The organism is Marinicella gelatinilytica, assembly GCF_026410405.1.
GTDB classification, from domain to species: domain Bacteria; phylum Pseudomonadota; class Gammaproteobacteria; order Xanthomonadales; family Marinicellaceae; genus Marinicella; species Marinicella gelatinilytica.
In genome coordinates, this window is the sequence record NZ_JAPMLN010000006.1 from 57,672 (window position 1) to 115,342 (window position 57,671).

Genomic DNA, 57,671 nt, shown 5'->3' on the forward strand with positions numbered 1-57,671 from the left:
TTTAAGTATCGCTGGCAATGGTGCCAAATTCGGTCAAAGTCACTGGCAATCAATAATGACAATGTCATTAACCAGATAACCGGATAAGACAACAACGCATATAAACGACCTATCAAGCCATCTGACGTTGTTTCCTCATGGGCAAGCATTTGCTCTATTAGCCGATACAACAAGGCACCGGCAGCGCCCATTACAACAAACCAAAAAATAACGGCAAACCAGCGATGAATGGCTTCATTGGTGAGCTTGCTTATGAGCCATTGCATGCTGTTCTCTGAATCAGTATCTTCCGGCAGTTTAATTTCTTTGGCGCCTACCTCAAGCTGTTCAGGGCCTAAGCAATAATACAAAATAAGACTATTAAACACCAAATACCATAATTGGTGTTCATGTTGAATCAGAAAAAAACGTGCAAGCAACGCCACAATAACCACCGGCAATAGCAATACAATAAGCCTATTAAGCCACATTGGTTTAAGCCAATCGTGCTTTTTAAAGTAGGCAACGATTGTCACCCACCAAGCAAAAGACTGTAGGGTTTTGGGCTTTCTTATCCAGTGGAATAATCCAAAGGCAATTAATATAGCCAATAGTTTCATGATTTAATGTCGTTTAAACACAGCCATGGATTCTACATGAGAGGTATGAGGAAACATGTCCATGACACCGGCTGCTTGCATATTAAACCCAAACTCATGTACCAGGCGTTTACTGTCTCTCGCTAAGCTCGCCGGATGACATGAAACGTATACCAGTGTATCTGCAGAAGACTGAGCAATAAGCGGTAAAATATCCCATGCACCACTGCGAGGTGGGTCAATTAACACATGACTGTAATCTTGTTGGAGCCACGAGCTTTGGCTATGATCTTTGGTTAAATCTGCGGTGAAAAATTCAACATTATTTAATCCATTCAATGTTGCATTGTGACGCGCCCGTTCCACCAACTGCTGATCACCCTCAACGCCTGTTACTTGATGACTATGTCGTGCCAGCGGCAAAGTAAAATTACCTAAACCACAAAACAAATCAAGCACTTTGGCGTCACTGTTTAATTCCATGGTTGATAATACCCGAGCGATCATTTTTTCGTTCATGGCCTGATTGACTTGAATAAAATCATTGGGCAGAAATTCGTAACGCAGATTTTCTTGCGGCAACATAAATGACAATGCCTGATAATCACTTTGTAGCGGAATAACGGTATCTGGCCCTTTTGACTGCAGAAAAAGCTGAATGTTATGGTCTTTAGCAAATTGTTTTAATAAGCCCACGTCATCATCAGACAATGCCCGCATATGACGCATTATCAAGGCCGGCTGTTGCTCACTTAGGGCACACTCAACTTGGGGAATATGGGTTTTGATTGACATCTTTAAAACCAACTCTTGTAGTGGTTTAATGAGATTTGCTAAAGGCTTTTCTAACACCAGACAATTGTCCATATCAGCCACAAACCGACCATTTTTTTCACGAAAACCCACTAGAACTTTATCTTTACCCGGAACCCATTTAACACTCAATCGTGCGCGACGCCGATAATACCAATGTCGATCACTCAAATGCGGTAACCATGTGTTGGGTTGCACCTCGGCCATTTTCTCTAAATTCGATTTTAAGGTGTTGAATTTAAATTCAATTTGCTTATCGTCACTGACATGCATCATGGTACAACCATTACAACGATCATAAAACTCACACAGCGGATCAACACGATCAGGTGAGTGGTTTTCAATGGTTTCTGCAGTGGCTTCATCAAAATGCCTAGTCCGCCGATTCAATTTTGCCGTGACTTTTTCACCGGGTAAGGCATTTTGGACAAATACCACTTTATCATGATGCCGAGCAATACCGCGCCCATCATGGCTTAAATCAGTGATGTCCAGCTCGATTGGTTCTTGCGGTAAACGTTGACGTCTTCGTGTCATAACTTATTTACTCACCCATCGACCGGAATTATCTTGGTACAACCAGCCGGATTGTGCCTGCGCAATCCACTGCTTGACGAAAGCTTGTCGCACTTGATCTTCCCATTCAGGGTGGTCATTGGCAATTGCCATTTCACGGTATAAAGCAATGCGATCACGATTTTCATCGGCCACCACTTTTTTGACTGCTTGGCGGTCTTTTAAATCTAACTGATCAATATTAACAATTTCAACCAAACCATCATTGCTGAACCCCACCACATTTTTATTTAAATATTCACGCAAATAATCACTCACGCGCTGCTTCATACGAGCAGTAATGGCATCAATGGCCGGTGACGATAATGTAATGTCAGCACTCGGCTGAGCGTGGGCACTGCCTATAATAAAGTTGATTGGATTAATGGCCGCTAAAAATGAAGTTTTCGATTTATTGTTATAAAAGCCTTGCGGGTTATCCTGAGGGTCACTATTTTGCTGTTCTTCTTGTAACACATCACGCACAATTTTTTCTGCAGCTGACTCCATCTCAGCAGCCGGAAAATACACATTGATGGTGACACAAGCTGCCACCACTAAAAAACTAAATAAAACAGTTGATCGATACCATTTATTCATAGGAACTCTCCTCTAAAAAAGCTTATTATAACGAAAAGGGGTTAACGGTGACTGAATTAAAAAAACCTTTATCTGAACATTGTTACGAATCATAGCTGGCATTTAACAATCGACTGATAAAGACATCCCAATCAATTTCACGCGCATAACCCACAATATTAATTTTTGGCAGACCACCACCTTCAATGATGGTGAAACGACCATCTTGATTATCCAATCCACCAATTTGGCATACTGAATTATGAAGTCTACAGCTCAACATGATTTTTTTATATTTAAACTGTTCAAAGAACCTTAAAAAAGTCCTGGATAAAGCACCTTTAATGCCACCAATGGCAGAAATATTTTCGATGGCGCGTTGACTAATGGTTTGTTTGGTTGATGGAGCGGCAACACTGTAGATGGTGGCATCCATGCGATCCACTTTCCAATTGGTTATTCGCAAATGATTTATGTTGCCCGATAAGCGACCGGTTATTAATCCAAAATCATAAGTTTTTGTCAATAATGCCAAATCCAGCATATCAATATCCACATCAGCAGCAACCACCGGTGCCACGCCAAATAAACGTTCCATAGATAGGTTTTCAAATCGAATGGAGCCATCAAACACGGATAAATGCAAGGTACCGGCAAACTCAATGACATTACCGGATTTAACCATACCTGGTAATTGACCGCTAATCTGTCCCGCTAATTCGGGCCAATTCAAAGCCTCAGAAATGGGTAACAGAGATATGGGTTCTATTTCAGCATCCATTTTGACAGACGCCGGCGTCTCAGCCATAAAATCACTGACAATTAACCTATCAATCACCAGCGCACCGTCGAAAATTGGAAATTGATGACGCCCGTATAAGCTAAAAACATCTTCACTGAGATTGAAATTCATGGTTGCGGCAGACATCGGCAAACCTGATAGGCTAAGTGATTGCCAACTGACATTGGACGGTTGGCTGACCTGATGCCATTGCCAGTCCACCTTTCCTTGTAATCCTATAATGGCTAATTTTCGCTTTTCATTGATAAAAGAAAAATCTTTAAAATCTGTGACTATATGGTCAATTCGACTGTGTTCACCGGTAACAGATAGTATAAACCCGCCATTGGCCTGGTTTTTACTAAATCCATAAATTTCCAATACACTATTGGCTATGTGCTTATTCACCATGGCACTGTCATTAATTTCCAGACGCAACTGCCATAACCCAAAATCAAAGTTGCTGTTAAGATTGAACTCTCCAGATGCCTGAAAGGCTGTTTGATGAGCAAGTCCCCAGTTAATAAGATACTGATCATGACTCATATCGATGTTGAGTGTCAGAATTAACGGGAATTCAGAGAAGTTAATATAAACCTGTTTAAGCAGTGCTTCACCTTCAGCAATCACTAACTCAGCAGTCAGATTCTGCTGTGACATATCCCAGATAAAATTCATTGTACCATTAAGCCCTAAAGCAATTAAATCATCACTGTGCTCATAATCCAAACCCATAAACTCAATACCATTAATGCTTTCCACAATTCCTTGGTCTAAGTTTACAGAAACATCACCATTGGCATTTGCCGACAGGTTATTTTTAATGGCTGTGAATAAGGGTGGCAACCATTTTTTTATCGGTAAATTGTTAAGCGTTATGTTTTGTCTTTGTCGAGCACTGTCATAACTTAAAACCATGGTATTATCAGAGTCAACGGCATCTATATTAAGTATTTGATTAACCACATCATAGTGAACTTGGCCGGTTAACTGCAGTCTATTTTGTTGTAAATCAAAAGCCAGATTAGCCTGTTGACAATGGTGGGAAGGATAAACCGCTATGCTGCCTTGGCACTGATAATTTATATTATCCACAATAATGTCCGGTGCCATAAATAGTTTATCGACAGTAATAACAGTCTGTTCTGACTGGTTTTTAATATCTAATCCGGATAAACGAAATTGTGGATTTTCTGCCCACAAAGTATATGAAGTACATATTAATAGCAAACACAAAACTTCCATGGTGAATCGCTTTAATCGTTGTTTATTGATCATTAACCTGCTTGCTTTTTTTTAATTTCATCGGTAATCTTCTAACTATTCAGAACAACACAAGGAATTGTAAAAATGAATCAAATACACATTTTAGTGGTGGATGATAACCACATTAACCGTTTATATTTAAAAACTATTTTAACCCAATGGCATCACCATGTCACTGCAGTCGACAGTGGTGCTGATGCTTTATCTGCTTGTCGACAACAGGAATTTGACCTCATCTTAATGGATATTCGCATGCAACCCATGGATGGCGTCACAGCAGCTGCCAACATCAAAAAATTAAGCACTTATAAACAAACACCCATTATTGCGGTTTCTGCAGAAACATTTCAATATACGGACCATTCTCAGTTTGATGGCAGCTTAATTAAACCTATCAACAAAGACGCTTTACAACAGCTTATTACAGAGGTCTCCAATCAAACCAATAAAAAGCAAAAAACTTTATTTGATGAATCAAAGGCTTTGTCCATTTCTCATGAGGACAGTAAAATCGTTAGGAGATTACGGACACTGTTTATCGAAGAATTACCCTCTGAAATTATTGCCATAGAACATCTACATCAATCAGCTTCATGGCTTGAATTGGATAATCAGCTTCATCATTTATTAGGCTCAACACGGGTATGTGCTGCTGTTACATTGGCTGAAAAAATTGATAACTACCGCCAACATTTAGCAGCTGGTTGTTTTGATCAATTAGATGTCTATTTAACGGAATTAACAGATGCGGCTCAGGATATTTTAGACTATGACGCTCAATCAAGATAGGCTTAAGCTCATTTCCCCACTTGATCTTTAACACGTTCTTTTAAATCTTTTCCAGGCTTAAAGTGAGGCGCGTATTTAGCACCTAATGGAACCGGCTCACCAGTCTTAGGATTTCGACCCATACGAGGCTTTCTTTCTCGCAAAGTAAAACTGCCAAAACCGCGTATTTCAATACGTTGGCCTTGCGAGATTGATGTGCTCATATATTGTATAAGCTCTTTGACAGACAGGCTGACATCAGATTTCGACAATTCACTTTGCGCGAATTTCTCTGATAAAATCTCTATTAATTCTGAACGGGTTATGGAATCTTTCATTGTTTGTTAATTATAACTAAACTGAGAATAATATAAAGACTAATTTAAAAAGAAATAAAAAAGGCGACCCCGAAGAGTCGCCTTTAAGAACTTAATAATAAACGTTTTAATCGTCCATTTTTTCTTTCAGTAAGTCACCTAAGCTGGTGGTACCTGAAGCGCCTTTTTTGTATTCATCCAAAACGTCTTTTAACTCGTCATTTTCCTTGGCCTTAACGGATAAGACCAACATTTTCTTACGACGATCCATAGAAACAAATTTAGCTTCTACTTTATCTCCGACAGAGTAAACTTCACTCACATCTTCTGTACGTTCTTTTGCTACATCAAAAGCTTTAATGATACCGTTAACACCATCTTCAAGTTCTAATACCGCTTGTTTTTCATCCACTTCGATGACTTCACCTGTTACCAAAGAACCTTTGGGATTGTTGGCAACAAAAGAACCAAACGGATCTTGTTCTAACTGCTTAATTCCTAATGAAACACGCTCTCTTTCTGCATCAATAATCAGGACAACGGCTTTCACCAAGTCGCCTTTCTTATAATTGCGAATGGCTTGTTCACCGGCATCAGACCATGAAATATCAGATAAATGAACCAATCCGTCAATACCGCCTTCTAAGCCGATAAAGATACCAAAGTCAGTAATGGATTTGATTTTACCCTCAATAACATCACCTTTTTGTGCATTTTCAGAGAAGATAACCCAAGGATTCGGCTTACATTGTTTCATGCCCAAAGAGATACGACGCTTGCCTTCTTCGATATCCAGAATACAAACTTCAACTTCATCGCCCGGTTGTACAACTTTCGCCGGATTAATGTTTTTGTTGGTCCAGTCTATTTCTGAAACGTGTACCAAACCTTCGATACCATCTTCAATTTCAACGAAACAACCATAATCCGTGATGTTAGTAACCCGACCAAAGTGGCGCGAACCAACAGGATGACGGCGTGACAAATCTTTCCATGGATCTTCACCAAGCTGTTTCAGGCCTAAGGATACACGTTGACTTTCTTTATCGAATTTCAAGACACGCACTTCTAACTCTTGTCCAATCTCAACCACTTCTGATGGGTGATTAACGCGTTTCCAAGACATATCAGTGATGTGCAATAAACCATCAATACCGCCTAAATCTAAGAACGCACCATAATCGGTTAAGTTCTTAACAATACCTTTAACAATGGCGCCATCTTCCAACGACTCCAGCAATTTCTCGCGTTCTTCAGAGTATTCAGATTCGACCACTGCACGTCGTGAAACAACCACGTTATTGCGTTTTTGGTCTAATTTAATGACTTTAAATTCCAGGTCTTTGCCTTCTAAATAGCCAGGATCGCGTACCGGACGGACATCCACCAACGAACCGGGTAAGAACGCTCTGATGTCTTTCAATTCAACTGTAAAGCCACCACGGACTTTAGAGGTGATTTGGCCAATAACAATTTGATCTGTTTCCATGGCAATTCGTAGCTGATCCCATACCAACATACGTTTGGCTTTTTCACGGGATAAGACAGTCTCACCGAAACCATTTTCATATTTTTCCAATGCCACTTCGACAATATCGCCGATACTGACGGAATCATCATCACCACCAAACTCTTCTAAAGGAATAACACCTTCAGATTTTAAGCCGGCATCAACAACAGCAAAACCGTTTTCAATATCAACAACGGTGCCTTTTACAATGGATCCGGGGACAATGTTTTTTTCGGCCAGGTCTTGGTCGAGGAGTGTTTCAAAATTTTCGCTCATATAATTTTCCGGTAAACTTATGACTTGAGGTTTACCTTGTCTTCTGCATCAGTTTGCACCAATGCTCGTTAGTTGTGGCTACTAAAGTAACCGCTCAAAATAGGACAACATCGTTTAGAAATAATGCCTTGCTAAGTCACTGGCTAATGGTTTTATTAACCAATGACATCACGTACTCAAACACTTGTTCAATGCTCATCTCACCGGTATCAATGGTAATGGCATCTAGAGCCGGTACCAAAGGTGCCACGCGGCGGCTTGAATCCCGTGCATCACGCGCTTCGATGTCCTTTAAAAGGTCGCGGATTTTAACATTGACGCCGGAGTTTTGCAATTGTTTATGCCTTCTTTCTGCACGAATTGTCGGAGATGCTGTTAAAAATAATTTCAAGGGCGCATTTTTAAACACCACCGTACCCATGTCGCGCCCATCGGCCACTAACCCCGGCGGTTTCAAAAAAGCTTGTTGACGGTGTAAAAGCGCTTGTCTAACGGCTGCCACAGGCGCCACCAGTGAGGCCACTTTGGCACACTGTTCGCTGCGTAATTGGGCTGTTACATTGTTATCAGCTAAATAGATTTCGGTGTTGCCATTATCGGTCACCACAAATCGCAAATCTAATTGGTTGGCTGCATTAACCCAGGTTGTTTCATCGGCGTCAACCAAATCATCATTAATCACTTGCAGAGCCAGCGCGCGATAAATGGCACCTGAGTCCAACAAATGCCAACCAAGTGATTGAGCCAATTGACTACATAATGTGCCTTTGCCAACCCCTGAGGGGCCATCCACCGCAATCACAGGGAGCGGCCGCTGCACAGACACATCTAAATCCCTCAGTACCTGGAAAAAATTTGGAAATGAGGTGTTGATATTTTGACAACCGCGTACTGATATGGCTTTATTTGATAACGCTGAGGCCACCAGAAAACTCATGGCACATCGATGATCACCTTCACCATCGACAATTCCGGAGGTTAATTCACCACCGTGAATGATGACACCATCGGCCTGTTCTTGACAGTTTATACCCAATATTTGTAAGCCCTGACACATGACATGAATGCGGTCGCTTTCCTTATGACGCAATTCTTCAGCACCGGACAATCGGGTGGTGCCTTTGGCTAAAGCTGCAGCAATAAATAATATGGGAAACTCATCAATGGCAGAAGGAATTAATTCTCTCGGGATATCAATGCCCCGTAATGCGCTGCTTTTAATCCGTAAACAAGCCACCGGCTCACCGCCCTGCTCACTTTGATTAAATACCTCAATATCACCACCCATGCGCTGTAAAATCTCAACGACGGCTGATCGGGTGGGATTTATGCTGACTTGTTCAATGACAAAATCAGCTTGTGGGTGCAATAATCCCAATACCATAAAAAATGCAGCTGAAGAAATATCACCCGGCACCTGGATGTTTTGAGCGACCAGTTTATCAGGAGGCGTAATGGTCACGGTCAAACCATCCCGTTTAACATCACAACCAAATCCTTGTAGCATGGTTTCAGTATGGTCTCGTGATAACAGAGGCTCCGTTACTGAGGTCTTACCGTTGGCATATATACCGGCTAATAATATGGCACTTTTCACCTGAGCACTGGCAACCGGGCTTATATAGTTTATCCCCTTTAAAGCAACTGCCGGGGTAAATCTTAATGGTGCAGTATGATCGTTTGAAGCTATCATTGCACCCATTTGTGATAAAGGCTCAATGATGCGTTTCATGGGCCTGACACTCAAAGACTCATCGCCCACCAGGGTACTGGCAAAAGATTGAGCCGCCAATAACCCCGACAATAAACGCATACCGGTACCGGCGTTACCGCAATCCAAATCTTTATCAGGTTCTTTTAATCCATGTAAACCCACACCATGCACCAAATAGCCGTCCTCAAGTGCCTCAATATGAACACCCAATGCCTGCATAATTTGCATGGTTGCGATGCAGTCTTCAGATTCTAAAAAACCCGAGACATGGCTTTGACCTTCACTGATGGCTGCTAAAATCATAGAACGGTGAGAAATGGATTTATCACCCGGAACCCTTATTTCACCTCTGAGCTGTAAAGGAGACTGTAACCGAAACGTATCTTGAGGATTTATATCAGGCATCGGACTAACGACAAGCTGCTGGTAATAGCTTAGTTAACCGTTGCATCTGAGCTTCAGTTCCAATGGTTATGCGTAAACTGTCAGACAAGCCATAGTTAGCCACAGGTCTTGTGATGATACCATTGTGCAAAAGATGCTCATAAATGGGCATGGCATCCTGCTGAAAGTCAATCAACAAAAAATTACCTTTTGATGGCACATATCGCAAATTCAAATCATCACAACAATCCGTCAAAAGTGTCAATCCGTGACTGTTAACAGCCATTGATTGACGAATAAAATCATTATCATTGATGGCGGCTTCTGCTGCTTTAAGCGCCAAAGAATTGACATTAAAGGGTTGTCGAATGCGATTGAGGACATTGGCTATATCGGGATGGCTTAAACTGTAACCAACGCGAAGCCCTGCCAATCCATAAGCTTTTGAAAAAGTTCGAGTCACCACTAAATTAGGGAATTCTTTTAACCACAAACTACCATCAACACGTTCTGCTTCTGGTGAATACTCTAAATAAGCCTCATCGAGAACCACAATCACATCTTCAGGTACTTGTCTGATAAATTGATACAAAGCTTGTTTTGATAAAAATGATCCGGTGGGATTATTCGGATTAGCGATAAATATTAATCGTGTTTGCTCATCGATGGCTGCCACCATGGCATCTAAATCACATCCCAGAGGTGACTCACTATCCCAACCCAGAGCCGGAATCATTTTATGAGTTGCACCAATGGCCTGAATGGCAATCGGATAAACCGCAAAACTATATTGAGAATAAATGGCATTATGAGCCGCTGATAAAAATGCTTCTGCCAGTAACACCAAAACATCATTAGAACCATTGCCTAAAGTAATCTGCTCCATGCCGACACCATGTTTTTCTGCCAAGGCTTTTTTTAAGTCAAAGCCATTTCCATCTGGATATAACGCCAACTCGGGCAACAGTTTTTCTATGGCAGCCATACCTTGAGGGCTCGGGCCTAAGGGGTTTTCATTGGAAGCCAATTTAATAATGTTATCAATACCCAATTCACGTTCCAACTCGCTGATGGGCTTACCGGGAATATAGGGCTTTAATTTTTGCACACCGGGGACTGCCAGGGCTTTAAAATCAGACATCAAATTGCTCATTTAGGAAAGCTTGCTATTGTGCCGATGTTACCCCAATAAAGCAAGTCAGCTACTGGCTAATCAGGGATAAAATAACCGCAAAACAAAGCCTCGTTTGCCCTAAAATTGACTCATATCATGATATCAAAACTGTAATCACCTATAATGACGTTTTTGTGAATTTAGTCGTGGATTATGAGCTTGCAACAACCTTTAACTGTAAAATTTGATAAGGATCTGATTAAGAAATATAACTTAACCGGTCCCCGCTATACATCTTACCCGACAGCCGTTGTCTTTAATGACAGTTACGACGAACAAGCCCATTTAGATAACTTGAAAAGTCAATACCAAACTGCGGCTCAACAACCACTGTCTTTATACTTTCATATTCCGTTTTGCGATACCCTGTGCTTCTTTTGCGCCTGTAATAAAATAACCACAAAAAAACGTGACAAAGCTGATACTTACATAGACTTTTTAGAGCAGGAAATTAAGCTTCAATCAGCCCATATTCCAGACACCCGCGTCGTCGAGCAGTTGCATTTTGGCGGCGGAACACCCACCTTCTTGACAGCTCCGCAACACCACCGATTAATGGCTTTAATTGATCAGCATTTTACTTTATTAAATGATGACCGCCGTGATTATTCCATTGAGATTGATCCCCGTGAAGCTGATGAGGCGACCATTCAACGTCTAGTCGATACCGGTTTCAATCGATTTTCAATGGGGGTTCAGGATGTTCAGGAAAAGGTACAAAAAGCCGTCAATCGCATTCAACCGATCAGCATGACCCGTACCGTTATTGAAGCATGTCGCGCACACAACGCCAAATCCATTAACGTGGATCTTATTTATGGCTTGCCATTTCAGACCTTGCAATCTTTTGAAGACACCCTGGAACAGATTGTTGAATTATCACCGGATCGGCTATCGGTATTTAACTATGCCCACATGCCGCATTTATTTATGCCGCAAAAACGTATTTCTGAAGCGGACTTACCTTCAGCAGACGAAAAATTAGACATTCTGCAAATGACCATCCAAAAGTTAGCCGACGCAGGTTATGTTTACATTGGTATGGATCATTTTGCCAAACCCACCGATGAACTGGCTTTGGCACAACAAAATGGTACTTTGCAACGTAATTTTCAAGGTTACACCACCCATGCCGATTGTGATTTATTGGCCATGGGTGTCAGCGCCATCAGTCTTTTCAATAATAGCTTTAGTCAGAACATCAAAACTTCAGACAAATACTATCAACAGTTAAATGACGGTCATATTCCCATTATGAAAGGCTATCGTCTTTCCGACGATGATCTTATTCGCCGTCAGGTGATTCAGGATTTATCTTGTCATTTCCTTATAAACAAAAATAATTTAGAACAGCGCTTTGGTATCAATTTTGATAATTATTTTGCAAATGAATTAAACACTTTACAATCGATGGCAGAAGACGGTTTAATCGATATGACTCAGGATAACATTCAAGTCAGCGCTAAAGGCCGTTTACTGATTCGCAATGTTTGTATGGTGTTTGATGCGTACTTAAAACCCGCCTCTAAACAACAGTTTTCCAGGGTTATCTAAGCGACAACATGTTTTCGCAGGTTTTATGGCTTATCCGACTGTCGCTGTTGTTGTTTTTGGCGTATAAAATCTGCTTCTTGAGATTTGTTTTGGGCCTCCAGCACCTCGATTAAGTGCTCATAGGTTTCTTCACTGTAATTGCTCTGCGCAAGTGCTTCACGCAGATAATGCTCGGCTTTCAACAAATCACCGCGCTTAAAATGCACCCAACCCATGGAATCCAAAATCGCTGAATTATTAGGTTTCAATTCGTTGGCTTGACTAATATAATCTAACGCTAAATCCAAATTCATGTCATTATCAGCCCAGGTATAACCGAGGGCATTTAAAGCATCTGCATGCTCGGGATCCTGTTCAATAATGGTTCTTAAATCCCGTTCTGCATCTGTCACATTATTTTGCTCTGCATAGATTAAAGCTCGAAAATACAGTAAATCCGGTTGTTCTTTAAAAAAACGTAAACCTTCGGATATCTCGGTAATGGCTTTTTCTAAGTCACCCTGGCTGTGGTGAAATTCTGCAACCATTTGGAATGCCGGAATTGCATGTTGTTGCGGTGCGTTTTGTACTTGCTTGAATAACACCATGGCTCGTTCAGGATTTTTCTGAGCCATATAAACTCGCCCTAACAATAATTTAGCCGGATAGATATGTTCTGCATCTTTAATCTCATTTAAAAGCGTTAACGCAGTATCATAATCATCTAACCACATGGCCACTTCACCGTAATCTAGCTTTTCCTCTGCAGTGAGTGCTTGGTCAGTTATCAGGCTTTTTAATGTCTTGTATTGATCCTTAGCTGAATCCATCTTTTCCTGTTGCAGTAATATCAAGATGTATTGATATAGCAAACGGGGCTCATCGCTGTGATTCTTTAATAAGTCTTCAGCGGCTTGTAATTGATTTTGTTGCATTTTCAAGGCGGCATATTGACTGATATAATCCACATTTGCTGGGGATTGTGATAACAACCATTGGTAGTCCTGTTCAGCCGCCAAAAAATTTTGATTAACTGATAATAATCGAGCTTGCCAATGCACGGTTGTTTCGGATTTATCTAATGCAACAGCTTGTTGGGCTATGGTAATCGCCTTATCAACTTCATTATGACGCATAAATAGTCGACTGAAACCCAACAGATGATCTGAAGATTGCTGAACCTGAGGTTGTTGGCTGGCTTGTGTGATGAGTGGTGTTGCATACTCAGCGGGTAATACCGCCAAAATCATACGAATATACTGCCAATGGCTATCCTCATCACCGGCTCCGGAAATCATGGCCTCTAACTGAGAGGCTGCTAATTCAAATTGTCTATCTCGAATGTTATCAATCACTTGTTTTTGAGATTTTTCCCAAACCGATTGTTCAATGGCGACAAATCCATTTTGGGTTGTTTTGGGTGATGGGCTTTGACATGCTGTCATCACAACAACTAAAAGTAACAGAATACAATGTTTGAAATGCATATTATTGACCAAGTTGTGCCAGCAAGTCAGCTTGATGCGCTTGCTTGAGCGGATTAATGATGGCTTCTAAATGACCTTCTACGATCTCACTTAACTGATATAAGGTCAAATTGATTCGATGATCAGTTATTCGACCCTGTGGATAATTATAAGTTCGGATTCTTTGAGATCGATCACCACTGCCTACTTGTAGTTTTCTTTGTTCAGATTGTTCAGAATGAATGGCTTGTTGCTCTGCAGCCAGTATGCGAGAGGCCAATAATGACATGGCTTTGGCTTTATTTTTGTGTTGTGATCGTTCATCCTGACATTCTACAACGGTATTGGTTGGTATATGGGTAATACGCACAGCTGAATCCGTGGTATTCACATGCTGGCCGCCCGCACCTGATGAACGAAACGTATCGATCCGTAAATCAGCAGGATTAATATCAATTGAAGTGGTTTGATTGACTTCAGGTAAAATCGCCACCGTACAAGCTGAGGTGTGTACCCGGCCCTGCGATTCAGTTTCGGGCACCCTTTGCACCCGATGGGTGCCGGATTCAAACTTTAAATCACCATAACAACCCGCCCCTTTGATCAAAGCAATGACTTCTTTGTAACCGCCATGTTCGCCTTCATTCATGCTCACCAATTCAGTAGACCAGCCCCGTTTTTCAGCGTATCGCATATACATACGAAACAAATCACCGGCAAAAATGGCTGCTTCATCTCCCCCGGTTCCGGCCCGCACTTCTAAATAAATATTTTTGTCATCATTGGGATCTTTAGGCACCAACAATACTTTAAGCGCGTCATCCAAACGACTTAGCTTTGCTTCATTTTCACGAACACTTTCTTGCGCTAAATCCTTAAGTTCTTTATCGGCCAACATCTCTTTGGCATCAACCAGCTCTTGCTGAGCTAACCGGTACTGACGATAGGTTTGAACAAGGGGTTCTAAATGAGCATATTCTTTGGATAAATCACGAAATTTATCTTGATTTGACATGACCTCAGGGTCAGCCAATAAATGCGTAATTTCTTCAAAGCGATCTTCTGCTATGGCTAATTTCTGGTTGACTTCAGGTGTCATTTTCTATTTCTAATTCAAGTAATTCAGCAATCATTTTAATGTGTTCCTCATTACCTGATTCTATCACTTTTCTAAGACCACTAATAACCGGGTGGGCAATTTTTTTGCTGACTTGATGAGCCAAAATTTCCATTTTTTGCATGACTTCGTCATCATTTTCGGACAGCTTTTTGGCTAATATTCGGTTTTTTTCTTTGTCCACCTTATTTTGATACTGTTGCAGTAAATTATGGTATTTTTTGCGTTGTAACCATTGCATATACAGCGCAGCTTCTGCTTCAATGATTCGGCGTGCTTCAACCACGGTATTCTGACGTCGACTCATGTTTTCGGTGATTACTTTCTGAAGATCATCCACTGCATACAAAAAAACGTCATCAAATGATCTAATGGAGTCTTCAATATCGCGTGGCACTGACAAATCAATCATTACCATCGGCCGATGTTTTCTCGATAGCAGCGCCTTTTTAACAGCTTGATGACTGATTAACGGCAGTGGACTTGCGGTGGCGGTAAATATCAAATCAAACTCAGACAAACGCGATTCCATATCATTTAACGGCATAACCCCGGTATCAAAAATTCGCGCCATTTTTTCCGCTTTACTGCGGGTCCGGTTGGTGAGGGTCATGTGGCCGGCTTGGTGATTAATTAAATACCGAATAACCAATTCAGAGGTTTCACCCGCACCCACCACCAGTATTTTTTGCTTTTGTAAATCACCGAATATTTGACGCCCTAATTGGACCGCACAATGCGCAACAGACACTGGGTTACGACCAATCTCAGTTTCAGAACGAACCAATTTTGCAGCTTTAAAGGCCATTTGAAACAGCTTATCAAGTGAGCTGTCTATGCGAACCTGTTTAGCCGCTTCAAAAGCGGTTTTTACCTGTCCTTGAATTTGGGTCTCACCCACCACCAGGGAATCTATCCCGGCAGTGACCGCAAATAAATGATTAACCGCCTGTTGGTTAGTCAATTTATAAATAACTTGATGGTTGTCTTGTTGGCCGAATAAAGACGAATAGTATTCCTCAAAATCTGAGGTTGAGCTCACTGATAAATAATACTCTGTGCGATTACAGGTGCTTAAAATAACGACAGCCTCAATCGATGGATGATCCAAAACAAGTTTAATGCGCTCTTGATAATCTGTTTCGGCAACCGTAAATCGCTCGCGGATGGCAATATCAGCGGTTTTATGATTCACTCCGAAAAGACAAATACTCATGTGATTGATGGTCGGGTGTTGATAAGGTGGTTACAACTGAACACCAAGTCGATTAACTAATTGCAATATCTTATCATGTAATTGTTGCGGATCTGGCGCTGTTAACGTGGCATGGCCAATTTTACGACCGGGTTTAGGTTGTTTTCCATAAACATGCCAATATAAGCCAACATCTGTTAAATGGTGTAATTGATCAGGAAAAGCGCCTATCCAATTTAGCATGGCTGCCATACCATCCATACCGGTATCACCTAAAGGTAAATCAAGCCCGGCGCGGAGATGATTCTCAAACTGAGAGGTATGAGCACCTTCGATGGTCCAATGACCGGAATTATGTACTCGTGGAGCAAACTCGTTGACCAAAACCTGATCCTTGGTTTGAAAAAACTCAATCACCATAACACCGACATATTGCAGAGACTCAGCCATTTTAATGGCATATTCAAATGCGGTGGCATCTAGATCGTTTGGTTTAGCGGGAACCATGGTGGTGGTTAAAATACCTTCTTTGTGTTTATTTTCACACAGTGGCCATGTTTTAATATCGCCGGATTGAGAACGGGCAACAATCACAGAAACTTCACGTTCAAAGGGCACCAATTGCTCAAGAATTAAATCTTTTTCAAACAGATTGCCGGGAATTTGGGTTAGATCCTGTTCATTTTTGATTAAATATTGGCCCTTACCATCGTAGCCCATGCGTCTGGTTTTTAAGATAGCAGAAAAACCAAATTTCTTAGCCGCGAATTTCAATTCGGATAAACCATTGATTGGTTCGAATTCGGCTGTAGGTACATTAATTGAGTGACAAAATTGTTTTTCAAGTAACCGATCTTGCGCGATTGCTAAGATATCAGGCGAGGGAAAAACCGGTTTCTTTTTTGCAATATTGCGTAATGTGTCAACCGGTACATTTTCAAAATCCAAGGTCACCAAGTCAACTTGCTGACAAAACTCTTCAATAGCAATTTCATTGTCATAATCCGCACTGATTAATCGCCCCACTTGACCGGCACATGCCGTTTCCTTCGGATCAAAAAAGACAAAATTAAAGCCCAAGGGATAACCGGCCAAAGCCATCATCCGAGCCAATTGCCCTCCCCCCAGTATGCCAATGGTTGGGGTCATGAGGGTTGTGCCGGATTTGGGTTATTCAGCACTTTCTCAGTTTGTTGTTGTCGATAACTGTTAAGTGCCTGTGCAATCTCTGAGTCCTGTAATGCCAAAATGGATGCAGCCGCCAGGGCTGCATTTTTAGCACCGGCAACACCAATACTCATGGTCATGACCGGAATACCTGCAGGCATTTGTACAATTGACAACAAAGAATCAATGCCATTGAGGGTTTTAGATTGAATCGGTACACCAATAACCGGCAACGCTGTTTTCGCTGCGACCATACCCGGTAAATGGGCGGCGCCACCGGCAGCGGCAATAATAACTTTTAGACCACGACCGGCTGCGGCAGCAGCATAATCCATTAATTTATCCGGTGTGCGGTGTGCAGAGACAACTTCTTGCTCGTAATTAACACCCAATTCATCCATTAATTTCGCAGTCTCATGCATGGTTTGCCAATCAGACTGCGAACCCATAATAAGACCTACTTGTACAGCTTGACTGTTCATTAATTACAACGATTGAGTGACATAAATACAATATTGAAACAGAACCGGCAAAATAACCAACAGACCCAATTGCGCCAACGCATTGACACTTAATATGGCCTTAACGTCAAAACTGACATCAATGGCTTGATCGGTTTCAGATTCATCAAAGTACATAACTTTAACAACCCGTAAGTAATAGAACGCTCCGATGACGGCAAAGATAACAGCGGTAACAGCTAACCAAATATAACCTTGGGCTATGATGGCCTGAAGTACATATAACTTAGCGAAGAAACCGACAAGCGGCGGTATCCCGGCCATTGAAAAAAGAATCAGCAACATTAAAAAAGCATACCAACCATTGCGTTGATTCAACCCTTTAAAGTCACTGATATTTTCAGCTTCAATGCCTTTTGTTGACAACAACATAATCAGACCAAAACCACCGACAGCCATAATCAGATAAACAATCATGTAAAACATCGACGCCGCAACGCCATCAGCACCACCAACAAAGCCCAGTAACATAAAGCCAATGTGAGAAATGGTTGAATAGGCAAACATACGCTTCAAGTTTTCTTGCTGTAACGCAAAAATGTTGCCAATGATAATAGACAAAATGGCGAGAGACGCCACCATGGGTTGCCAATAATCAAAAATATTCTCCATACCTTCGCTCAAAATACGTACCGCTAGAGCAAAAGCGGCAATCTTTGGCGCTGAAGAAAGAAATGTGGTGGTGGCAATTGGAGCCCCTTGATAAACATCCGGTAACCACATATGAAATGGCACGGCTCCTAATTTAAAAGCAATCCCAACCAATACAAAAATAAGACCTAACACCATCAGCATGTCATTATCTTGTCTAGCAATGGCAGAAGCCATTTCGTCTATTTGCAAGGTTCCTGTGGCGCCATATAACAACGACACGCCGTATAAGAACAAGCCAGAAGCCATGGCCCCTAAAATAAAATATTTCATGGCCGCTTCATTACCTTTTATGTCTGTTCTAGAGTAAGCCACCAATGCATAAGAACTTAACGCCACCAATTCCAAACCCAAATATAAGCTGATAAAGTTATAACCTGAGATCATCACCATACAGCCAAGAGTGGCAAACAGTAATAAGGCAAAATACTCGCCACGTACATTTTGATTGGTTCGCAATGATTGCTTAGCATAAAAGAATACGGCTATCATCAAAATATAGACCACAATCTTTAACATATCACCAAAACCATCTCGAATAAAGGTGCCGTTAAATAGTAATTGTCGACTAAACTCAACTGTAGCCACATGGTCTTTGGCAGTAATAATAATGGCAAACAGCATGGTCAATACCGATAAAAATACGATAAAGCCACCACCACTTTTATTTGTTGAATACAAACCAACAACCAGGACCACACAAGCCATCGCCAAAACCAATAGTTCCGGTAGCGCGGGAATTAATTCAGACCATCCAAACATATTAAATCACCTTACTCACTGACACGTGTTCAATCACTTGTTGAACAGAAACACGCATGACGTCAACCAACGGCTCGGGCCAAACTCCAAGAACCAAAACCAAGATAGCCAATACGGCCAAAATAAAAAACTCTCTGGAACTTACATCTTGCAATGATTCAACAGCCTCATTGGTGATGGGGCCAAAAACCACTCGCTTAACCATCCACAAAGAATAGGACGCACCTAAAATTAATGTTAACGCGGCGCTAAATGCAATCCAGAAATTTGCTTTAAAACTGGCCAAAATCACCATAAACTCACCGACAAAACCGGAGGTGCCGGGTAAACCTGAATTAGCCATAGCAAAGAACACAAAAAATCCACCAAACCATGGCATGGTACTAAGAACACCACCATAGTCGCGAATCATACGAGTGTGCAAGCGATCATATAAAACGCCCACACAAAGGAACATGGCAGCAGAAATGAAACCATGAGAAATCATTTGTACCACTGCACCTGTTAAAGCCATTTCAGAGTTTCCATCAACTTTCATCAACAAAAACACCAAGAAGATACCTAATGTCACAAAACCCATGTGAGAAATTGATGAATAGGCAATCAGTTTTTTCATGTCTTTTTGCACAATGGCAACTAAACCAATATAAATAATGGCAATTAATGACAGTGTGATAAGCAACCAAGCATATTCAAGACTGGCATCCGGCAGAATCGGTAACGATAAGCGAATAAAACCATAACCACCCACTTTTAACATGATGGCTGCCAGAATCACAGAACCACCAGTTGGTGCCTCAACGTGGGCATCAGGTAACCAAGTATGAACCGGAAACATGGGTATTTTCACTGCAAATGCAGCTAGGAAAGCAAAAAACAACCAGGTTTGTTCCTGTAAACTTAAAGGCAAAGCCGCCAGTTCTGTTAAATTCCATGTACCTCCTTTCATATACAAGTAAATCAAGCCAATTAACATTAAAACCGAACCTAAAAATGTATATAAAAAGAACTTAATGGTGGCGTAAACCCGATTCGGTCCACCCCAGACACCGATGATAATAAACATCGGAATTAACATGGCTTCGAAAAACAGATAGAACAATAACGCGTCATGCGCCACAAAAACACCTATCAGCAAGCCCTCTAAAATGAGCATAGCCGCCATATACTGGTGTACATGTTTATCAATCACCCGCCAAGCGGATAAAATAATAAGCACCGTTATGAGTGTGGTTAAGATAACCAATGGCATGGAAATACCATTAACACCAATATGATAATGAATATCCAAAGCGCCAATCCACACCAGATTTTCGACAAACTGCATGGAGGCTGAACTGCCATCAAACTGTATCCATAAAGGTAAGCTCAATAGAAAGGTAGCCATGGCCAAAGCAAATGTCAATAACTTCACCATTCCGGCCCGTTGCTGCCCTAACGCCAGCACCAATAAGCCACCAATGATAGGCAGCCAAATAAGTAAACTCAATAATGATTGTTCAAACATAGTTAAGACTGCCTATTAAAAGAGGTAGAAACTGATGAAAACGATGACTCCAACCACCATCACCAAAGCATAATGGAAGACATAGCCTGATTGAAATGGCCGTATCAGTTTAGACACACCATTGACGAATTTGGCACTGCCATTGACAATCAGTCCATCGATGAATCGACTATCTGACCATTTCCACAACGCTTCACCCAATTTCAGAGTGCCGCCAACAATGTATTTTTGATTAAATGTATCAAACCCATATTTGTTGATTAAGATACGATGTATCGGCCCCACTCGTTTTTTGATTTTGGTTGATAAGCCAGGCTTTTTCAGATAAACCCAAGTCGCCACTGCAAATCCCAATAAAGACAAGAAGAACGGCATCGCCATCATGCCATGCAAGGTAAAGCTGACCGGTCCTTCAAAATGGTATAAACCCAATTCTTTAACCACATCATTACCGGCATTAACAACTATGGCGTCATTCATAAAGCCACCAAACAGTAACGGTTCAATGGTCATCCAACCGATAAATATAGACGGAATGGCCAATAAAATTAACGGCAAAGTAACCACCCATGGTGATTCTTTTAACTGTTCTTTAGTGTGATTATCCATGCGTTCTTTACCGTGGAAGGTCAAGTACAGCAATCTAAAGCTATACAAAGCTGTCACGAAAACACCCAATAAAACTGCCCAATATGCAACGCCGGATCCCCAACGATTGGATAAGTGAGTGGCTTCAATAATGACGTCCTTAGAAAAGAAGCCAGAACTTCCCGGGAAACCAGCCAATGCCAGGCTTCCAATCCACATTACCACAAAAGTGATGGGCATGTATTTACGCAAACCTCCCATCTCTTTCATATCTTGTTTATGATGCATGGCAATAATCACGGAACCTGCGCCCAAGAACAACAGGGCTTTAAAGAAGGCATGCGTCATTAAATGGAAGATGGCAGCAGAATAAGCAGACACACCTAACGCCACTGTCATATAACCCAGTTGAGATAAAGTGGAATAAGCAATAACACGTTTAATGTCATTCTGAACAATGCCGATTAAACCCATAAAAAAGGCTGTAAATGCACCAATCAACATAACAAAACTTAACGCCACATCAGACATTTCAAATAATGGCGACATTCGGGTGACCATAAATATACCGGCTGTCACCATGGTTGCGGCATGAATTAATGCCGAAATCGGCGTCGGGCCTTCCATGGAATCCGGTAACCAGACGTGCAAAGGCGCCTGTGCTGATTTACCCATGGCACCGATAAATAAAGCAATACAAATAACTGTAATCAAAGACCATTCTGCCGACCCGAACAAGGCGATGGTTTTACCGGCAACTTGTGGTGCCCGTTCAAATACTTCTGCATAATCCAAACTACCAAAGGCATATAAAACGCCGGCAATACCAATTAAAAAACCAAAGTCACCAACACGATTAACCATAAACGCCTTTAAGTTAGCGAATACCGCCGATTCTTTTTTATACCAAAAACCGATTAACAGATAAGACACCAAACCTACCGCTTCCCAACCAAAGAACAACTGCATAAAGTTGTTACTCATAACCAGCATTAACATCGAGAAGGTAAATAAAGAAATGTACGAGAAAAACCGTTGGTAACCGGGATCATCCTTCATATAGCCAACGGTATAAATGTGTACCATTAATGACACAAAAGTGACAACCGACATCATTATCGCGGTGAGTGAATCCACTAAAAATCCAACATTTATGGAGACATCACCGGCAACAGCCCAGGTATATAAATTTTCATTAAATGGCGCTTCACCACCGCTGATAAATTGCCATAAAACTTTGAGTGACAATATACAGGATAAACCCACTGCTAAAATAGTAACGCTGTGTGCACCGATACGTCCAACTTGACGCCCGAATAAACCGGCGATGGCGGCTGCCACTAATGGTGCAAAAGCAATCAACATTAAACTTGTTTTCATTTCCATGATTAGCCCTCTAATTCGTTAATGTCATCGACCTCAAGGCTTTTCTTGTTTCTAAAAAGCATCACTAATATGGCCAGACCGATGGCGGCTTCAGCAGCTGCCACAGTGAGAATAAAAAAAACAAAAACTTGTCCATCGACATTTCCTAAAAACTTAGAGAAAGCAATGAAATTGGTGTTCACGGATAACAACAATAATTCAAGTGACATAAGCACCACCAAGATATTACGGCGGTTAGCAAAAATACCCGTTAAACTCACCATAAATAACAAGGTTGAAAAGATTAAATAATGGGTTAACGTTAAACTCATGACTCTTCTCCATCGCCTTTTTCAGCATCCATTGAGACCATCCGCAGTCGGTCAGCCGGATTAACATGAATCTGTTTAGAGGCATCGATTTGTTTGTTTTCAGGGCGTTTACGTATGGTCAGCATAATGGCCGCAATAATGGCAACCAACAATATGACAGCCGCTATTTCAAATGGATAAACATAGTCTATAAATATGGATCGTCCAATTTCTGTGACATTGCTGTAATCAGCACCTTGTCTTATCAGGTCATCTGCAGGTAGTTGGCTTTTCAGACGATAAGCAAATAACATGATAAGTTGAACCAGCATGGCTGCAGCTATTAACAGAGCAGCTTTGGTGTAACCACTTTTTAATTGGCTTCTCGTCACTTTTTTAACGTCTAACATCATAATAACGAATAAGAATAAGACCATCACGGCGCCAACATACACCAACACCAAAATAATGGCCAAAAATTCAGCTTCAATTAATAGCCATAAAATAGCCACATTAAAAAAGCACAGTACCAAAAATAAGGCTGAGTACACCGTGTTTTTAACACTGACCACAGCCATCCCCGACCCGATGGCAATGGCACCAAACAGGTAAAATAATACTTGTTGTAATAATTCAGGAGTCATTATCTATACTTCTTATCTTGTTCACGGGCATCAGCAATTTGCTCTTCATACATATCACCAATGGCTAATAATTGCTCTTTTGTTATGACTTTCTTATTGCTCGTTTCCATGTGGTATTCATGGATATCTGTTTCTACAATGGAATCAACCGGACATGATTCCTCACAAAAACCACAATAAATACATTTAAATAAATCAATTTCATAACGGGTGGTTCGACGGGTACCATCTTCACGCTCTTCAGAGTCAATGGTAATGGCCGCTGCCGGGCAAACCGCCTCACATAATTTACAAGCAATACAACGTTCTTCACCATTTGGGTAACGTCGTAAAGCATGCAATCCACGAAATCGCGGTGATTTAGGGGTTTTTTCTTCCGGATAGCGCACCGTAAATTTACGTTTAAAGAAATATTTTTGCGTCAGAAACATGCCCTGGCGAATTTCTTTAAGCGTTAAACTTTTTAAATATTTGACGATTTTAGACATCATTTACTCCTGATGGTTAAAACCAAGGGCCAATTTGGTAAACTTTTAAAACAGCCGCAACCATAATCCATACAATGGTAATCGGAATGAATACTTTCCAACCCAAACGCATGATTTGATCATAACGATAACGTGGCAAGGTTGCCCGCAACCAGAAATAGATATACAAAAAGATGGCAGTTTTTCCGATAAACCACAGAATACTTGGTTGGGCTAACCAACTGTCACCCCATATCGGCGAATACCAGCCACCTAAAAACATAATTGTTGCCAATGCAGATATAAGAATCATATTGGCATATTCCCCTAAAAAGAATAAAGCAAAGGCCGCGCCAGAATATTCCACATGAAACCCGGCAACGATTTCAGACTCACCTTCCGCCACATCAAAAGGCAACCGATTAGTTTCAGCAACACCCGAGATGTAATAAACAATAAATAGCGGAAATAAGGGAATGAAGTACCAGTTAAAAATACCACCTTGTTGGCCTTCGACGATACCGGTTAGATTTAAAGTACCGGCAGCCACCAAAACACCAACTAAAGCAAAACCCATGGCAATTTCATAAGAAATAATTTGTGCAGCTGAACGTAATGCACCCAATAACGCATATTTTGAGTTGGAGGCCCAACCGGCAATAATAACGCCATAAACACCCAACGAAGTCATGGCCAAAACGTAAATGAGCCCGGCATTAATATCCGCCAATACCAAACCTTCTGAGAAAGGAATCACCGCCCAAGCCGCAAAGGCTGTGGCCAAAGTTATCATCGGTGCTATAACAAATAAAAACTTATGGGCTTTTTGTGGAAAAATAATTTCTTTTGTTAATAATTTCAGTACATCAGCAAAAGGTTGGCCAATTCCACGTAACTTAAAACCTAAAAACCCGACTCGATTAGGACCAATCCTGGAATGCATAAAACCAATGACTTTACGCTCAAAATACGTCAGGTAGGCAACCACTAAGATAACGGATAAAACAATGGCTAATATTTTTGCCATTGTCCACGCTAAATAAATCAGAGTCTCCATCATGATTGGGCTCCTATGATACTCACCGATAACTCACCGGCATTAATATTCAAGCTACTGTCTCGCCCCATATTGATGACGGCGGAACTTGCTGGAACCGCATCGTCAGTGGCCAGTGTTAATTCAGCATAGCGACCATTTTGTTCAACAGATACCAAATCTCCAACTGCAAAGCCGATGGAAACCAAATCACCCGGATTGACATAAACAGTGTCAGCTGTCGCCAACTTAGATTCCTGTAATGGTGCAGAACGGCGAACCAGCATATCTCCGTCATAAATACCATGATGCGGGAATAACACCAAACCCTTAACCTTTAATTGGTTAACTTTAGCTAATACCGGATTTTCAGATGTCAAGGTTTTCAGCTTTTCTGTTTCTTGCATCAGCTCGTAGACATCTTCGTAATCAAAGCCATCAAAGCCCATCACATTTCCTAACACCCGAAGCACACGCCAACCTGGCTTGCTTTCACCCGGTGCTTTATGTGCCACCAGTGCGGTTTGACGTTGGCCGTAGTTATTAACTAAGCTACCACTTGATTCAGGCAATAATGTGGTTGGCAAAATCAGATCAGCACGGGCTTTAAGTGCATCATCACAAAATGCATTAAATACAACAGTCATCTCACTGTTAATTAAGCACTCTTTAATTTTAGCTGGTTCAGCGAAGTCCTGAATTTCTGCTTGATAAATGATGTTTACAGTGTGATCATTGTTTTTAATGTCCTGATCATTGTAGAGACCATTTAAAGCAGCGCCCATGGTGTTCGCACCATCGACCACCTCATTTACAGAGGCATTAATCAATGCGGCCATCCAGTGAACCAAAGCGTTAATTAAATTAGCCTGAGGATGTCGATTCGCAATTTGTCCAACAACAAATAACGCACCCTCTTCCTTCTTCAATAGTTTTTTCGCCAGCGAGTTGATGTCTTCATCAGCATGCTGTTGACTAAGCCATTCACCTAAAGCACCATCTGGTTTTTGACCGCTGATTTCAGATAAACTAACCGCCAATGAACCTAATTTCTCTACCCAAGCCAATTGATGCCCGGTGATGTCTAAATTCAAATCAAAATTTTGTTCAAAATGGCAAGGGCCAAAGGCATTAATCTGTGCGCCATGTAGCCAGGCTTGTCGTATTTTATGGTTTAATATGGGTTGCTCATGACGGGCATAGGTTCCAACCATGATAATATTTTTCTGCTTAGCCACATCAGTCAGGGCCACGTCGGTTCGTGGTGCGCGATAAGGACCACTGAAGTCAACGTGGGTTAACCTGTGTTCATGTTGATCACTGCCTAATTGTTTAAATAATTTTTTTAACAAATAGTATTCTTCGCTGGTGGCATGTTGTCCGGCATATAGTGCAATTTCTTGCGGTGCTGTATTCTTTAATTTGTCAGCCAATATACGCAAAGCATCATCCCAGGAAATCACATTCCACTGACCACTTTTTTTAACCATTGGCTGGGTAATGCGGTCTTTGTCATTATTCAATCCGTGAATACCGTAACGATCTCTATCCGACAACCAGGCTTCATTAATGCTTTCGTTTTTTTGTGGTACAGCACGCAAAATTTTTCCGTGTCGCGTGTGGTAGTAAATATTAGAGCCAAGACCATCGTGCATCGATAAACCGGCAGTGGCCATAAGCTCCCAAGCTCGGGCTTTAAAACGAAATGGTTTGTTGGTCAATGCGCCCACCGGACATAAATCAATGATGTTACCGGACATTTCAGAATCCAGACCCTGACCAATGGCTGTGGCTATATAGGTGCGATCACCGCGCCCTATGCCGCCCAATTCATCGGTACCGGCAATTTCATTTAAAAACCGAACACAACGTGTACAATGAATACAGCGAGTCATATCGGATGCCACTAAGCTGCCTAAATCTTCATCTGCAACAGAACGTTTACCTTCCACAAAACGCGAGACATCACGACCATATCCCATGGCCACATCTTGTAACTCACATTCGCCACCCTGATCACAAATCGGACAATCCAATGGGTGGTTGATTAATAAGAACTCCATGGCATTTTTCTGACCACTGGTGGCTCTTTTTGATCGGGTATAGATCTTCATACCTTCAGCAACCGGAGTGGCGCATGCCGGTAAGGGTTTAGGCGCTTTTTCGACATCCACCATACACATGCGACAGTTGGCCGCAATCGATAGTTTTTCGTGATAGCAAAACCGGGGAACGTTGATGCCATGACGGTCGGTGGCATGAATAATCATGCTGCCTTTATCGGCTAATACGGTTTGACCATCAATTTCAATGGTAACCTTATCGTCAGGTACCTGATTGCTTGTCTCGGTCATGAAGTTAACCTCTCATTCATTGATTTTTTGTGTTTGACAATATATTCAAACTCATCCCAATAGTATTTTAAAATACCTTGTACCGGCCAAGCTGCCGCTTCACCGAAGGCACAAATGGTATGACCTTCAATTTGCCCTGCAGCTTGACGCAACAGTTCAATGTCTTTTTGTTCACCACCACCGGCTAAAATACGATCCAACATGCGATACATCCATCCGGTACCTTCACGGCACGGTGTACACTGGCCACAAGACTCCATATAGTAAAAACGTGATATGCGTTGACACACTTCCACCATACAAGTACCTTCAGCCATGACGATAACAGCACCCGACCCTAATCCGGAGCCGGCTTCGCCAATGGAATCATAATCCATGGTTAAACCCATCATTACCTCTGCAGGTAATACTTTCATGGATGAACCTCCGGGGATGACTGCTTTCAGTTTTTTTCCATCTAGCACACCACCGGCTAATTCCAGTAAATCTTTAAATGGTGTACCAAGTGGGATTTCATAGTTGCCGGGTTTATTGACATGACCGGATACTGAAAATATTTTGACACCACCGTTATTTGGCTTACCTAATTCCAAGAACCAATCTGCACCTTTGCGCATTATCGCAGGCACAGAAGCCAGTGACTCAGTATTGTTAATTGTGGTTGGTCTACCGTAAATACCGTAATTAGCAGGAAACGGGGGCTTGTAACGAGGTAAACCTTTTTTACCTTCTAAAGATTCCATTAAAGCAGTTTCTTCGCCACAAATGTAAGCCCCGGCACCATAAGTACCTATAATATCCACATCAATACCAGTGTCTTGAATGTTTTTACCTAACAGTCCGGCGTCATAAGCTTCTTTTACGGCTGCCTCAAAATTTTCGTAAGGCTCATGGTGGAATTCACCACGCAAATAGTTATAACCCACTGTGGCACCCATGGCATAACAACCAATGGCCATACCTTCAATCAAGGCGTGTGGGTTATAACGAAGAATATCGCGATCATGACAAGTTCCCGGCTCAGATTCATCTGAGTTACACAGTAGATACTTTTGCCCAGGTGCATCTTTAGGCATAAAACTCCATTTTAAACCGGTCGGAAATCCAGCCCCACCGCGACCTCTTAATGCTGAAGCCTTAATGGTATTAATAATTTCGTCGCGGTCAGTTTTTTCTGCCAGAATTTTTTTCCAGGCTTGATAACCACCCTTATCTAAATAGTTTTGTAACGAATGATCCTTATCAGGATTCAAACAAACATGAACTTGTTCCATTAATCCAAACCTCCGAGTATCTCATCGATACTTTGTTCGGTTAAATTTTCATGGTAATGACCATCTACAATCATCATCGGAGCACCAGTACAAGCTGCCACACATTCTTCTTCTTTAACTAAAGTAATGCGGCCGTCTTCAGTGGTTTCACCCAGTTTAATACCAAGTTTATTTTCAGCATACTGAACAATTTTTTCGGAACCGCGCAACATACATGAAATATTGGTACAAATTGAAATTTTATGCCGCCCAACCGGTTGGGTATGAAACATGGAATAAAACTCAGCAGCTTCACGCACCCAAACCAGAGGAATATCAAGATATTCCGATACAGCAGACATAAGCTCTGTACTTATCCATCCAATATTCTGGTCCTGTACTGCATGCAAAGCACCCAATACCGCGGAACGTCTTTGTTCATGTGGATATTTATTTAACCAATAATCAATGGTCGCTTTAGTCTCATCCGTCAATAAATGCAGATGAGATTTTTCTTTATTTTGTGGATTGACAATCTGAAACATCAGCGATCTATCTCCCCGAAAACAATGTCCATAGTTCCGATAACGGCCACAACATCCGATAACATGTGGCCTTTCACCATGTCGTTCATGGCTGACAGGTGAGCAAAACCGGGCGCTCTTAATTTAACCCGAAACGGTTTATTTGAATCATCAGAGATCATGTAAACACCAAATTCGCCTTTAGGCGCTTCTACTGCACTATAGACTTCACCGGCCGGTACTGAATAACCTTCCGTAAATAACTTAAAGTGCATGATTAATGATTCCATGTCTTCTTTCATGGTGGCGCGTTTTGGCGGTACAACCTTGTAGTTATCAGCCATCACCGGCCCAGGATTATTTCTAAGCCACGCCACGCACTGCTTAATAATTTTTCCTGATTGTGCCATTTCTTCCATACGCACCAAATAACGATCATAGCAATCGCCGTTAACACCCACTGGAACATCAAAATCAACTTTATCGTAAGCTGCATAGGTTTGTTTTTTACGTAAATCCCACGCCACGCCACTTCCCCGCAGCATTGGACCCGTGAATCCCCAAGCCTTCGCTTGTTCCGGAGAGACCACACCAACACCGACAGTTCGTTGTTTCCAAATACGGTTTTCCTCTAATAAAGTACGGTATTCATTTAATTTATTAGGAAAATCGTCAATAAAAGCTTCTATAAAGTCCAGCAAAGAACCTTCACGCCACTCATTGGCCTGTTTTAGATCATTGCCTTTGGTCCATTGACTTTCTTTGTGTTTCGGCATTTTTTCCGGTAAGTCCCGGTATACACCACCTGGTCGATAATAAGTGGCATGCATACGTGCACCGGAGACCGCCTCATACATATCCATACACATTTCGCGTTCACGAAAAGCATACAAAAACAATGCCATTGAACCCAAATCAAGACCATGGGTACCTATCCACATCAGATGATTTCTAATACGGGTAATTTCGTCGAACATGGTGCGGATGTATTGAGCACGAATCGGTGCCTCCAGATGCAGTAATTTTTCAATGGCACGCACATAGGCATGCTCATTACACATCATAGATACATAATCGAGGCGATCCATGTAACCAATTGATTGATTAAAGGGTTTGGTTTCAGCTAACTTTTCTGTGGCACGGTGCAATAAACCCACATGCGGATCGGCATGGGTAATCACTTCTCCATCCATTTCCAGAATAAGCCGCAAAACACCATGCGCCGCCGGATGTTGCGGCCCAAAGTTCATTGTATAGTTTTTAATTTCAGCCATTATGAATTCTCCTGATTGGCCGCATTATCGACGTATCGCGAATCGCGACGAATGGTTTTTGGAACCAATACCCGGGGCTCAATTGACACCGGTTGATAAACCACTCGTTTCTTATCTTCGTCATATTTAACTTCAACATTTCCAATTAACGGGAAATCTTTACGGAAAGGATGACCAATAAAACCATAATCAGTCAATATACGACGTAAGTCAGGGTGTCCTTGAAAAATAATGCCGTATAAATCAAAAGCTTCACGCTCAAACCAATTGACGCCGGCCCAGATATCAACCAATGATGGCACCACCAGCATGCCTTCATCTGGCGCAAAGCATTTTAATGTTAACCGTTGGTTTTTGTTAAGTGACAACAACTGCACAACAACAGCAAAACGATTGGTAATGGTTTCCTTGCGTCGCTCACTCCATGTGAATCGACCCGGACCTTTACCTCGGATACCGCGACTAAATCCGGTAGAGGTTACTTCGTCAGTCGGCCATTCAGGCTCGCCATAGCTGAGGTAATCAACACCACATAAGTCAATGCATTGATCAAAATCAAAATCTCGATCATCTCGCAAGGTTTTCGCGACTTCCAACCAAGATTCAACGGGCACGGTACAGATAACACCATTAACTGTCTCTTTAATGTGTATATCGATGTCACTAAAATGAGTGTGCAAACTCTTACTTAGCTGTCTTTTATAAATACTCATGATGTTCTTGCAATGGTGTTGGTACGTTTGATTTTTTTCTGTAACTGCAAAATACCATAAATAAGCGCCTCTGCAGTTGGTGGACAACCGGGCACGTAAATATCCACCGGTACCACGCGATCACATCCCCGCACCACCGAATATGAATAATGGTAGTAGCCACCCCCGTTGGCGCAAGAACCCATCGATATCACAAATTTTGGCTCAGGCATTTGATCATAGACCTTGCGTAACGCCGGCGCCATTTTGTTAACCAAGGTGCCGGCCACAATCATGACATCAGATTGTCTTGGCGAGGGTCTAAAAATAACACCGAAGCGGTCTAAATCATAACGTGCCGCACCGGCATGCATCATTTCAACGGCACAACAGGCCAAACCAAAGGTCATCGGCCACAATGAACCTGTCCTTGCCCAGTGTAATAAATCATCAACCCGAGCCGTAACAAAACCTTTGTCTTGCATGCCCTGGTCAACCACCGGCTGTAAAATATTATCGACTATTCCCATTCCAGTGCTCCTTTTTTCCACTCATAAATAAAACCTATGACCAACAGTAACAAAAACAAGAACATAGAAACCAGGCCAAAAGCACCTAATTCAGTTAACACAACTGCCCAAGGAAATAAAAAGGCAATTTCTAAATCAAAAATAATAAATAAGATGGCCACCAAATAGAATCGCACATCAAATTTCATGTGAGCATCATCGAATGCTTCAAAACCACACTCGTAGGGTGAAACTTTCTCGTCGGTGGTTTTTCGGGTTCCGAATAACATCCCAAGCGAAATTAACACCACGCCAAGGCCGACAGAAACGGCCAAAAACAATAACACCGGAAAATATGCGGCAATCATACATCCATCCTTATTTTATTTATCAATATTGGTGCCGAAGGCCGGACTTGAACCGGCACGACTGTTAAGCCACTACCCCCTCAAGATAGCGTGTCTACCAATTCCACCACTTCGGCACATAATAAGTCATACTCTTTATGCAAAATTATGACACTCAAAACGAACCCGACATGATACGCTCCACTTACTGGTTACCGCCTTGATCTTCATCAATCGGTTGTGGCTGAACCTCAGAGGCATCTTCATTTGTCGGCTCCACAGGTTCAACTGTGTTTTGTTCAGCTTGCTCAGCTGATTGTGTTTGTTGCTGTGGCAAATTATCATTCGCCATATCACCTTCACCAGGGATTAAAGCATCGGTACGTTGCCCACTGTCTAAGGTTCCCATAACCCCTAAATCCTGGCCTTCTGCTTTATCAGTTACGCCATGGGTGTTTTGAAAATCCATGCTAATGGCCATGGTAATTATAAAAAACAAGGTGGCCAGCACGGCTGTGCTTTTTGAGAGAAATGAACTGGATCCCTTGGCACCAAAAACTGTACCAGATGCGCCACTTCCAAAAGCTGAACCGGCGGTGGCTCCAGGCCCTCTTTGCACCAAAATAAAACCAATCAGGGCAATGGTTACCAGCACTTGTATTATGTTTAAAAAATTAATCGTCATTTAATTGTCTCCTGACTTTGGTAAATACCGCCGTCTTAGTCAAATCTATTTCATTCGTTTAGTTTGACTGTTTTTTGTCCAATAGCTTATTTGCCTGCCGGCAAATGGCCACAAAATCTTCCGCGGCTAAAGAAGCACCGCCAATGAGTCCGCCATCAACATCCGGCATGGAAAACAACTCAAAAGCATTACTACCTTTGCAACTACCGCCATAAAGCAGCCGAATTTGGCGCGCCATTGTAACATCTTTAGATGCCAATTGAGAACGGATAAATTGATGAACTTCTTGTGCCTGTTCGGCTGAAGCCGTCAACCCCGTACCAATTGCCCATATGGGCTCATACGCCAAAAGACATTGGCCGGCATTATCCGCATCTAGTAAGTCAATCACAGCGGCAAGCTGACGCTCAATCACAGCAAAAGTCTCATTATTTTCACGTTGTTGCTGGCTTTCACCCACACAAATAATTGGCATTAATCCCTGCGCCAGAGCTTGTTTGAATTTAGCGCGCACCAAAGCGTCATCCTCACCATGATGTTGTCGCCGTTCAGAATGACCAATTAACACCAACTGAGCACCCACATCTTTGAGCATTGCGGCACTAATTTCACCGGTATGTGCACCAGACGCGTGGGCACTGACATCTTGAGCGCCGACAATTAAAGAACGAGGCGCAGAGTCACTTAACTGCGGCACATAAAGAAAAGGCACACACAAAGCCACATCGATGCCTTTGGCAGATTGATCATTTGTGACAAAATCTGCCATCCAATTTTTCAACATAGATTCACTGCCATGCAACTTCCAATTCCCGGCAACCATGAATTTACGCATCATCTTCACCTTCTGCGTCTTGATTACTTTCAGCACCTTGTAGATCTGTCAGCTCATCGTCTTCACCGCCTTCATCATCCATGTTGATGATTTTAGCCAATCCCACTAAAGACTCACCTTTTGACAAGCGAATCAATGTCACGCCTTGGGTATTACGTCCAACAGTAGAGATTCCGCTGACAGAAGTTCTCACCAAAGTACCGCCATCACTGATTAACATAACCTGGTCATCCGGCAGCACCTGACAAGCACCAACTAAGCGACCATTACGTTCGGAAGTTTGGATGGCAATGACACCCTGACCACCGCGGCGAATACGCGAAAACTCTTCTAATTTAGTTTGCTTACCAAAACCGTGCTCAGTACAGGTTAGCACTTGACCCTCTTCAGCCACAAACATCGAAACCACAGATTGTCCCGGTTTCATGCTGATGCCTTTTACACCTCGGGCAGTACGACCCATGGATCGCACATCACTCTCGTGAAAGCGAATACTCTTACCGGCACTGGTGAATAAAAAGACATCCTGGTCACCATTGGTGATCTCTACATTAACCAGGTAATCATCATCCAAAAGACCTAAACCAATAATACCATTAGCCCGAGGTCGAGAAAAATTCTCTAAAGAAGTTTTCTTAACAACACCTTTAGCTGTGGCAAAAAACACATAACTATCCGGATCATAATCACGCACCGGCAAGATGGCGGTAATTTTTTCTTCTTTATCCAAAGGCAGCAAATTAACCAAAGGTTTGCCACGCGCTGTTCGAGATGCCATCGGCAACTCATAAACTTTTAACCAATACACCTGACCTTGGTTACTAAAACACAATAAGGTGTCATGGGTGTTTGCAACCCATAATTTTTCAATAAAATCATCGTCCTTCATATTGGTGGCCGATTTACCTTTTCCGCCACGGGCTTGTGCGCGATAAACGTCCAGCTGTTGCATTTTCGCATAACCGGCATGCGATAAGGTTACCACCACATCTTCTTCAGGAACCAAATCGCGCATAGTCAACTCCCGTTGACGGTTTAATATGATGGTACGACGATCATCCCCGAACTGATCTTTAATTTCCAACAACTCTTCGCGAATGACTTCTAATAAACGATCCGGATTTGTCAAAATATTTAAGTATTCCTTAATAGCAACGATGATTTCTTTAAACTCATCACTGATTTTATTCTGTTCAAGGCCGGTTAAGCGATGTAATTGCAAATCCAAAATGGCTTTGGCCTGAATCGGAGATAATTGATAACCTTCAGGAAAAAAACCATAGGCATCGTCTAAATCTTCCGGACGACATAAATCTCCATTGTCATCCAACAAGGATTTAATTAAATCAGCATCCCATTTTTTAGCCAGCAAGCGATCCCTGGCTTCGGCGGGATTTTTAGAGGTTTTAATTAACTCAATAATTTCCTCAATATTAGCCAAGGCAACAGATAAACCTTCCAATATATGCGCCCGATCTCTGGCTTTGCCCAATTCGAAAATGGTTCGTCGAACAACCACTTCACGGCGATGCTTAACAAACTCGTTTAACACCTCCATTAAAGACAAGGTTCGCGGCTGACCATTGACCAGTGCCACCATATTTATACCAAACACGGTTTGCAGCTGAGTCAACTTAAACAGCTGATTTAGTATGACCTCACCGACTTCACCACGTCTTAATTCGATAACAATGCGCATACCGTCTTTATCAGACTCATCACGCAAAGCTGTAATACCTTCAAGTTTTTTATGCTTAACCAATTCCGCAATTTTTTCAATCAATCGAGCCTTATTAACCTGGTAAGGAATCTCATCAATGATAATGGTCTGTTTGCCACTGGCTTCATCCACCTCGATATCTGAGCGCGCGCGCATGTAAATTTTACCACGACCGGTTTCATAGGCATCGCGAATACCTTCGGCACCATTAATAAAGGCCGCTGTCGGGAAATCAGGGCCCGGCAAATAGGTCATAATCTCATCAAGACTGATATCAGGTTTTTCGATTAAGGCTATCACCGCATCAATCACTTCATTAAGATTATGCGGCGGTATGTTGGTGGCCATTCCTACAGCAATACCCGATGAACCGTTTACCAAGAGGGCTGGAATCCGTGTCGGCAGAACCGAAGGTTCACTGTCTGTCTCATCATAATTCGCCACAAAATCGACCGTATCTTTATCGATATCTGCCAGCATTTGATGAGAAATTTTTGCCATACGCACTTCTGTGTATCGCATGGCCGCCGGCGAATCACCATCCACGGAACCGAAGTTACCCTGACCATCAACCAACATGTAACGCATTGAAAAAGGCTGTGCCATACGCACGATGGTGTCGTAAACTGCAGAATCACCATGAGGGTGGTATTTACCAATCACATCACCCACCACCCGGGCTGATTTTTTATGGGCTTTATTCCAACTAACACCCAATACATTCATGGCATACAACACCCGACGATGAACCGGTTTCAAACCGTCTCTAACGTCCGGCAAAGCACGTCCCACAATCACACTCATCGAATAATCGAGGTATGATTTCTTCATTTCGTCTTCGATATTTATTTTGATAATATCAGTCGAATTCTCTGCCATAAACCAGCATTCCTAAGGTAAAAATTAAACGCATCATTGTAACACAATTAGACACCATATCAGGTGCCTAAATATCACTGAAATTAACTCATAATAACATCATTGAAAATAACCTGTACAACGCACTATGCCATTTAAAACCACTCACCAATAATTAGGCAAAAGTTACTTAACAGCACCTAAACGCTTAAATGTATGCTGGGCGAACTCAGTCACATTATCTTGTTCAATGGCGCTGCGAATGGCTTTCATAAAATCTTGATAGAAATACAAATTGTGAATGGTATTTAATCTCGAACCAAGCATTTCGCCACAACGATCTAAATGTCGTAAATAAGATTTGGAAAAGTTCTGGCAGGTATAGCAGCCACAATCCTTATCAATCGGTCCGGTATCAAACTGATGTTGTGCATTTCGGATTTTCACCACACCATCCCAGGTAAATAAATGACCATTACGGGCATTACGGGTTGGCATCACACAATCAAACATATCAACACCCATTAGCACAGCCGCCAATATATCTTCAGGTTTACCGACGCCCATTAAATAACGAGGTTTATCATCGGGCAAAAGAGGCGTGGTAACGGCTAAAACCTGTTCTCGCAAGTCTTTGGGCTCACCCACTGACAAGCCACCAATGGCATAGCCATGGAAATTCATTTCTGTCAAAGCAGCGGCCGAACGTTCACGTAAATGATCATACATGCCACCTTGAACAATACCGAATAAAGCATTGGGGTTACCTTGAAAAGCACGCAAACTGCGCTCGGCCCAACGTAAAGATAGCTCCATCGAATCAGCGGCCTGCTTTTCACTGGCAGGATACGGCGTACACTCATCGAAAATCATCACAATATCCGAACCCAGTTGGCGCTGTACCGCCATCGATTCCTCAGGCCCCATAAACACCCGAGAACCATCGACCGGTGAAGCAAACTCAACACCCTGTTCGGTAATTTTACGCCGTTTGGCCAATGAAAAAACCTGGAAACCACCGGAATCAGTTAATATCGGCTTATCCCAAGCCATAAAATCATGCAAGTCGCCATGCTCACTGATGACATCGGTGCCCGGACGCAACATCAGATGAAAGGTATTGCCCAATATGATTTCAGCACCAATGTCCTTTATTTCATAAGGTGCCATGGCTTTAACAGTACCATAAGTACCCACCGGCATAAAACAAGGCGTTTCCACAGTACCGCGTGAAAAAATTAATTGGCCGCGTCTGGCTTGCTGGTCTTGCTTTATCTTTTTAAATTTCACTGCCATGTTCTCGTTAAAAACCGCGCATTATAACGTATTGCCGGTGTTAACTATAATCTGACGAATCCTTGTATTCAGAAAGTAACCCAATACTGGCATCCGCCAATAAATCCAACACCAGCTCAAAACCATCGCCGTCACCGTAGTAAGGATCTGGAACTTCCGTTTCAACCCTGTCATAAGCATAAGACATCATAAGGCTCATCTTTTGATGATTGGCATCAGGAAAACGACTTTTAATTTCCATTAAATTGGCTCGATCCATGACAATTAATCGATCAAATTTCTCAAAATCTGCCGCTTCAACTTGACGCGCCCTTAAATGTTGCATATCAATACCTCGCTTTAAAGCTGCCGCTACCGAACGTTTGTCAGGTGAATGACCAATGTGATAGGCATGGGTACCGGCAGAATCAATAATAAATTCATCTTGCAAACCCGCTTTTGCTAATTGCGCTGCAAAAACCGCTTCTGCGGATGGCGAGCGACAGATATTACCCATACAGATAAACAGTATTTTATTTTTTCTCATTAAATTACCTCATTAAAGAATGAATACAAATATTCCATTTCTTGCATGAAATATCCGGCTTAGCTATGATGATTGTTTTTTATATGCGGGTATTGTATGCCATCTGTCAAAATGTTTCGCCATCAACCCGGGAAAGCCCGACCGAGTTTTAGTCAACTGCATCAATGGGTTGAAAAACAAACGACTTCTTTGAAAGACATGAGTAAGGAATTGGCTGAATTAACCGTGGATTTACAAGCAGAGAAGAAACAGTCTGTATTGGTGATATTCCAAGCCTTAGACGCAGCCGGTAAGGACAGCACCATTCGCAATGTATTCCGTTACTGTGATCCAAGCATGATAAGCAGCCAAAGCTTCAAAACCCCGTCAGCCAAAGAATCCAGTCATGATTTTATGTGGCGCTGTTACCCACACTTTCCTGCAAATGGCAAAGTCCAGATTTTCAACCGCAGCTATTATGAAGAGACTTTAGTGGTTCGGGTGCACCCACATTTTCTACAAAATCAACACATCGATATTCCCGTCAAAAAATCATTTTGGCAACAACGTTTTGACTTTATCAATCAGGTTGAAAAACACTTCACAACTAATCGTACTCGGGTTATCAAATTCATGTTAGACGTGGATAAAGACACGCAACAACAACGACTCGTCAGACGTTATGCCCGCAGTGATAAAAACTGGACATTTAACATCAATGACTTAAAGGAGCGTCAGTTTTGGGATGAATACCAGTTGGCTTTTGATGATATGCTCGACAAAACTTCCACAGAATATGCGCCCTGGTATGTTATTCCTGCCACTGATAAAAACATGATGCGTCAACTGGTGGCCACGATTATGGTCAAACAATTAAAAAAGATGGGTTTTCAACGACCTGGACTGGCTCCAATGACCGACGATGAATTGACTTTATTGTCGGAAACCATTGAAGCCACTAACCAAACTGAGTAACCCCAATGGTGTCTTTGGGGGGCATTTGTAAATGGTAACTTTGTTGCTTGAGATTCTCTCTGACCGCCTGAATGTCTTCACTTCCTAATTTTTTCCGTTCGTCTAAATCAAGATTCATAACAGCCTCACATGCCCCAAGTATTTTCTGTAAATCATCAGGCAAATCAGACACGTGAAAACCATCGGCACAATACACATAAGCACCCGTTTTTTTATTGGAACGGTAAACAGTACATTTCATAGTAATTTTAAGGTTGAGTGGCTTTTACGCCGGTAATTTTACAGGTCTCGTTGATATCCAAAACTGTGATTGTACCATCTGCCACAGGCGCCTTTAATTGGCGAGCACCGGTGGTTAAAAAATAAGTCAATTCAATATCACCGGCTGTTTGTAAGAAACTTTGCCAGCGATTTCCGGCCTGAAAACAAGTGACAGCACAACCTGACTCACCACAAGTCAAGGTTTCTCGATAGACATCCGCTGTATCCGTTTGAGCCATCACTGCGTTTTGACCCAATAACAATAAACTCAGCACAAATAATTTATTCATCTTTAAGACCTCAAGCAAATAATGTCCATTTTATAAAACACCCATGAATTGATAATTAACCAGACTGTACATTAATTGTGATGGACATCACGTCCAGTTGACCACCATAAACCAGGACAAGATTGATATAAACAACCATAGGATGACTGCCATTAACATCGGCCGCCAGCCTGTTTCTTTGATGTCTGCCAGTGATAAGCTACTACCCACCAAAAACAAGGTCAAAATCAACAATCGCTTAGCCACGAGCGTTATACCGCCGGTTACTGATTCCGGCAACCAACCGGCACTATTAATCAACATGGCAATAATAAAACCAGCAATAAACCAAGGGATTTTGATTGTGCTGTCTTGACTTTTAAACATTACCATCGACACCAAAGCCAAAGGAATAATCCACAAAGTTCGTGCCAGTTTAACCGTGGTGGCGGTTTTTAAAGCTTCATCACCGTAGGCTAAAGCCGCACCCACAACCGAACTGGTGTCATGAATAGCAATGGCTGACCACACACCAAATTGATACTGAGTCAAATCTAAATAGGTGCCAATGGCAGGGAAAATAAGTAAAGCCACGGCATTTAATAAAAACACCACAGCAATGGCCACGGTGATGTGTTTATTATGGGCATTGATTACAGGCGCCACAGCAGCAATGGCACTACCGCCACAAATGGCGGTTCCCGAAGATATCAGGTGGCCCAAATGACGGTCCATATTTAAGGACTTAGCCAGTAGCCAACCCAATAAAACAGTGGTTACAATGGTCATTGCCGTGATACCTAACGTATCGACACTGGTGGCTAGGGCTTCGCCAGCTTGAATACCAAAACCCAAACCAATCACGGCAATTTTTAATAAATGCTTAACACCGACTTTGCTTTGTGCCGCAAATGGATTACCTAAGGTTAACGCCAGAACCACACCCAGCAATAAAGCCGCGGCGCTGTTTATCCAACCGGTCAGGCAAATAACAGCAATGCCAATAAATAGTACGCGGCTTACATTCAGCACATTAATTCAATTCTTAAGGTTGCATGGGTGAATTTATGCGGTGCATCATATAATATGAATAACCATTGGCCTGAGGCATCTCAACTGGAAAATAAACTTTCCAGGTGGTGGCACCCATATGATTCATGGACAAACTCCAGCGCTCACTGTCATAATCTTCGGCCAGTAAGACTCCGCAATAAGCCCACTGATAAACATAGTCTGTTGGACACTCAACACCTTTTATAAAGTCAGAAGACGCTGCTTTATTTTCAAAAAACACCCAATCCGTTGGTATCGGTGGCGTTAATTTCTCTGTATTCTTAACCAAATGAAGTAATAGACTATTGGCGGCATTTTCTTCGGCCATCAACCACCAACCTTCGGGTGTGGCAATCTTCAATGGATCGCTGGAATTTTGTTGTCGTTCGCTGGTCTGAAATTCTGCATAACCAAAGTTATAATTAAAAACTTCTTTGTAAACATCATCATTCAGCGTTAAACCAACCACCTGATTACCTAAGATGCCTAACTTAACATCCTCAACATCGTTTATTTTGGCTGTTGTCGGTTCCATGGATTCAATGGGACTACCACCTCGGGTATTGAACATATCCATTTGAACACCACCTTCATCACCCAACTCACCTGTGGCCATATACCATATTGGCAGACCATTATCATCGTAAGTAAACACCGTCATCATGACGATATCACCCTGGCTATGAAAATTTATACCACTGCCAATTTCAGGATCATCTGTGGTTCGCCAATGCCCTTCCACCGGAAACGTACGGTAATCAATCGCTGCATTTTCCTCATAATCCGCATCTAAGCGAAATGCTTGATAAACCGGATGTTCACGACTATGACTGTCATCACCCTCTGGTTGCAAACGCAGTGTCATGGTATTCATGCCGATATCGTCTATAAACACATACAATCGACTCAACAGATCTGCCTTATCATTCAAGTTTGAATTTTTTATCCTGGCATTAAATTGACAGTAAGCTTGCGGTGATTCATTTTCCACTGGACAGGACAAATAATACCCCAATGAATTATTCAAATAAAAGCCATCATCAAAATAAATTGACGCATTTTGACTGTCAGGATCATTTGCCGAAACCTCACCATCAAAAAAATCAATCGTTAAACTCATTTCATCGGTGGCATTACCTATCGACCACTGACCAGTTAAATCTGGAAACTGGTAAAATTCACCTAACGGCGTGGTTAATTGCTCGGTCTCAATGCCATCAATACCAAAGCGATAAGTATGAATCGGCTTAGGCTCACTGTCATTAATGGATAAGGTACCGGTTTCGGTGGCATTAAAGGTTAATTTGATGCGTTTTTCAGGGTCAAACACCTCTGCAGTTTGCGGATTTCTGTTAAAGATAAATTCGCCCTTTTTAGTTTCCATTAACGGCACATCAAACACACCGTTGTCATCAATTTCGCCGGTGGCGTAGTACCACACCGGAGAACCATCTTCACGATAGGTGAAAACAATGACCATGGTGATATCACCCTGAGTGCGAATATTGATACCGCTGCCAATCGCCGGATCATCATAAGTCCGCCAATGGCCATCACTGGGAATGACTTTGGCGGACAAAGCTGAGGACAGCAGCATTAAGCCAAGTGTTAGTACAATAAACTTATAATTTTTCATATTTCTCTCCATATAAACGATTCGCAAAACTTTTTAAAAGCCAACGCATAATATCAATCTCGACAAACTTCATAATGAGTACAGATAATCACACAATACTATTTAAGGTTGCAAAGGTGGATTGATTCGGTAAAAATTATAATAGAAATAATGCGATGGGTAATCACCTATATCAGGCCGATTACCGTCTCGATAATAAATACGCATGGTGTCAACACCAATGTTAGTTAAAGATAAATAGGTTGATATACTATTATCAAAATCGGTCATATAAACCTGACACCTCATCCAAATATAAGCGGCATTCTCAGGACATCGCATACCACTTATCCAAGATGATGAAGCCGCAACATTAATAAATTCTGTCCAATCAGTTGGCGGTGGTGGCGTTAATTTGCTGGTATCTTTAACCAAATGTACCAAAGCCGACTCTGAACCATTTTCTTCGGCCATCAGCCACCAACCTTCAGGACTGGCGAATTTCAGTGGATCACCAGTTTCCGGGTAATAATGATTTGCGATAAATTCTGGAAAACCAAACTGGTAACTCTTAATCTCCTTAAACGCACCGCCATTGATATTTAAATGAGCCATTTGTTGAGCAGATAATAACAGTGTTACATCATAGAATTGATCCAAGTCAGCACTAACTGGTTCCACAGAATCTATCGGTGTACCACCTTTGGTGGTGAACATTTCTAAGTTTGCCCAACTATTGGCATTGAAATCGTTGTCTGGTATGCTTTCTGACGTTAATTCACCTGTGGCCATATACCAAATTGGTTCACCCGCTTCGTTATATGTAAACACCGTCATCATCACCACATCACCCTGGCTGTGAAAATTAATACCACTACCAATCTCAGGATCATCAAGCGTGCGCCAGTGACCTTCGTTTGGGAATAATCGGGTATCAATGTCGTTCGGCTCATCAAAACCCGTGTTTAACCGAAAAGCTTGATACGTCGGATGCTCACGGCTATAGGTTTCATCGCCTTCCGGTTGTAAATGGAAGGTCATGGTGTTCATACCAATATCATCCAAAAACACATACAAACGGTTTAATACCGCCGCTCTTTCGTTGGTTTCCACATCGTTTTGGTTAACATAAAAACGACAATAAGGCGCCTCCGTTGCACGTCGAGTTGGGCAACTCAAAAAATAGAAAATGCCTTCAGGCTCTCTGAGTTCATCTGTAAAGTGAAAGTGAAAGTTTGGACTGGGCGGATCGGCCAGCGCACCGTAATTTGTCACGAAGTCAAAATTAAAACTGATGTTGTCATTGGCACTGCCCATAGCCCACTGCCCAGTAATATCCGGAAACTGGTAAAAGTCACCTAAAGGCGTGGTTAATTGCTCGGTCTCAATGCCATCAATATCAAAGCGATAAGTATGAATCGGCTTTGGTTCACTGTCATTAATAGATAAGGTACCGGTTTCGGTGGCATTAAAATTTAATCTAATGCGTTTTTCAGGATCGAACACTTCGGCGGTTTGTGGTGAATTATTAAATATATTTTCACCATTTTTAGTTTCCATTAACGGTACATCAAACACACCGTTGTCATCAATTTCACCGGTGGCGTAATACCACACCGGCGAACCGTCTTCACGGTAGGTGAAAACTATGACCATGGTGATGTCACCTTGGGTGCGAATATTGATACCGCTGCCAATCGCCGGATCATCATAAGTCCGCCAATGGCCATCACTGGGAATAACTTTGGCGGACAAAGCCGATGAAAACAATAGTAAGCCGACTGATAGAGTAATAAAGCTAAGTTTTTTCATGGCAGGGTTTTATGAAAACAAAATAATATTGTATGACAACTAAAATTGATAATCAAAATACCGTTCAGGTATCATTAAGCATTACTGCTTGAGTACCCGGTAATTGCTTAATTAAATCGGCACCAAACAGGCGTGAGGGGGTCTGATATCCCGGTGTCAATTTTTGACTCGATAGCACCGCTTTCACCACGTGCAAAGAACCATCCACAGTTAATTGATAACCGTTGGCCACCTGCATACGTTTTTGTAATCGTTCGCCTGTGGCATTACTGACTTCACCCCAAATAAAAGTTGTTAACTCTTGGCGAGCTTGTTCATCGGGGCCTTTTACGGTTTTTTCGATGCGTTTTTTAAGTCTATTCTGAACCCATGACCAAGCCAATATCGGACGGATCCAGTTGAGCTTTTTCAAACGTTTAACTAGACGAGGTGAAGCAGGTATGTAAACCTCAATATTCTGTATCTCAGTGGAATAATAGGCCGTGGCAACATCACCCCAGGGAATGGTCATCGCCAATTTCTGACCACCACCAAAATCGATGCGCCGGGTTTTATAAGCCAATGGCACTTCCTTAATTAACCCGTCTTCTCGAATGCGACCGCCTTCCGGTAAGGCTTCAACCGAGGTTTTAGCTGTACCCGGGCTAAAACCCGACCGTGAATCAAAACCTAAATTCAGGTGTGTGGCATCGGGCATGGCCTGTTTTAACATGGCAGCCATACAATCCGTGGGAATCACATCAAAACCAACGCCGGGACATAAAATAATATCTGCCAAGGTCGCCGGTTGATGACGTTCAGCCGCCGCCTCAAACACCCCAATCTCACCGGTGATATCAAAATAATGACATTGTGCCTCAATACAGGCATCCATAAATATGTCCGCCGTTTGTGAAAAAGGTCCGGCACAATTAAGTACCAAGTCATAGGACTTCAGCAAATCATTGTTGCCTGCTAAATCTGATACCGAAAACACCACATGCGATAAGCCCAACTGTTGTGCCAAATCAGCCGTTTTATCAGAATCACGACCGGCTAAAATCGGCTGCAATCCATCTTTAACTGCCTGCCTGGCAATCAGCTCACCGGTGTATCCATAGGCGCCATACAGTAACCATTGTTGTTTTTGTGTCATTGATTTAACCGTTTAATAAATTTAATTTTTTGGCGAAAAAAGAGGTTGGGCATCCAGCGCGATAAGCGCCATTGATTTTTGGTTTTTTTGTCACTGAATACCATAAACTCTTTATGCTCAATGGCCGCCAAAATCTGTTGGGCCACATCATCGGCATTAAAAGACGAATTTTGCATCCATTTCTCAATACGTTTTTTCATTTTATCGTTACTGTCAATCATGGAATCGGTGAGTGCGGTTTTAAAAAACGCCGGACAGGCCACCGCCACATGGACATGACTGTTGGCTAACTCACAACGCAGGGTTTCGCTTAACGCCACCACCCCGGCTTTCGAGACATTATATGAAGCCATATAGGGCGCCAGTGCCAGCGCTGCAAATGAAGCCACATTAACGATGGCTGATTCCGGTTGCTGTTTTAAATAAGGTAAAAAACTGCGACAACCGTGAACCACACCCATTAAATTAATATTAATCACCCGCTGCCACTGTTCCAAAGAGCTGGTTTCAACCCCACCCTCTGAAGCAATTCCGGCATTGTTAATCAATACATCTACCTGACCAAAATAATTTACCACATGTTCAGCAGTTTTCTGCACTGTTTGGGCATCGGTCATGTTACAGTCAAAGAATTTTGCCTGATAACCTTTGGCAGTTAATTCATGAACCGCCGCTTCGCCGGCCGCTTGTTGAACATCGATTACGGCGATATTATATTGATGTGCTGCGTGACGGGCTAAAGCCAACCCTAAACCACTGGCGGCACCGGTTATAACCATTGTTTTCTTCATAGATAGATTTTAACAAATTTTTCGAACAACTGTTCGCATTTTGCTATACTTTATCAATTCATCATCAAGTTGCCCGATGCAAGCCACTCAATTCACAGCATTCAAATCCCGTGCACAAGATATTGTGCAATCATCTGTTTTCGAAGCCGAGCCATTTTTGCTTAATCACCAATGGCCGGAATTAGAAAGTGCCATTGATAAAATAAGAACCCAGGTTAAAAGAGACGGACTGTGGGCACCCCATTTACCGATTGACATTGGTGGCCAAGGTTTAACCGTCAATCAATTAGGCAAATTATCTGCGGTATTAGGCCAATCACCACTGGGCCATGTTTGTTTTGGCTGCCAAGCGCCGGATGCCGGCAACGCCGAACTGTTACACCTGTATGCCGATGAACGCATTAAAAAGCAATTCTTACTGCCTTTAGCCGGCGGAGATATACGCAGTTGTTTTGCCATGACCGAACCGGCCATGGCAGGCTCTAACCCCACTCGACTGGCCTGTACTGCCGAATTAAAAAATGGTCAATGGCATATAAATGGTCATAAGTGGTTTACCACTGGTGCAGATGGTGCGGATTTTGCCATTGTGATGGCGGTTACTGAACCACAGGCGGCTAAACATCAAAAAGCCAGTATGATTATTGTCCCGAATGACACTGAAGGCTTTCAATTAAAACGTAATATCCCCATCATGGGCAGCTCTGGTCATGGTTACTTCTCCCATGGAGAAGTGCTTTTTAACGATGTCAAAGTACCCGAACATTATTTGTTGGGAGAACCCGGGCATGGTTTTTTAATGGCGCAACAACGTTTAGGCCCTGGTCGCATTCAACACTGTATGCGCTGGATTGGTATTGCTCGTCGCTGTTTTGATATTTTATGTCGCTATGTTAATAGTCGCCAAATTACTGATAACCAAACACTGGCACAACAACCGGTGATGCAAGTCAAAATTGCCGAATGCTATGCTGCCATTGAAGCTGCACAACACTTAGTACAGGCCACCGCTCAACGCATTGATGATGTTGGCTACAAAGCGGCCAAACATGATATCTCCATGATTAAATTTCACACAGCCCAAATGCTACAACTGGTTATGAACCATGCCATTCAAGGTTTAGGCGGGCTCGGCGTTACCGATGACACGGTGCTGTCATTTTTCTACCGTGAAGAACGTGCGGCACGGATTTATGACGGTCCCGATGAGGTCCATCAACTGTCTTTGGCGAAACAGATATTGGCCAATTATCAATAAATCATGGATTACACTGCGTTTCAAGCCAGATTCAAAGAGTACTTCGGAGATGAGTGGCAGTTTATTTACCAACAAAATAAAAACCGTTTAGCACTCAAAAATGAACGCATTGCCACCCGTAAATTAGCCACCATTATCCCGGCTGTTTTTAGTATCTCAAAATCTCAAGGGTTCCAGGGTATGACAGTCAGAGATTTATGCCAAGCAACCGGTTTCAGCATGGGAGGCTTATATAAATATTTTGCCCATAAGGATGATTTAATTGTCATGATCCATCAGGCACTGGTGGACATGACAGAACAAATATTATTATCAGTGGAAGATGACAACCCATTAACCAGTATTGATAATATGTTGATCTATCATTTGTACATCAGTGAGCGACTAAAACGCTGGTTTTATTTTGTATTTATGGAAGCCAAACACTTGGATAAATCTTTGCTGAATCAATTTGTACAATCAGAAAATTTAATGGAACAAGCTTTAATGACTCATATTGTCAAAGCGTGTGAATTAAATTTATGCCAATGTGAATCACCCTTTTTAACGGCCACCGTGTTTAAGTCGGCATTACAAGAATGGTATTTAAAAACCTATAAATACCACGCCTATAAAATTTCATTAGAAGATTTCAAGCAACACTTACTAAACTTAAGAAGACAATTGCTTCCGACACTTAAACCATGAACTCAGATCAAAAAAAATCTTTAATAAAGTACTTAAAAAACCGCTTAGTATGTACAGGTGAATTAACATTAACAGCACTCACCGGTGGGGTTTCAAACTTAACGTATCGATTATCAGATGGTGAGCAGCAATGGATTGTGCGCACCTCTCCCAGTGGCACTAAAGCCAAAGGTGCCCATGATATGGTTCGCGAATACAATCTATTGAAGTCTTTATCAGAATATTATGTCTTAAGTCCGAAGGTATACTTCTTAATTGATGATTTGGACATTTTTCCACGACCGGTGTATGTCATGGAAGCCATTGAAGGCATTGAGGTTCATCGTAAACTCCCTGATATCTACCAAACAACAGATCAAAAGAAATTATGCCACGCACTAATTAATGCACAATTGCAATTACATCAAGTACCTTTAAATGAAACCTTACAAGTCTATAACATGGGTCGTGGCTACATTAAACGACAAATTAGTGGCTGGGTTAAACGTTACAAAAACGTCCAACCCAACCATAATCGGGCGGATATGTTGATACATTGGTTACAAAAAAATCTGCCAACCGACAATAAACCTTATGCCCTTATCCACAATGATTTTAAGTTTGATAACCTGATATTTGATACTCAAAACCCCACTCAAATCATAGGGGTTTTAGATTGGGAAATGGCCACCGTAGGCGATCCACTGATGGATTTGGGTTGCTCCCTGGCTTATTGGATTCAAGCCAATGACCACCCCAGTACCCAAGCCATTCGCACCCAACCAACGACCGAAAACGGCATGCTGACACGTGATGAATATGTTCATGAGTACTGTCGGTTAAGTGGAATACAATTAGACAATTATGACTTTTATTACGTCTATGGTTTATTTCGATTAACAGTCATCGTGCAACAAATTTATTATCGCTACCAACAAGGTCAAACGAACGATCAACGTTTTAAACCTTTTGGTGATATTCGCGATATTCTTATTAACCATAGTCTGCAACAAATAGGTGATATAAATGTATGATTTTAATGAACAAGTGGTGGTGATTACCGGTGCCAGTCGTGGTATTGGCGCAGCCATCGCCCAACAATTTGCAAAAGCCGGCGCCACAGTGGTGGTCAGCTCTCGTCATCAAGATACCATTGATCAAGTGGCTGACAACATTCGCAAACATGGTGGCCAGGCCCATGCCATCAGCTGTCATAATGGCGATAAAGAATCACGACAAAAACTCATAGATGCCGTAATGCAACTATGTGGTCGTATTGATGTTTTAATTAATAATGCCGCGGCCAACCCCTATTTTGGTCCGGTTTTAAATACCGGTTATGAAGCCATGCAAAAAACCATCGAAGTCAATATTGAAGGTTATTTTCATTTAAGCCAGTTGGCCGGTCAAATTATGAAAAAGCAAGGCAAAGGTGTGATTATCAATACCGCCTCCGTCAACGGTTCCGACCCCGCGGCTATGCAAGGTATTTACTCTGTCACCAAAACCGCGATTATGGCCATGACGCGCAGCTTTGCTAAAGAATGTGCTCAATTTGGCATTCGTGTGAATGCCGTTTTACCCGGTTTAACTGACACCAAATTTGCTTCGGCATTAACCCAAAACGAAGCCATGCTGAAAATGATTTTGCCACAAATACCCATGGGCCGGATGGCGCAACCTGACGAAATTGCCCCGGCCTATCTATTCTTAGCCAGCGACCAGGCCGCCTATATCACCGGCGTTAATTTACCGGTTGATGGTGGTTTTTTGGCTTAATTTATTCAGCTTGCTTAGCCATGGTTACCACCCAAATGCCGCGCAATTGGTCAACATCAAAGCCGGTGGCTTGATCGTTGGGATATAGTTTGTTCAAAACAGCCAGGGTATCAGGTGCAATGTCGGTTTCAGGAGAGCCGTGACAATTCAAGCAACCTGGCTGAGTGACAATTGGATAATAGGCCACCATCTCACCACTCACTTCGCTGACCATACCCTTTGGGCTTTGACCGGCTGCCAGTTGTTGTTTGGCTTCGCTTATGTAAGCTAATTGAGATGCATTGGGGGTATTATTGGGGTTACGATTTTTATCAGACACCCGTTTTAAGTCCAGTAAATTACCGGACACTGTAGAGTCTGTTAACGGAATGGCTTGTTCATGGCAAAAATTTAACGCGCCCATGGGCCCCTGCTCTTGCATGGTTTTTTTTAAATTGCTGCCCAGTATTTTTTGGGCTTTTTGAGCGTGTTGCTGACCCAGCAACAAATAATCGATGTTGTCAGCCTGGCTTGATTGTGCTTTTTCATTTTTAATTTGGGGTTGTTGAACATTCTCTTGTTCTGAAGCATTTGGTTGACAGGCAACTAAAACAAACATAAATAACACTGACACAATGGTTTTCATAAATTTCTCACAGTTTGTTAATGGGGATTTTAATAAATTGGGTGCCCTGCGCTGATATCGCCCCAAAAGCACCTAATCGCATATTGGTTTGAATCGATGGCAGTATCAACCTCGGCACCGCTAAAGTGGAATCCCGTTGTTGACGGACTTTTTTAAATTCTTCTAAGCTGGTGTTCGCTTTAATCATTCTATTGTGTTTTTTTTGTTCAGCCACAGTAACAGATTTACGCGGTTCCTCACCTGCATCAGGATAATCGTGGCATAAATACATCACCGTATCATCCGGTAAGGCATATAGTTTTTGAATAGATTCGTACATCTGCTCAGCACTGCCACCTGGAAAATCAACACGTGCGGTTCCGCCATCGGGTGCAAACAAACTATCACCGACAAACACCGCAGAACCAATGTGGTAACTAACACAAGCGGGAGTATGTCCAGGGGTATGCATAACCCGGCCATTTAAACCGCCTACATGAAAGGTATCGCCGTCTGCAAAAATATGATCAAATTGAGAACCATCTATGGCTGTATCCTGTGCCGTTTCGAAAATAGGTACCCAGTGTTTTAACACCGTTAAAATACCTGATCCAATACCTGTTTCACCGCCCAGTTGCTGTTTTAAATAGTGACTTGCACTGATATGATCAGCATGTATATGGGTTTCCAATAAATATTCGACAGTCAATTTTTGCGATTGGACGTAAGCAATGACCTGATCGGCTGATTCAGTGCTGTAACAGGCAGCATCTTGGTCATAATCCAAAACCGGATCAATCACTGCACATTTTTGAGAACTTTCATCCACCACCACATAGGTCCAAGTAGATGTGTCTTGATGATAAAATGATTCAATATGCATGAAACTAATAATCCAATATATAAGAACTTTATTATATGTTGGTTTTGTTATTTTATCAAGTGCAATTGACTTGTTGCTGGGCTTGTTTGATTTTTATCATAACTTCATTCGGCACCATGCGACCGCTGACATCGGCCAATTGTTGAATATGGTGCTCAGATGTACTACCAACTAAAGCCGATGAAAAATGAGGGTCATTGAGTACATAGGCCAATGCTAATTGAGTTGCATGCCAATTTGGGTATTTATTTAAAAAATCAAAATAATGGGCTGCTTGTAATTGTTTTCGGTTGTTTTTATAAGCCCGAAGCCAATACCAAAGACTTTTAACGCCGCTGATTCGGCGCCATTGGCGACTGTATAAAGCACCACCCAAGGCACCGGCAATAACAACATCCATACCCATTTGCCGAGTCTGGTTGATGGTTTCAATTTGCTGTGGTTTAAAGACATTAAAGTCAGTCATCAATACATCAAAGCGTTGGCTTTGTTGTGTGAGCTTTATAATATGTGGATTAAAGGTATTAACACCAACCAGTGCCACTTTGCCCGATTGTTTTAGATCAGACAGTGCCTGATAAGTGTGGTCATTAAAATCTTCCGGATTGGGGCCATGCAAAAAAAGCACGGATAATTGATTTACGCCTAAACGACGCAGGCTCCGTTCGCAGGAACTTAATATACCTTGATAGCTAAAGTTCTTATACAAACGGCCGAAATGACCCACTTCAGTGCCCACTTTACTGCTGATAAACAATTCACTATCTGTCACGTGATGTTTTAAAATCCGACCTAAACGTTGTTCAGCATGGCCTCCGGAATAACTGGCACCGGTATCAAAATAATTAACCCCTTGGTCAATTGCGGCAGACACAACCCGTATGGCTTGTTGTTCAGAAAAATGTTTTTTTCCCCAGTAACTGGCGCAGCCTAAACCCAGTTCAGAAACTGAAAATGGGCCTAGGTTGCGGTACTTCATTATTTAATCTCTAAAAATCTGACGGTGTGGCAATCTTTAGTTGTGATGGGACATAGCACCTTATTGATTTTGATCAGATCGTCGTAAATAATTGAGTAGGTCTATGCGGGTAATTAAACCCAAAAATGCGTCACCTTTTTTAACAATGGCCACACGGCCGGCTTCAAACACCGGTAACAGCTCATTGATGTCTGATTTTGCATCCAAAAACTCTAATTGGTCAGTCATGGCAGATGACACCGTATTTTTAAACGCTTCAGGGTGATTAAACACAGTTAACAGTACGTCAGATTCGTCAATAATTCCAACAATTTCATTGTCAGACATCACCGGTAATTGTGAGACATCATAGAGTTTCATACGCTGATAGACATCCGCCAAAGTTTCATCTGGACGCATGACGATGGTGTCATTATTCTGATAAGGCCGTGAAATCAAATCACGTAAATCACCATAGACAGGTGTTTCCATATAACCGTTATCTATCATCCAGTAATCATTGTACATCTTAGACAGGTATTTATTACCGGTATCACAAACTATGGCCACCACTTTTTTTGGTTCAGTGGCTGACTGGCAATATTCAAGTGCGGCTTTCAAAATGGTGCCAGTTGACGAACCACCCAAAACACCTTCTTTTGATAACAACTCACGACCATAATGAAAACTATCTTTATCACTGACGGCGTAGGCTTTTGTAACATGACTGAAATCACTGATACTGGGTAAAAAATCTTCACCAATACCCTCCACTTTCCAACTGCCACTTTTGTCACTTAAAGTACCCTCATTAATATATTCCGCGAGAATACTGCCTACAGGATCTGCCAAGATAAGTTCTGTTTTGGGGTGATGTTCATGGACATATTGACTTAAACCGGTGACTGTACCACTGGAACCAACACCAAAAACAATGGCATCCACTTGCTGATCTAACTGTTCAAAAATCTCTGGTGCAGTGGTTTGGTAATGCGCTTTGGGGTTATCGGGATTAGAAAACTGATTAATAAAATAAGCACCTGGTGTTTCATCTGCAATGGTTTGCGCCAGATCTTGATAATATTGCGGATGACCTTTAGCTACATCAGAACGAGTAAGAACGATTTTCGCGCCCATGGCTTTGAGATTAAAGATTTTCTCTTTGCTCATTTTATCGGGTATAACCAAAATAAGTTTATAACCTTTTTGTGCGGCCACCAGAGCCAAGCCTATGCCAGTATTTCCCGCAGTACCTTCTACTAAGGTATCACCAGGTTTTATTTTGCCGGCTTTTTCAGCCTCTTCAATCATGGTTAAACCAATGCGGTCTTTAATAGACCCACCGGGATTCATGTTTTCTAATTTCAAATACAGTTCGCAGGAACCGGTATCTAAATGATTGACTTTAACCATGGGTGTGCGGCCGATTAAATCGACCACAGAATTAACAACTTGCATGTGAGATCCTGTTATTTGAGGAGAATAATGTCAACGCGACGATTTTTGGCTTTACCGGCTTCATTGGCGTTGCTGGCCACAGGATGCGCTTCGCCTTTACCAACTGATTCAATGCGATCATCGGCAATACCGTTTTGAACCAGCAATTGTTTAACCGCATCAGCACGACGCTGTGACAAATCTAAATTAAAGGCTTCGCTACCGGATGAATCAGTGTGACCTTCTATACGAATTTTACGGTCTGGATAACCACTGATAAATTGCATGACACGATCGAAGTTATCAATCGCTGCTTGTTTTAAGTTGGCGGAAGCAGAGTCGAACACAAAATCACCCAGTGTCATCATTAAACCGGCGCTGGTTTCTTTCGCCACCAGGGATTCTAACTGCATCCGCAAGGCTTCTATTTCTGCAAATGCCAAGTCAGCTTCCTGTTTGGCCAACGTGGCCACTTTTTCCTGGGCTTTGGCATAAGCTTGTGCCGCTTGCATTTCTGCCTGACTAAGCTCAGCTTCACTGGTTTTTTGGTCAGCTAAAGCCAGCGCATTTTGTTTTTCTCGGCGGGCCCGTTCGGCTTCTTCCGCATGCAACTTAATGAGTAATTGTGCCCGGTCAGCTTCCATACGCGCCAGCTTTGCTTCGGCTTTAAGGGTTTGCATATTTATTGTCTGTAATTGCGCATCTGTCTCTCGTAATTCATTTTCCAGATACTCAGATTCAGCCATCATTTTGGCTTTGGTCAAATAATGACGTGCCATGTAAACAGCATGATTCTTCACTTCTCCACGCTGATTATATAAAGCTTCTATGGCTGATTTTGCTTGTGTTTTTTCTTCTTTGGCGTAAGGTCTGTATTTTTGTTGGCTGATAAAATTATCAAATTCAATACGCAATGATTCTAATTCCAGATTGTCTTTGGCAAGCAGGCCATGAGCAAACAATAACAAAATAAGGGTCAATGTTCTTTTTATCATGGTAATTGTGACTCCAATTGCTGCAGATATACCCGCGCGGCTGACAATTCATCACGTTTTTCCAACAGCGATTGGTTTAAACGGTTAACTTCAGCACGTAACCGAGCAATTTCAATATCCGCACGAATTTGCTGCGTGAGGCGCGCTTCTTCGCGAACATCGCCGTTGGCCTTAGCGCGTTTAGCATTTTGTAATTTTTCAGTGATAAACTTCATTTCTAAAGGCGCTGCATTGGCCACTTGAGAGTTCTTCACATCCTCAACTTCTTGTTGTAACTGATAAAATGTATTGTCAGTGATTTCAATGACAGTGGGTGGCGCACAACCAACTAAAAATGTCATAATTAATAAAATCAGGACTAACAGTGTGCTTTTAAACGCTTTTGGAGTCATATTTTGCTTCATCAGTTTGTTAAATGCCGTTGAAATAAATTATAATCAGGCCATGATAATCAGTCACACATTAAAAAACAAGCCGTTAACATGACATTAACACCATCCACAATCCAATCTTTTTCGTGTCCGTTATTGTTTAAATGGTCACAAGCCGGCATTTTTATGTTTTTCATTTTTTTCAGTGTACCAACATTGCATGCCAGTAATATGAAAGTGTACAAGCACGTGGATGCGCAAGGAATTATACACTACTCTTCAAAAAAACCGACGGGCAAATCTTTCAAGATTTTAAACATTCGCTGCCCTGAGTGTTCCGTGTGGCGAAACAGTGTTGATTGGAAAAATACCCCACTAATTACTGATCGCTATCAAGCTGAGATAGACCATGCCGCCACCTTTCATGGACTTGATAAAGCGTTGATACAAGCCGTCATCCATGCAGAATCCGCTTACAAAGTGGCCGCTGTCTCCTCAGCCGGCGCTCAAGGTTTAATGCAATTAATGCCTTTAACTCAAAAAACCTACGCAGTGAATAATCCCTTCGATGCCCAACAGAATATCTTAGGCGGCGCGGCTTATCTAAAGCATTTAAAAAACAATTACAAAAACATGGATATCTATTTGGCTGCCTATAATTCCGGTGAAACTGCGGTTGAACGGTATGGTCGACAAATCCCACCTTTCCCTGAAACAAAAGAGTATGTTCGTCGTGTCAAGATTTTATATGGTCGCTACAAACAAAACCAACAACGGCTGAATGCCATAAATAACAGTCGTGTTCTGACCACCGGTGTATCTGCAAACGCAACCCCATAAGCATTGAACCAATCAGCACCTTTATTAACGAACTCACGAGATTACTCAGTTTTTTTGTTTTTTCGCTAATCGTTTAGACCGAAAAAAATCCTGCAATATTTGACCACATGCAGTTGCCATAATATCACCGGTTACTTGCACCAGATGGTTATGATAGGGTCGTTCAAAATGATTATCCACTGTTGCTGCCATGCCGGTTTTAGGGTCAGCGGCACCATAGACAAGTCGATCAATACGCGCATGAATCATGGCACCCACACACATCAGACAAGGTTCTAAAGTAACATATAAAGTGCAGCCCGGTAAACGATAATTTTTTAATGATTGTGCAGCTTTCTCAAGTGCCATAATTTCAGCATGGGCTGTGGGATTTTGTAAATGAATCTGACTATTATGGGCTGATGCAATGACTTCACCCGCTGACACGATGACCGCGCCGACCGGCACTTCATCAAGCTCTGCAGCGCGTCTGGCCTCAGCCAGTGCCAGTGCCATAAAGTGTCGATCTTGTTCTATGAAACTATTGTTACTCATTTAAGGGTGAATGACGCCTCCATGGATGGAGGTGTGCTGCGTGAGTCTGGAGCGGAAGCGTAAGGCCCAAGAACATTCATCCTATTCCCATTCAATGGTGGCAGGAGGCTTGCTTGAAATATCATAAACCACACGAGAAACACTGTCTATTTCATTGATAATTCGACGAGAAACCAAATCGATAAAGTCATATGGCAGATGTGCCCAACGGGCGGTCATAAAATCGATGGTTTCAACGGCCCGTAAGGCAATAACATATTCATAACGCCGCTGATCACCAACCACACCTACTGATTTAATGGGCAAAAATACCGCAAATGCCTGACTGGTTTTGTCATACAAATCATGTCGTCGTAATTCCTCGATAAATATATGATCTGCTCTGGCTAGAATTTCAGCATATTGAGGTTTAACCTCACCCAAAATGCGGACGCCTAAACCAGGTCCAGGAAACGGATGCCGATAGACCATTTCAGGCGGCAGACCCAAAGAAACGCCTAGTTTTCTGACTTCATCTTTAAACAAATCACGCAAAGGTTCGATTAAATCTAAGGCTAAATCAGCCGGTAGTCCTCCGACATTATGGTGAGACTTAATAACATGCGCTTTGCCGGTGCTGGAAGCCGCTGATTCTATGACATCGGGGTAAATCGTCCCTTGTGCCAACCATTTTATATCATTCAGTTGTTTCGCTTCCCGTTCAAAAATTCGGATAAATTGCTCACCAATCACTTTTCTCTTTTGCTCAGGATCATTGACACCGGCCAAGGCGTTGAAAAATTGCTCCTGGGCATTAACACGAATAACATTAATGTCCATCTTGTCAGCCATGGTTTTCATGACCTGATCACCTTCTTGAAATCGCAATAATCCAGTATCCACAAACACGCACACCAATTGCTCGCCTATGGCTTCATGCAATAGTGCCGCCACCACAGACGAATCAACACCACCGGATAAACCCAATAAAACGTGATCCTGACCCACTTGTGCACGAATATTGTCCACGTGAGTAGCAATGATATTGTCAGTTTTCCATAATTTTTCACAACCACAAATACCGTGAACAAATTGACTCAGCATATCGCGACCACCATCAGTGTGTTCTACTTCTGGATGAAACTGCAAACCAAACAATTGCTTTTCTGGATGCTCAAAAGCAGCCACATCGGTGGTATTGGTTTTCGCCACGACTTTGAAACCTGGTGCCAAAGTTTTAATTTGATCGCCATGACTCATCCAGACATCAATCTGATGACCGGACACTTGTGCCATTAATTGTGAAGCATCCATGAGTTCAACGGCGGCATATCCAAACTCCTTAAAATCAGAGGCTTCAACCTGACCACCAAAATGAACATTCAATAACTGCATGCCGTAACAAATACCCAATATGGGTACTTTAAGATCAAGAATATCTGTATTTAATGGCGGCGCGTCGGGTAAATGTACCGACTCAGGTCCGCCTGATAAAATGACGCCCGAAGGATTATAGGCGCGAATATCCTTTGCGCTTGCATCCCATGCATATATTTCAC

Annotated in this window: 55 protein-coding genes, 1 tRNA gene and 1 pseudogene (2 of these 57 cut by a window edge); 8 read left to right on the plus strand and 49 right to left on the minus strand. The window is 42.1% G+C overall.

Going from position 1 to position 57,671, the window contains the following annotated elements; all coding sequences use genetic code 11:
- The 4 genes from OS173_RS05380 to OS173_RS05395 all read right to left on the minus strand — a co-directional run.
- Positions 1-599, minus strand: partial view of a hypothetical protein gene (locus OS173_RS05380; RefSeq protein WP_267183245.1) — the 5' portion only. Its footprint begins 196 nt before the window's first position; only the first 599 of its 795 coding nucleotides appear in the window; it begins with the start codon at positions 597-599; its stop codon lies beyond the left edge, outside the window.
- Positions 600-602: 3 nt separating this feature from the next.
- Positions 603-1,928: a 23S rRNA (uracil(1939)-C(5))-methyltransferase RlmD gene (gene rlmD, locus OS173_RS05385; protein WP_267183246.1), complete on the minus strand. Its 1,326-nt coding sequence runs from the start codon at positions 1,926-1,928 to the stop codon at positions 603-605.
- Positions 1,929-1,931: 3 nt separating this feature from the next.
- Complete coding sequence (locus OS173_RS05390; protein ID WP_267183247.1) at positions 1,932-2,546, minus strand: DUF1318 domain-containing protein; 615 nt, start codon at positions 2,544-2,546, stop codon at positions 1,932-1,934.
- Positions 2,547-2,628: 82 nt separating this feature from the next.
- Positions 2,629-4,584, minus strand: coding sequence for a hypothetical protein (locus OS173_RS05395; RefSeq protein ID WP_267183248.1), 1,956 nt, complete (start codon positions 4,582-4,584; stop codon positions 2,629-2,631).
- 72 nt (positions 4,585-4,656) lie between these two features.
- Between OS173_RS05395 and OS173_RS05400 the strand changes: the two genes are divergently transcribed.
- Positions 4,657-5,361 (plus strand): response regulator, encoded by a 705-nt coding sequence (locus tag OS173_RS05400; RefSeq protein ID WP_267183249.1) that lies wholly within the window; start codon positions 4,657-4,659, stop codon positions 5,359-5,361.
- Positions 5,362-5,369: 8 nt separating this feature from the next.
- Here the strand turns inward: OS173_RS05400 and OS173_RS05405 are convergent, their stop codons facing one another.
- The 5 genes and pseudogenes from OS173_RS05405 to hisC all read right to left on the minus strand — a co-directional run bounded on the left by OS173_RS05405 (position 5,370) and on the right by hisC (position 10,682).
- The gene (locus OS173_RS05405; RefSeq protein WP_267183337.1) at positions 5,370-5,666 is read right to left on the minus strand and encodes an integration host factor subunit beta; all 297 of its coding nucleotides are present in this window, start codon (positions 5,664-5,666) and stop codon (positions 5,370-5,372) included.
- Positions 5,667-5,784: 118 nt separating this feature from the next.
- Positions 5,785-7,443 (minus strand): 30S ribosomal protein S1, encoded by a 1,659-nt coding sequence (gene rpsA / locus OS173_RS05410; protein ID WP_267183250.1) that lies wholly within the window; start codon positions 7,441-7,443, stop codon positions 5,785-5,787.
- Positions 7,444-7,579: 136 nt separating this feature from the next.
- Entirely contained in the window at positions 7,580-8,269 is a 690-nt protein-coding gene (gene cmk, locus OS173_RS13390; protein ID WP_456085700.1) for a (d)CMP kinase, read from the minus strand.
- Between the two features lie 15 nt (positions 8,270-8,284).
- A pseudogene (gene aroA, locus OS173_RS13395) lies at positions 8,285-9,562 on the minus strand (3-phosphoshikimate 1-carboxyvinyltransferase); the annotation flags it as partial.
- A gap of 4 nt (positions 9,563-9,566) precedes the next feature.
- On the minus strand, positions 9,567-10,682 hold the full coding sequence (gene hisC / locus OS173_RS05425; protein ID WP_323373174.1) for a histidinol-phosphate transaminase: 1,116 nt from the start codon (positions 10,680-10,682) through the stop codon (positions 9,567-9,569).
- A gap of 186 nt (positions 10,683-10,868) precedes the next feature.
- Between hisC and hemN the strand changes: the two genes are divergently transcribed.
- A complete protein-coding gene (hemN, locus tag OS173_RS05430) occupies positions 10,869-12,269 on the plus strand; it encodes an oxygen-independent coproporphyrinogen III oxidase (protein WP_267183251.1) in 1,401 nt (466 codons plus the stop codon).
- 23 nt (positions 12,270-12,292) lie between these two features.
- Here the strand turns inward: hemN and OS173_RS05435 are convergent, their stop codons facing one another.
- The 25 genes from OS173_RS05435 to OS173_RS05555 form a co-directional block, all read right to left on the minus strand.
- Positions 12,293-13,693, minus strand: coding sequence for a tetratricopeptide repeat protein (locus tag OS173_RS05435; protein ID WP_267183252.1), 1,401 nt, complete (start codon positions 13,691-13,693; stop codon positions 12,293-12,295).
- Positions 13,694-13,736: 43 nt separating this feature from the next.
- Positions 13,737-14,813, minus strand: a complete 1,077-nt coding sequence (prfA, locus tag OS173_RS05440) for a peptide chain release factor 1 (RefSeq protein WP_267183253.1) — start codon at positions 14,811-14,813, stop codon at positions 13,737-13,739.
- Positions 14,803-16,047, minus strand: a complete 1,245-nt coding sequence (gene hemA / locus OS173_RS05445) for a glutamyl-tRNA reductase (protein WP_267183254.1) — start codon at positions 16,045-16,047, stop codon at positions 14,803-14,805. Before hemA ends, prfA begins: the two co-directional genes overlap by 11 nt.
- Before the next feature lie 30 nt (positions 16,048-16,077).
- Complete coding sequence (locus OS173_RS05450; protein ID WP_267183255.1) at positions 16,078-17,175, minus strand: 5-(carboxyamino)imidazole ribonucleotide synthase; 1,098 nt, start codon at positions 17,173-17,175, stop codon at positions 16,078-16,080.
- Entirely contained in the window at positions 17,172-17,675 is a 504-nt protein-coding gene (purE, locus tag OS173_RS05455; protein ID WP_267183256.1) for a 5-(carboxyamino)imidazole ribonucleotide mutase, read from the minus strand. The genes OS173_RS05450 and purE overlap by 4 nt, the downstream gene beginning before the upstream one ends.
- A gap of 3 nt (positions 17,676-17,678) precedes the next feature.
- Positions 17,679-19,127 (minus strand): NADH-quinone oxidoreductase subunit NuoN, encoded by a 1,449-nt coding sequence (nuoN, locus tag OS173_RS05460; protein WP_267183257.1) that lies wholly within the window; start codon positions 19,125-19,127, stop codon positions 17,679-17,681.
- A 1-nt stretch (position 19,128) separates the two neighbouring features.
- Entirely contained in the window at positions 19,129-20,634 is a 1,506-nt protein-coding gene (locus OS173_RS05465; RefSeq protein WP_267183258.1) for an NADH-quinone oxidoreductase subunit M, read from the minus strand.
- 15 nt (positions 20,635-20,649) lie between these two features.
- Positions 20,650-22,608, minus strand: a complete 1,959-nt coding sequence (gene nuoL, locus OS173_RS05470; RefSeq protein ID WP_267183259.1) for an NADH-quinone oxidoreductase subunit L — start codon at positions 22,606-22,608, stop codon at positions 20,650-20,652.
- A gap of 2 nt (positions 22,609-22,610) precedes the next feature.
- On the minus strand, positions 22,611-22,919 hold the full coding sequence (nuoK, locus tag OS173_RS05475; RefSeq protein WP_267183260.1) for an NADH-quinone oxidoreductase subunit NuoK: 309 nt from the start codon (positions 22,917-22,919) through the stop codon (positions 22,611-22,613).
- Positions 22,916-23,542 carry an NADH-quinone oxidoreductase subunit J gene (locus OS173_RS05480; protein ID WP_267183261.1) on the minus strand — a complete coding sequence of 209 codons (627 nt, stop codon included), beginning with the start codon at positions 23,540-23,542 and terminating at the stop codon, positions 22,916-22,918. Before OS173_RS05480 ends, nuoK begins: the two co-directional genes overlap by 4 nt.
- Entirely contained in the window at positions 23,542-24,030 is a 489-nt protein-coding gene (gene nuoI / locus OS173_RS05485) for an NADH-quinone oxidoreductase subunit NuoI (RefSeq protein WP_456085701.1), read from the minus strand. The genes OS173_RS05480 and nuoI overlap by 1 nt, the downstream gene beginning before the upstream one ends.
- 16 nt (positions 24,031-24,046) lie before the next feature.
- On the minus strand, positions 24,047-25,069 hold the full coding sequence (gene nuoH, locus OS173_RS05490) for an NADH-quinone oxidoreductase subunit NuoH (RefSeq protein WP_267183263.1): 1,023 nt from the start codon (positions 25,067-25,069) through the stop codon (positions 24,047-24,049).
- The gene (nuoG, locus tag OS173_RS05495; RefSeq protein WP_267183264.1) at positions 25,066-27,399 is read right to left on the minus strand and encodes an NADH-quinone oxidoreductase subunit NuoG; all 2,334 of its coding nucleotides are present in this window, start codon (positions 27,397-27,399) and stop codon (positions 25,066-25,068) included. The genes nuoH and nuoG overlap by 4 nt, the downstream gene beginning before the upstream one ends.
- The gene (nuoF, locus tag OS173_RS05500) at positions 27,396-28,673 is read right to left on the minus strand and encodes an NADH-quinone oxidoreductase subunit NuoF (RefSeq protein WP_267183265.1); all 1,278 of its coding nucleotides are present in this window, start codon (positions 28,671-28,673) and stop codon (positions 27,396-27,398) included. The genes nuoG and nuoF overlap by 4 nt, the downstream gene beginning before the upstream one ends.
- Positions 28,673-29,197, minus strand: a complete 525-nt coding sequence (nuoE, locus tag OS173_RS05505; protein WP_267183266.1) for an NADH-quinone oxidoreductase subunit NuoE — start codon at positions 29,195-29,197, stop codon at positions 28,673-28,675. Before nuoE ends, nuoF begins: the two co-directional genes overlap by 1 nt.
- Complete coding sequence (locus OS173_RS05510) at positions 29,197-30,450, minus strand: NADH-quinone oxidoreductase subunit D (RefSeq protein WP_267183267.1); 1,254 nt, start codon at positions 30,448-30,450, stop codon at positions 29,197-29,199. The genes nuoE and OS173_RS05510 overlap by 1 nt, the downstream gene beginning before the upstream one ends.
- Positions 30,450-31,163 carry an NADH-quinone oxidoreductase subunit C gene (locus OS173_RS05515; protein WP_267183268.1) on the minus strand — a complete coding sequence of 238 codons (714 nt, stop codon included), beginning with the start codon at positions 31,161-31,163 and terminating at the stop codon, positions 30,450-30,452. Before OS173_RS05515 ends, OS173_RS05510 begins: the two co-directional genes overlap by 1 nt.
- A complete protein-coding gene (locus OS173_RS05520) occupies positions 31,160-31,672 on the minus strand; it encodes a NuoB/complex I 20 kDa subunit family protein (protein ID WP_323373175.1) in 513 nt (170 codons plus the stop codon). The genes OS173_RS05515 and OS173_RS05520 overlap by 4 nt, the downstream gene beginning before the upstream one ends.
- Positions 31,663-32,019, minus strand: a complete 357-nt coding sequence (locus OS173_RS05525; RefSeq protein ID WP_267183269.1) for an NADH-quinone oxidoreductase subunit A — start codon at positions 32,017-32,019, stop codon at positions 31,663-31,665. Before OS173_RS05525 ends, OS173_RS05520 begins: the two co-directional genes overlap by 10 nt.
- Before the next feature lie 29 nt (positions 32,020-32,048).
- Positions 32,049-32,135: transfer RNA gene (locus OS173_RS05530), tRNA-Leu, on the minus strand.
- A 68-nt stretch (positions 32,136-32,203) separates the two neighbouring features.
- Positions 32,204-32,683, minus strand: a complete 480-nt coding sequence (gene secG, locus OS173_RS05535; protein WP_267183270.1) for a preprotein translocase subunit SecG — start codon at positions 32,681-32,683, stop codon at positions 32,204-32,206.
- A 58-nt stretch (positions 32,684-32,741) separates the two neighbouring features.
- Positions 32,742-33,518, minus strand: coding sequence for a triose-phosphate isomerase (tpiA, locus tag OS173_RS05540; RefSeq protein WP_456085702.1), 777 nt, complete (start codon positions 33,516-33,518; stop codon positions 32,742-32,744).
- Entirely contained in the window at positions 33,511-36,117 is a 2,607-nt protein-coding gene (gyrA, locus tag OS173_RS05545) for a DNA gyrase subunit A (protein ID WP_267183272.1), read from the minus strand. The genes tpiA and gyrA overlap by 8 nt, the downstream gene beginning before the upstream one ends.
- Positions 36,118-36,282: 165 nt before the next feature.
- Positions 36,283-37,392 carry a tRNA guanosine(34) transglycosylase Tgt gene (gene tgt, locus OS173_RS05550; protein WP_456085699.1) on the minus strand — a complete coding sequence of 370 codons (1,110 nt, stop codon included), beginning with the start codon at positions 37,390-37,392 and terminating at the stop codon, positions 36,283-36,285.
- A gap of 40 nt (positions 37,393-37,432) precedes the next feature.
- Positions 37,433-37,918 (minus strand): low molecular weight protein-tyrosine-phosphatase, encoded by a 486-nt coding sequence (locus tag OS173_RS05555; RefSeq protein ID WP_267183273.1) that lies wholly within the window; start codon positions 37,916-37,918, stop codon positions 37,433-37,435.
- Between the two features lie 96 nt (positions 37,919-38,014).
- Here OS173_RS05555 and OS173_RS05560 point away from each other — a divergent pair, with 96 nt between their 5' ends.
- Complete coding sequence (locus tag OS173_RS05560; protein ID WP_267183274.1) at positions 38,015-38,872, plus strand: PPK2 family polyphosphate kinase; 858 nt, start codon at positions 38,015-38,017, stop codon at positions 38,870-38,872.
- Here the strand turns inward: OS173_RS05560 and OS173_RS05565 are convergent.
- From OS173_RS05565 to OS173_RS05595, 7 genes are all read right to left on the minus strand, one after another.
- The gene (locus tag OS173_RS05565) at positions 38,856-39,113 is read right to left on the minus strand and encodes a YcgL domain-containing protein (RefSeq protein WP_267183275.1); all 258 of its coding nucleotides are present in this window, start codon (positions 39,111-39,113) and stop codon (positions 38,856-38,858) included. The genes OS173_RS05560 and OS173_RS05565 overlap by 17 nt on opposite strands.
- Before the next feature lie 7 nt (positions 39,114-39,120).
- Positions 39,121-39,423 carry a hypothetical protein gene (locus tag OS173_RS05570; protein ID WP_267183276.1) on the minus strand — a complete coding sequence of 101 codons (303 nt, stop codon included), beginning with the start codon at positions 39,421-39,423 and terminating at the stop codon, positions 39,121-39,123.
- Between the two features lie 87 nt (positions 39,424-39,510).
- Positions 39,511-40,434, minus strand: a complete 924-nt coding sequence (locus OS173_RS05575; RefSeq protein ID WP_267183277.1) for a YeiH family protein — start codon at positions 40,432-40,434, stop codon at positions 39,511-39,513.
- Positions 40,435-40,447: 13 nt separating this feature from the next.
- Positions 40,448-42,091 carry a hypothetical protein gene (locus OS173_RS05580; RefSeq protein WP_267183278.1) on the minus strand — a complete coding sequence of 548 codons (1,644 nt, stop codon included), beginning with the start codon at positions 42,089-42,091 and terminating at the stop codon, positions 40,448-40,450.
- A gap of 102 nt (positions 42,092-42,193) precedes the next feature.
- On the minus strand, positions 42,194-43,882 hold the full coding sequence (locus OS173_RS05585; RefSeq protein ID WP_267183279.1) for a hypothetical protein: 1,689 nt from the start codon (positions 43,880-43,882) through the stop codon (positions 42,194-42,196).
- 64 nt (positions 43,883-43,946) lie between these two features.
- The gene (locus tag OS173_RS05590) at positions 43,947-45,017 is read right to left on the minus strand and encodes a saccharopine dehydrogenase family protein (protein ID WP_267183280.1); all 1,071 of its coding nucleotides are present in this window, start codon (positions 45,015-45,017) and stop codon (positions 43,947-43,949) included.
- Positions 45,014-45,808 carry an SDR family NAD(P)-dependent oxidoreductase gene (locus tag OS173_RS05595; RefSeq protein WP_267183281.1) on the minus strand — a complete coding sequence of 265 codons (795 nt, stop codon included), beginning with the start codon at positions 45,806-45,808 and terminating at the stop codon, positions 45,014-45,016. The genes OS173_RS05590 and OS173_RS05595 overlap by 4 nt, the downstream gene beginning before the upstream one ends.
- A 76-nt stretch (positions 45,809-45,884) precedes the next feature.
- Here OS173_RS05595 and OS173_RS05600 point away from each other — a divergent pair, with 76 nt between their 5' ends.
- From OS173_RS05600 to OS173_RS05615, 4 genes are read left to right on the plus strand one after another with little or no spacing between them, the layout of a single operon-like run.
- A complete protein-coding gene (locus tag OS173_RS05600) occupies positions 45,885-47,066 on the plus strand; it encodes an acyl-CoA dehydrogenase family protein (protein ID WP_267183282.1) in 1,182 nt (393 codons plus the stop codon).
- Between the two features lie 3 nt (positions 47,067-47,069).
- A complete protein-coding gene (locus tag OS173_RS05605) occupies positions 47,070-47,753 on the plus strand; it encodes a TetR/AcrR family transcriptional regulator (protein WP_267183283.1) in 684 nt (227 codons plus the stop codon).
- Positions 47,750-48,766, plus strand: coding sequence for a phosphotransferase family protein (locus OS173_RS05610; protein ID WP_267183284.1), 1,017 nt, complete (start codon positions 47,750-47,752; stop codon positions 48,764-48,766). Before OS173_RS05605 ends, OS173_RS05610 begins: the two co-directional genes overlap by 4 nt.
- Positions 48,759-49,511, plus strand: a complete 753-nt coding sequence (locus tag OS173_RS05615; protein ID WP_267183285.1) for a glucose 1-dehydrogenase — start codon at positions 48,759-48,761, stop codon at positions 49,509-49,511. Before OS173_RS05610 ends, OS173_RS05615 begins: the two co-directional genes overlap by 8 nt.
- A gap of 1 nt (position 49,512) precedes the next feature.
- Here OS173_RS05615 and OS173_RS05620 read toward each other — a convergent pair whose 3' ends face one another.
- Genes OS173_RS05620 through OS173_RS05645 form a run of 6 tightly spaced genes read right to left on the minus strand, consistent with a single transcriptional unit; the run spans position 49,513 to position 54,729 of the window.
- Entirely contained in the window at positions 49,513-50,136 is a 624-nt protein-coding gene (locus OS173_RS05620; protein ID WP_267183286.1) for a Tll0287-like domain-containing protein, read from the minus strand.
- Positions 50,137-50,143: 7 nt separating this feature from the next.
- Entirely contained in the window at positions 50,144-50,998 is an 855-nt protein-coding gene (locus OS173_RS05625; RefSeq protein WP_267183287.1) for an MBL fold metallo-hydrolase, read from the minus strand.
- Between the two features lie 55 nt (positions 50,999-51,053).
- Positions 51,054-51,977, minus strand: a complete 924-nt coding sequence (locus OS173_RS05630) for an aldo/keto reductase (protein WP_267183288.1) — start codon at positions 51,975-51,977, stop codon at positions 51,054-51,056.
- Between the two features lie 60 nt (positions 51,978-52,037).
- Complete coding sequence (locus OS173_RS05635) at positions 52,038-53,414, minus strand: cystathionine beta-synthase (protein ID WP_267183289.1); 1,377 nt, start codon at positions 53,412-53,414, stop codon at positions 52,038-52,040.
- An 11-nt stretch (positions 53,415-53,425) separates the two neighbouring features.
- Positions 53,426-54,388 (minus strand): OmpA family protein, encoded by a 963-nt coding sequence (locus tag OS173_RS05640; RefSeq protein ID WP_267183290.1) that lies wholly within the window; start codon positions 54,386-54,388, stop codon positions 53,426-53,428.
- The gene (locus OS173_RS05645; RefSeq protein ID WP_267183291.1) at positions 54,385-54,729 is read right to left on the minus strand and encodes a DUF4398 domain-containing protein; all 345 of its coding nucleotides are present in this window, start codon (positions 54,727-54,729) and stop codon (positions 54,385-54,387) included. Before OS173_RS05645 ends, OS173_RS05640 begins: the two co-directional genes overlap by 4 nt.
- A 369-nt stretch (positions 54,730-55,098) precedes the next feature.
- Here OS173_RS05645 and OS173_RS05650 point away from each other — a divergent pair, with 369 nt between their 5' ends.
- Positions 55,099-55,599, plus strand: a complete 501-nt coding sequence (locus OS173_RS05650) for a lytic transglycosylase domain-containing protein (RefSeq protein ID WP_267183292.1) — start codon at positions 55,099-55,101, stop codon at positions 55,597-55,599.
- 45 nt (positions 55,600-55,644) lie between these two features.
- On the opposite strand, the gene tadA is transcribed toward OS173_RS05650, so the two are convergent.
- Together tadA and guaA are read right to left on the minus strand one after the other, a co-directional pair.
- Positions 55,645-56,133: a tRNA adenosine(34) deaminase TadA gene (tadA, locus tag OS173_RS05655; protein ID WP_267183293.1), complete on the minus strand. Its 489-nt coding sequence runs from the start codon at positions 56,131-56,133 to the stop codon at positions 55,645-55,647.
- Between the two features lie 81 nt (positions 56,134-56,214).
- On the minus strand, positions 56,215-57,671 hold the 3' portion of the coding sequence (gene guaA / locus OS173_RS05660) for a glutamine-hydrolyzing GMP synthase (RefSeq protein WP_267183294.1). The gene runs 94 nt beyond the window's last position; only the last 1,457 of its 1,551 coding nucleotides appear in the window; its start codon lies beyond the right edge, outside the window; it ends in the stop codon at positions 56,215-56,217.

What these genes read in the sequence shown, in the direction of transcription:
- OS173_RS05435 (WP_267183252.1), bottom strand. Translation starts at nt 13,693, where the DNA reads ATGACAGCATGTCAAAGCCCATCACCCAAAACAACCCAAAATGGATTT.
- OS173_RS05515 (WP_267183268.1), bottom strand. Translation starts at nt 31,163, where the DNA reads ATGAGTATTTATAAAAGACAGCTAAGTAAGAGTTTGCACACTCATTTT.
- OS173_RS05395 (WP_267183248.1), bottom strand. Translation starts at nt 4,584, where the DNA reads ATGATCAATAAACAACGATTAAAGCGATTCACCATGGAAGTTTTGTGT.
- OS173_RS05570 (WP_267183276.1), bottom strand. Translation starts at nt 39,423, where the DNA reads ATGAATAAATTATTTGTGCTGAGTTTATTGTTATTGGGTCAAAACGCA.
- OS173_RS05620 (WP_267183286.1), bottom strand. Translation starts at nt 50,136, where the DNA reads ATGAAAACCATTGTGTCAGTGTTATTTATGTTTGTTTTAGTTGCCTGT.
- OS173_RS05510 (WP_267183267.1), bottom strand. Translation starts at nt 30,450, where the DNA reads ATGGCTGAAATTAAAAACTATACAATGAACTTTGGGCCGCAACATCCG.
- nuoL (WP_267183259.1), bottom strand. Translation starts at nt 22,608, where the DNA reads ATGGAAATGAAAACAAGTTTAATGTTGATTGCTTTTGCACCATTAGTG.
- OS173_RS05580 (WP_267183278.1), bottom strand. Translation starts at nt 42,091, where the DNA reads ATGAAAAATTATAAGTTTATTGTACTAACACTTGGCTTAATGCTGCTG.
- nuoH (WP_267183263.1), bottom strand. Translation starts at nt 25,069, where the DNA reads ATGATGGAGACTCTGATTTATTTAGCGTGGACAATGGCAAAAATATTA.
- OS173_RS05640 (WP_267183290.1), bottom strand. Translation starts at nt 54,388, where the DNA reads ATGATAAAAAGAACATTGACCCTTATTTTGTTATTGTTTGCTCATGGC.
- prfA (WP_267183253.1), bottom strand. Translation starts at nt 14,813, where the DNA reads ATGACACCTGAAGTCAACCAGAAATTAGCCATAGCAGAAGATCGCTTT.
- purE (WP_267183256.1), bottom strand. Translation starts at nt 17,675, where the DNA reads ATGAACAGTCAAGCTGTACAAGTAGGTCTTATTATGGGTTCGCAGTCT.
- tgt (WP_456085699.1), bottom strand. Translation starts at nt 37,392, where the DNA reads ATGGCAGTGAAATTTAAAAAGATAAAGCAAGACCAGCAAGCCAGACGC.
- hemN (WP_267183251.1), top strand. Translation starts at nt 10,869, where the DNA reads ATGAGCTTGCAACAACCTTTAACTGTAAAATTTGATAAGGATCTGATT.
- OS173_RS05625 (WP_267183287.1), bottom strand. Translation starts at nt 50,998, where the DNA reads ATGCATATTGAATCATTTTATCATCAAGACACATCTACTTGGACCTAT.
- OS173_RS05595 (WP_267183281.1), bottom strand. Translation starts at nt 45,808, where the DNA reads ATGAAGAAAACAATGGTTATAACCGGTGCCGCCAGTGGTTTAGGGTTG.
- nuoK (WP_267183260.1), bottom strand. Translation starts at nt 22,919, where the DNA reads ATGAGTTTAACGTTAACCCATTATTTAATCTTTTCAACCTTGTTATTT.
- rpsA (WP_267183250.1), bottom strand. Translation starts at nt 7,443, where the DNA reads ATGAGCGAAAATTTTGAAACACTCCTCGACCAAGACCTGGCCGAAAAA.
- OS173_RS05635 (WP_267183289.1), bottom strand. Translation starts at nt 53,414, where the DNA reads ATGCAAGTTGTTAATTCTGTGGTCGATTTAATCGGCCGCACACCCATG.
- OS173_RS05590 (WP_267183280.1), bottom strand. Translation starts at nt 45,017, where the DNA reads ATGACACAAAAACAACAATGGTTACTGTATGGCGCCTATGGATACACC.
- nuoG (WP_267183264.1), bottom strand. Translation starts at nt 27,399, where the DNA reads ATGACCGAGACAAGCAATCAGGTACCTGACGATAAGGTTACCATTGAA.
- OS173_RS05560 (WP_267183274.1), top strand. Translation starts at nt 38,015, where the DNA reads ATGCCATCTGTCAAAATGTTTCGCCATCAACCCGGGAAAGCCCGACCG.
- secG (WP_267183270.1), bottom strand. Translation starts at nt 32,683, where the DNA reads ATGACGATTAATTTTTTAAACATAATACAAGTGCTGGTAACCATTGCC.
- tpiA (WP_456085702.1), bottom strand. Translation starts at nt 33,518, where the DNA reads ATGCGTAAATTCATGGTTGCCGGGAATTGGAAGTTGCATGGCAGTGAA.
- OS173_RS05645 (WP_267183291.1), bottom strand. Translation starts at nt 54,729, where the DNA reads ATGACATTTTTAGTTGGTTGTGCGCCACCCACTGTCATTGAAATCACT.
- nuoE (WP_267183266.1), bottom strand. Translation starts at nt 29,197, where the DNA reads ATGTTTCAGATTGTCAATCCACAAAATAAAGAAAAATCTCATCTGCAT.
- gyrA (WP_267183272.1), bottom strand. Translation starts at nt 36,117, where the DNA reads ATGGCAGAGAATTCGACTGATATTATCAAAATAAATATCGAAGACGAA.
- hemA (WP_267183254.1), bottom strand. Translation starts at nt 16,047, where the DNA reads ATGAGTATTTGTCTTTTCGGAGTGAATCATAAAACCGCTGATATTGCC.
- OS173_RS05450 (WP_267183255.1), bottom strand. Translation starts at nt 17,175, where the DNA reads ATGACCCCAACCATTGGCATACTGGGGGGAGGGCAATTGGCTCGGATG.
- hisC (WP_323373174.1), bottom strand. Translation starts at nt 10,682, where the DNA reads ATGTCTGATTTTAAAGCCCTGGCAGTCCCCGGTGTGCAAAAATTAAAG.
- tadA (WP_267183293.1), bottom strand. Translation starts at nt 56,133, where the DNA reads ATGAGTAACAATAGTTTCATAGAACAAGATCGACACTTTATGGCACTG.
- rlmD (WP_267183246.1), bottom strand. Translation starts at nt 1,928, where the DNA reads ATGACACGAAGACGTCAACGTTTACCGCAAGAACCAATCGAGCTGGAC.
- OS173_RS05555 (WP_267183273.1), bottom strand. Translation starts at nt 37,918, where the DNA reads ATGAGAAAAAATAAAATACTGTTTATCTGTATGGGTAATATCTGTCGC.
- nuoI (WP_456085701.1), bottom strand. Translation starts at nt 24,030, where the DNA reads ATGTCTAAAATCGTCAAATATTTAAAAAGTTTAACGCTTAAAGAAATT.
- OS173_RS05600 (WP_267183282.1), top strand. Translation starts at nt 45,885, where the DNA reads ATGCAAGCCACTCAATTCACAGCATTCAAATCCCGTGCACAAGATATT.
- OS173_RS05615 (WP_267183285.1), top strand. Translation starts at nt 48,759, where the DNA reads ATGTATGATTTTAATGAACAAGTGGTGGTGATTACCGGTGCCAGTCGT.
- OS173_RS05605 (WP_267183283.1), top strand. Translation starts at nt 47,070, where the DNA reads ATGGATTACACTGCGTTTCAAGCCAGATTCAAAGAGTACTTCGGAGAT.
- OS173_RS05585 (WP_267183279.1), bottom strand. Translation starts at nt 43,882, where the DNA reads ATGAAAAAACTTAGCTTTATTACTCTATCAGTCGGCTTACTATTGTTT.
- OS173_RS05610 (WP_267183284.1), top strand. Translation starts at nt 47,750, where the DNA reads ATGAACTCAGATCAAAAAAAATCTTTAATAAAGTACTTAAAAAACCGC.
- OS173_RS05630 (WP_267183288.1), bottom strand. Translation starts at nt 51,977, where the DNA reads ATGAAGTACCGCAACCTAGGCCCATTTTCAGTTTCTGAACTGGGTTTA.
- OS173_RS05525 (WP_267183269.1), bottom strand. Translation starts at nt 32,019, where the DNA reads ATGATTGCCGCATATTTTCCGGTGTTATTGTTTTTGGCCGTTTCTGTC.
- OS173_RS05565 (WP_267183275.1), bottom strand. Translation starts at nt 39,113, where the DNA reads ATGAAATGTACTGTTTACCGTTCCAATAAAAAAACGGGTGCTTATGTG.
- OS173_RS05520 (WP_323373175.1), bottom strand. Translation starts at nt 31,672, where the DNA reads ATGGGAATAGTCGATAATATTTTACAGCCGGTGGTTGACCAGGGCATG.
- OS173_RS05400 (WP_267183249.1), top strand. Translation starts at nt 4,657, where the DNA reads ATGAATCAAATACACATTTTAGTGGTGGATGATAACCACATTAACCGT.
- OS173_RS05480 (WP_267183261.1), bottom strand. Translation starts at nt 23,542, where the DNA reads ATGACTCCTGAATTATTACAACAAGTATTATTTTACCTGTTTGGTGCC.
- OS173_RS05465 (WP_267183258.1), bottom strand. Translation starts at nt 20,634, where the DNA reads ATGTTTGAACAATCATTATTGAGTTTACTTATTTGGCTGCCTATCATT.
- nuoF (WP_267183265.1), bottom strand. Translation starts at nt 28,673, where the DNA reads ATGGAACAAGTTCATGTTTGTTTGAATCCTGATAAGGATCATTCGTTA.
- OS173_RS05390 (WP_267183247.1), bottom strand. Translation starts at nt 2,546, where the DNA reads ATGAATAAATGGTATCGATCAACTGTTTTATTTAGTTTTTTAGTGGTG.
- nuoN (WP_267183257.1), bottom strand. Translation starts at nt 19,127, where the DNA reads ATGTTTGGATGGTCTGAATTAATTCCCGCGCTACCGGAACTATTGGTT.